Raw genomic sequence first — 46,337 nt, 5'->3', positions numbered from 1 at the left:
GGGCTTCATCTCACATTACAACCATCGCCGTTGCCATTCCGCTTCGAACCACCTGCCGCCTGCGCTGTTTGAGCAGCAAGCGGCTTAATGCTCCTACAGAGCGGTTCAAAAAAACTGAACCACTACACCGCAGGCTGCGATCTTTTTGCATTTCCACCGATTTAAAGCAACGGTGCCACCACCGGCTCTTTGCGCGGCCAGGCGTCCAGCACAGCCTTGAACAGGGTCGCCAGCGGAATCGCAAAGAACACACCCCAAAAGCCCCACAATCCTCCAAACAACAACACCGCGCAGATGATCGCCACCGGATGCAGATTGACCGCCTCCGAGAACAACAGCGGCACCAGCACGTTGCCGTCCAGTGTCTGGATGATCCCGTAGACCGCCATCAAATAAATGAACTGATCGCTCCAGCCCCACTGGAACAGCGCAATCAGCATGACCGGCACGGTCACCACCACTGCGCCGACATAAGGCACCACCACCGACACACCCACCAGCAATGCCAGCAGCGCTGCGTAGTTGAGCCCCAGAACCACAAAACCGATGTAGGTCACGCCACCACAAATGAAAATCTCGATGACCTTGCCGCGAATATAGTTGGCGATCTGACGGTTCATCTCATGAGCGACGCGGGTGATCAGCGCCCGCTCACGGGGCAAATAACCACGCACCCACTGGCCAATCATCTCCCGGTCCTTGAGAAAGAAAAACACCAGGATCGGCACCAGCACCAGGTAGATCATGATGTTCACCAGCAGCGGCAGACTCGACAGCGAGAACGTCAGCGCCCACTGACCGAACTTGCCAATCTCGCCCCGCGCCACTTCGATGGCCTGCAGCACCTGCTCATCGGACACCAGATGCGGGTAGCGCTCGGGCAGCAGCAACAACAGCGACTGCCATTTGGCCAGCATGCCGGGTAACTCGTTGAACAGCGTAATCAACTGATGCCAGAGCAACGGCACCACAACCACGATGAACACCAGCAATAGCCCCATGAACAACGCAAAGACCAACCCCACCGCCAACCCGCCCGGCATGCGCAGGCGTTCGAGAGTGACGACCAACCCTTGCATCAGATACGCCAGCACCATCCCGGCCAGCACGGGCGCAAGCATGCCGCCCAGCGTCAGCACGGCGGTAAACGCCAGAAACAGCAGGACCGCCAGCACCACGGCCTCTTCATCGGAGAAGTAGCGCTGAATCCAGTCGCGTAACACTTTGAACATCAATAATCCTTAGAAACGAACGCAGCAGAATTCAGGCTTTTTTCAACCAGTAGCGGTAAACACCCGCTTCATCTTCTTCACGAAGCAGCGTATGACCCGCCAACCGGGCAAAGGTGCGGAAGTCGCGCTGCGAACCCGCATCGGTGGCAATTACCTTCAGCACTGCGCCGCTGGCCAGTCGATTGAGTTCCAGCTTGGCCTTTAGCAACGGCAAGGGGCAATTCAGGCCGCTGGCGTCGAGCTCGGCGTCATGGGCTACAGCGTCGGTCATTGCATCACTCCGGGGGCAGGTGGTCGAGTGGCTAGAATATCTGGTCCGAAGCGTAGTGTCCGGCTACAGTAAGGTCTTTGTCGACTAAGGCTTTGTGCATGACTTTTTTGCGCCCTACCCTGCTGACGCTCGCTTGCCTGCTCGCCTCACCGGGCTTCGCCGACGACCTGCCGTCACTCGGCGACGCCAGTTCTGCCATCGTCTCGCCGCAACAGGAACATCAGTTGGGTCGTGCCTGGCTGGCGCTGTTGCGCAGCCAGGTTTCGCAGCTCAACGATCCACAGCTCAAGGACTACGTCGAATCCAGCGTCTACAGGCTGGTCGAGACCAGCCAGGTCAATGACCGGCGCCTGGAGTTCATCCTGATCAACAGCCCGCAACTCAACGCCTTCGCGGCACCGGGCGGCATTGTCGGGGTTAACGGCGGCTTGTTCCTCAATGCCCAGACCGAAGGCGAATACGCCTCGGTACTTGCTCACGAATTGGCTCACTTGTCGCAGCGCCACTTCGCCCGTGGCGTCGAAGCCCAACAGCGCATGCAGGTGCCGATGATGGCCGCGCTGCTGGCTGGGATCGTGATTGCCGCAGCTGGCGCCGGCGATGCCGGGATCGCGGCTATTGCAGGCACGCAGGCGGCGGCCATTCAGGAACAGCGGCGTTTCTCTCGCCAGAACGAACAGGAAGCTGACCGCATCGGCATCCTCAATCTGGAAAAGGCCGGTTACGACCCGCGCTCGATGCCGACCATGTTCGAGCGATTGGCGCGCCAATACCGCTTTGACGCCAAGCCACCGGAATTTCTGCTGACTCACCCGGTGACCGAGTCGCGGATCGCTGACACCCGCAACCGCGCCGAACAGGCAAAACCCGGCGGCATCGAAGACACGATGCGTTATCAGTTGATTCGTGCACGGGTCCAGTTGATCTATGAAGAAACCCCTGGCCTGGGCGCCAAACGCTTTCGCGCCCAGCTTGATGAAAACCCGAAAAATGATGTCGCTCGCTATGGCCTGGCCATCGCCCAGATCAAGGGCGGCCAGCTGAATGAAGCACGGGAAAACCTCAAATTGCTGCTGGTCAAGTCGCCGAACGAGATCATCTACAACCTGGCGCAGGTGGATCTGGACATTACCAACAATCGTCTACCGGACGCCCAGTCCCGGGTTGACCGGATGTTGACGCAGTACCCCGGAAACTATCCGCTGAACTCGGTGCGTGTTGACCTGCTGCTCAAGCAGAACCGTGCGCCCGACGCGGAAAAAGCGCTGGAGAATCTGCTCAAGAGCCGTCCTGACGATCCGGACGTCTGGTACATGGTGGCCGAGACTCGCGGCCTGTCAGGCAACATCATTGGCCTGCATCAAGCTCGCGCCGAGTATTTCGCCCTGGTCGGGGATTACCGTCAGGCCATTCAGCAACTGGATTTCGCCAAGCGCAAGGCAGGCACCAACTTCCCGCTGTCATCGCGAATCGACGCACGGCAACGTGAGCTGATGGAACAGGAGCGCATGATCAAGGACATGATGGGCTGACGCCTGTCAGAAAAAATTGCAGACATAAAAAAACCGCCTCTTTCGAGGCGGTTTTTTATTCAGCCAACAACCGGATTATTCAGCCAGTTTGAAGGTGATGAAGCTGGCGTGTCCTTGACGCAGAACCCGCATCGACACCGAGCGGTTCTTCGGCAGCGCCTTGGCGATATCCGTGAACTCCTTGGTGGAACCGATTGCCTGATTGTTCAGGTGAGTGATCACATCGCCTGGCTGCAGGCCAATCAGAGAAGCAGGACCGTCCTGGACTTCCTTGATGACGACGCCGCCTTTGAGGTCGTAGGTTTTCTTCTGTTCATCCGTCAGCTCGACCACGGAAACACCCAGCCGGTTGCTGCTGCGCTCGGTGGTGGATTTCGGCAGCGCATCCAACTCTTTGCCTTCTTCCGGGATTGCGCCGACTGTCAACTCGACATTCTTGCGCTTACCTTCACGAATCACTTCCAGATCAGCTTTCGAGCCGGCCTTCAGCGCGCCCACCAGGTGCGGCAGATCAGCGGACATGACGATGGGTTGACCGTTCATGCTCAGGATCACGTCCCCTACTTGCAGGCCACCCTTGGCAGCCGGGCCGTCATCCTGGATCTGAGCCACCAGCGCGCCGGCTGGCTTATCCAGACCGAACGACTCGGCCAGGTCCTTGTTCACTTCCTGAATCACCACACCCAACCAGCCACGGCTGACTTTACCGCCGCTTTTGAGCTGATTGGAAACGTCCATGGCTACGTCGATAGGGATCGCGAACGACACGCCCATGAAGCCGCCGGAACGGGTGTAGATCTGCGAGTTGATGCCCACCACTTCACCGGCCAGGTTGAACAGCGGACCACCGGAGTTACCTGGGTTGATCGGCACGTCGGTCTGGATGAACGGCACATAGTTTTCGTTCGGCAGACTGCGACCGATGGCACTGACGATACCTTGAGTCACGGTATGGTCGAAGCCGAATGGCGAGCCAATCGCCACGACCCACTGGCCAGCTTTCAGATCCTGGGATTTGCCAAGTTTCAGGACCGGCAGATCCTTGCCTTCGATTTTCAACAGCGCCACGTCGGAACGTGGATCGGTGCCGATCAGCTTGGCCTTCAATTCGCTGCGGTCGGCGAGACGAACGAGAATTTCGTCGGCATCGGCGATTACATGGTTGTTGGTCAGGATGTAGCCATCAGGCGAGATGATGAAGCCCGATCCCAGGGATTGGGCTTCGCGTTGACGATCACCGCGTGGCGTACGAGGCTGTGGCGGCATGCCGCGCTCGAAGAACTCGCGCAGCATCGGCGGCAAGTCATCAAGGTTAGGCATCTCCTGGCTCGACACTTTGCGGTCCGGCAGTTTCTGCGTGGTACTGATGTTCACCACCGCGGGCGAGGCCTGCTCGACCAACTGTGTGAAGTCAGGCAACTCGGCCGCCTGAACAGCGACCGCCTGACCAAGCACCAGCACGGTGGCAAAAATAGAGAGATAAGACTTCAAGCGTGGTATCGACATACGGCTCCCGTTACGACGAGCATGGTTAAGCGATATGGAGCAAGGAACACCGGGAACGATACGCCGGTATTTTTGTTCCGGGAACAACAAACAAGGCCAGAGCCGAGGGGCTCTGACCTATAGAAAAATTCGGGAATATTTGCAAGTTGAAATGCTCACCAAACATTTCGATTTCAGCTCACTACTTGGTTGCAGTGGCGTCGCTGCGCATGGATAGCGCAATCCGTTCAGCGGTGCCAATCGGAATCTCACCGACCACGGTCACCATCATCTCGCCTTGCGGGGTAGTCAAGCGTCGGGAAACTGCAACGGTCGGCCCCAACTGGGTGCGAGTATCAGTAATTGTTGCGCCATTCAACGGTTCAAGGAAAACCGAGAAACGAGCCAGACCATCGTCATACATCAGACTGTTGACTTGAGTTTTGGTCTCTGGATCCTTGCGGGAGGTACTGCTGGTCAACTCGAAACCAGGTGGTAACCAGTCCGAACGCCATACTTGGGCTGCCTTGATTGCAGAAGCCTTGTCGCTGTCGAGGGCAATAGTTTTGCAATCGGCGCCAGGCTGCAAGTCGCTGTCGGACGGAACATCGGCGGTATCCAGTTGCGTGAACTGGAATCGCTCCAGCAACTGCCCTTTTTCATTCAGAAGCAATGATTTGAGAGGCAGGCCGGATTCTTTATCCAGATGCAATTCAAAACCGTAGCGGTGTTGATCGCGAGGTGTCAGTGAAACGATTACTGCCGCACGCCCGGCCACACGCGACTTGCCAATAACGGCAAGGTCGTACCAATTCTTTAGCTTTTGTGGATCGAGTGCACGAGCAGAGGAGCTGGGGGAATCTCCAAGCCCTGCTATCAGAATGCCGCTGACGCATTGAGTACGCCCATCAATGCGCACGACTTCCTGTGCCGAGCCGTCGAGCTGGAGTAAACGCTCACGGACCTTGCCATCCTGGACGCGGTGCCAGATGTTGTGGGTAGAAAAACTACCGTTACGCTCGTAGACGAATGTACCGTGAAAGCTTTGCTGTTGCTCGGCTTGGCCCAGACGGGTCAACCAGTCCTGGGCTTCATCAGCATGGGCTGGAACAACAAACCAGCCACCGAGCAGAAGCGTAAGTAGAGGGATGGCGCGCATGATCCTCCTTAACGGTTTTCCAGACTTGCTGCACGAGCGTAAGGCAGAGCGCTCTCAGTACCTTTCAGTGCAGCTTGTTGAGCATGTTGGCGCAAGTAGCCTGGCAGACGCTGATCGTGCCAGCCTGGCTGACCTTGCAATACGCCGTTGGCCATAGGGCCAGTGGCTTCCGAACTCTCATTGTAGCCTGCTAATACAGCTGGACCCTTGACCTGAGGAACGGCCAGACCTGGTTGACTGGATTGTTGAGCCAGTTCGACCCCAGCGATCTCGTCCTGATTATACAGACGAACACCTGCCAGTACGGCGAGGGTTACCGAAGCAGCGACCGCCAGACGACCCAGGCTACGCCATGGACCACGGGAGGCTTTTGCAGGTACAGCTTCGTCAGCCAGCGCAGCAGAGACTGCCGCAGCGATATCCAGACGTGGAAGCAGCAAATCCTTGTGCATAACTGCCCGAGCGATTTGATAACGAGCCCAGGTATCACGGGTTTCAACATCGTCAAAGGCATTCAATACCCGACGCAATTCCAATTCGTCCGCTTCGTTATCCATCACTGCGGACAGCGATTCCTGCAGGGCTTCACGACTCATGGCGTTCCTCTCTTGGCTGTCGCCGCTGTCTCAGTTTTCCTGCAACAACGGCTGCAGGGCTTTATCGATGGCTTCCCGAGCGCGGAAAATCCGGGAGCGCACGGTACCCACCGGACACTGCATGACGGCCGCAATGTCCTCGTAACTCAGACCATCGAATTCACGTAAAGTTAAAGCCGTACGCAAATCTTCTGGCAGTTGCTGAATGGTTCGATGGACGGTGCCTTCGATCTCATCCCGCAGCAATGCACGTTCTGGCGACTCGAGATCCTTGAGGCCATGATCGCCATCGTAGAACTCTGCATCCTCGGAACTGACATCGCTATCCGGCGGCCGACGGCCGCGTGAAACCAGATAGTTTTTCGCCGTGTTGATGGCGATGCGGTAAAGCCACGTATAAAACGCGCTGTCTCCGCGAAAATTTCCAAGTGCACGGTACGCCTTGATAAAGGCTTCCTGCGCCACATCCTGGGCTTCATGGGTGTCGTGCACGAAACGCACGATCAACCCGAGAATTTTGTGCTGGTATTTCAGCACTAGCAGATCGAAAGCTCGCTTGTCGCCGCGCTGAACGCGTTCGACCAGCTGCTGATCCTCTTCCTGGGTTAGCATGAACACTCCTCGATAAGCTCGGAGGAGGCTTGCATAACTAAACAACCAGACTTGCAAACATAGACTCGGGCTTTTCGCAAAAGTTCTCCCCCTCCAAGCAAGTTTCCTGCGGGCTCTGATTTGGCACGCACGAAAAGCGCAGCGCGGGTGAACCCGGCTGCGCGAATAATCTTGTCATCGGATTCGCCGGCAAGGATCAATTCACAGATCCCGCGTTGAAGCCGACACTGTCCCTTGAATCAGGCAACGGTCTATTGATCTTGGGCCTTTGGCAAAAGTTCCAAATATTTATAGCTGCGCAAGACCGACATTGTGCAACCGTGAATAGAAAAAGACTGTTAAATCGTTGATACAGTCGTCTTGTCGCCGAACCGGCCGAAAAACCATCCGACGAAGCGTCAGGTATTTTCCGTCACAGTAGTTTCACAATGCCATGTGTGCTCGGCTATTGTGCCGCTCCCCCCCTCTATATACTAGTGGACTGTGTGGCTGTCTTGACTCGCCGATCCAGGTGTCTTGCGCCAACCCCGACCCGGGTCGCTTTGAGCGGAATCCTGAAATGAGCCAACAGTTTCAACACGATGTTCTGGTCATTGGCAGCGGCGCTGCCGGTTTGAGCCTTGCGCTGACCTTGCCCGGTCATTTGCGCATCGCCGTACTGAGCAAAGGCGACCTCGCCAATGGCTCGACTTTCTGGGCCCAGGGTGGCGTCGCTGCCGTCCTGGATGACACCGACACCGTTGAATCACATGTCGAGGACACCCTCAATGCTGGCGGCGGCCTGTGCCACGAAGACGCCGTGCGCTTTACTGTCGAGCACAGTAAAGAGGCGATTCAATGGCTGATCGACCAAGGCGTGCCTTTCACCCGCGATGAACAGTCCGGCACCGAAGATGGCGGATTCGAGTTCCACCTGACCCGCGAAGGCGGTCACAGTCATCGGCGTATCATCCATGCCGCCGATGCCACGGGCGCAGCGATTTTCAGAACCTTGCTCGACAAGGCCAGGCAACGACCGAACATCGAACTGCTGGAGCAGCGAGTCGCGGTCGACCTGATCACCGAAAAGCGCCTGGGCCTTGAAGGTGATCGCTGCCTCGGCGCCTACGTCCTCAATCGCGGGACCGGTGAAGTCGACACCTACGCCGCTCGCTTTGTGATCCTCGCATCGGGCGGCGCAGCAAAGGTCTATCTCTATACCAGCAACCCCGACGGCGCCTGCGGTGATGGCATTGCCATGGCCTGGCGTTCGGGCTGCCGGGTGGCGAATCTGGAGTTCAACCAGTTCCACCCCACGTGCCTGTATCACCCGCAAGCCAAGAGTTTCCTGATCACCGAAGCCCTGCGCGGCGAAGGCGCACACCTGAAGCTGCCCAACGGCGAACGCTTCATGCAACGCTTCGACCCTCGCGCCGAGCTGGCCCCGCGCGACATCGTCGCCCGGGCCATCGACCATGAAATGAAGCGCCTGGGCGTCGATTGTGTCTATCTGGACATCAGCCACAAGCCGGAAGCGTTCATCAAGACTCACTTCCCGACGGTGTACGAACGCTGCCTCGAATTCTCCATCGACATCACCAAGCAACCGATTCCGGTGGTTCCAGCGGCGCACTACACGTGCGGCGGCGTTATGGTCGATCAGCAGGGTCGCACCGACGTGCCGGGGCTATATGCCATTGGCGAAACCAGCTTCACCGGCCTGCACGGCGCCAACCGCATGGCCAGCAACTCGTTGCTGGAGTGTTTCGTTTACGCGCGTTCGGCGGCGGCGGACATTCTTGAGCAACTGCCGCAAGTTTCGATTCCGATCGCCCTGCCCGTCTGGGATGCGAGCCAGGTCACCGACTCCGATGAGGACGTGATCATTGCGCACAACTGGGACGAACTGCGGCGATTCATGTGGGACTACGTCGGCATTGTGCGCACCAACAAGCGCTTGCAACGGGCACAGCACCGCGTGCGTCTGTTGCTGGACGAAATCGACGAGTTCTACAGCAACTACAAGGTCAGTCGGGATTTGATCGAACTGCGTAACCTGGCCCAAGTGGCCGAGCTGATGATCCAGTCAGCCATGGAACGCAAGGAAAGTCGCGGCCTGCATTACACCCTCGACTATCCGAACATGCTGCCGGTTGCCCTGGACACTATTCTGGTGCCGCCCACCTACGTCGACTGAACGTGAGCCGAACCCGCAGGCGCCGGTGCAGATCGGACGCCTGCGAGTCACGGGGCACACAAACCGCCCTGATCCGCCGTTCACCCCGCAGCCGAAAACGCAGCACAACAAGCAAAGGTAGCGCCAGGCTGTCCGGTCGTAGCTGCACCGATTGCCAACCCTCCTCCTGATTCCACAACTGCCAGCCATCGGCATTGCGACGCAAGCCGCGAAATGCCCTTGGGTGTGTCAGCAGAATCTGTCGCGGTAACGCCCAAGCGCCGTGAGCCAGACAGCAAAAAGCGCCGAGCAGGCAGGCCCAGACCGGAATAGAGAGAAGGCACAGCGAACCCAGCGCGAACAGCTGGGCCAGAAGATACGCCGCCAGCAATTGCCGTGAGGCATGCCAGCGGCATTCGAACGCATTACTTGGGCTGGACACGATCCAGGATCATGCGAACCATGCGCTGAAGCTCCGGATCTTCCGATTCGGCACGTTCCATGAACCAGCCGAACATGTCCTGATCTTCGCATTCGAGCAGCTTGCGGTAGCAATCGCGGTCGACATCATTGAGGTGCGGATAGACCTCTTTCACGAACGGTACCAGCAACACGTCAAGCTCAAGCATGCCGCGGCGGCTGTGCCAGTAGAGGCGATTCAGTTCAACATCTTCGACCATGGAGCGCTCCTCAAATAGGCGGCAAGTATACAGCCCCAGGCAGAGTCGAACACTCGGCTTTGGTCGACCACCAACGATCCTTTGTGAACTACCCATTTCAAGAGCGCCCCCTTATGATGTCCCCCAGACTCTTTACCCTGCGATGACCCATGGCCGATTCTGCTTTTTTCTGCACCCTGTCTCACGAAGGCGTTCTCGCAGTACGCGGCGCGGACGCGAGCAAATTCCTGCAAGGCCAATTGACCTGCAACCTCAATTACCTGAGTGACACCCAGGCCAGCCTCGGCGCCCGCTGCACGCAAAAGGGCCGGATGCAGTCGAGTTTCCGCATCCTGCTGGAAGGCGACGGCGTTCTGATGGCCATGGCCACCGAACTGCTGGAACCGCAACTGGCGGACCTGAAAAAGTACGCGGTATTTTCCAAATCCAAACTGACCGACGAAAGCGCCGCCTGGGTCCGCTTCGGCATGGACCATGGCGATGCGGCACTGATCAGCCTCGGTCTTGAGCTTCCGACCGACACCGACAGCGTCGCGCGCAATGACGGCTTGATCGCCATTCGCGTCTCGCCGGACCGCGCCGAACTCTGGGTCGCCGCCGACCAGGCCGACCTTATCAAGGGCAAGCTGTCCGCCGTATTGGCCGAAGGCGATCTGAATCAATGGCTGTTGGGCCAAATCCGCGCAGGGATCGGTCAGGTCATGCCGAGCACTCGCGAGTTGTTCATCCCGCAGATGCTCAATCTGCAAGCCGTGGGTGGCGTGAGCTTCAAGAAAGGCTGCTACACCGGCCAGGAAATCGTCGCGCGCATGCAGTACCTGGGCAAACTCAAGCGCCGCTTGTATCGCCTGACACTGGATGCCAACGAGTTGCCTGAACCTGGCACACAATTGTTTTCCCCTACCCACGGCAGCTCTATCGGCGAAGTGGTGCTGGCCGCCAACGCAGGGCAAAACATTGAGCTCCTGGCCGTGCTGCAAGCCGAAGCAGCGGAAGGGGGTGATATCCATCTGGGCGCGCTCGAAGGGCCAGCCCTGCACCTGCTCGACCTGCCTTACGAACTGGATCGCGATCGCGAAATCCAGCGTTAACAGCAGCATTTGTCGCAATACCTAGAGAAACGAAATGAGTGAGCTGGCGGAAAAGGTCCAACAGGATTTGGTTGAGGCCATCGATAACGATGACCTGGTTCTGCCAACGTTACCGGAAGTGGCCCTGCAGATTCGCAAGGCCGCTGAAGACCCGGAAATCAGTGTCAGCACCCTGAGCAAAGTGATCGGCCGCGATACCGCGCTGTCGGCGCGTCTGATCAAAGTGGTCAATAGCCCGCTGTTGCGCGCGACCCAGGAAGTCACTGACCTGCACACGGCAATCACTCGATTGGGCATCAACTACAGCAGCAACCTGGCCATCGGTCTGGTCATGGAACAGATTTTCCATGCCCGCTCCGAAGTGGTGGAGCAGAAAATGCGCGATGTCTGGCGCAAAAGCCTGGAAATCGCCGGGATCAGCTATGCATTGTGCCGCAGGTACACGCAACTCAAGCCCGATCAGGCAGCCCTTGGCGGACTGGTGCATCAGATCGGTGTGTTGCCGATCCTGACCTACGCCGAAGATCACTATGAACTGCTGGCTGACCCGGTCAGCCTCAACCATGTGATTGATCACATTCATCCACTGCTCGGCGACAAACTGCTCAGGGTCTGGGAGTTTCCGGAGATGCTGGTACAGGTGCCGGGGCTTTATCTGGACTTCAATCGACACTCCGAGCGGGTCGACTATGTCGATCTGGTGCAGGTGGCCAGCCTGTATTGCCACAAGGACACCGACCATCCCCTCTCGCGTATCGACGTATTCAACGTGCCGGCGTTCAAAAAGCTGGGGATTGATCCGGAGAACGAGGGGATGTGCCGCGATCTGGAAGAGTCGCGGTCGATGTTTTATTAGTCGAGACCGTAGCGCGCCCTTCGCGAGCAAGCCCGCTCCCACGCTTGACCGAGTTCTTCATGGAAAAATGCGATCAAATGTGGGAGCGGGCTTGCTCGCGAAGGGGTCAGTCCAGACACCACAAAACTACCCGGCGATAAAACTCACCCGCACCTTCAACCCGGCCTGTTCGCCATCGTGCAGGCTGATTTGAGCCAGGTGTGCGCGGCAGATCTCGCCAACAATCGCCAATCCCAACCCCGAACCGGCCACCTGCTGGTTGCGCCGATAAAAGCGCTCGAATACCCGATCGCGCTCTTCAAGAGGAATGCCTGGGCCATCGTCCTCGACCTCCAACACGGCCGGTGCCGTGACCCGAAGAATCACGTTGCCACCCGGCGGCGTATGGGCCAGCGCGTTATCCACCAGATTGCTCAACAGTTCGTTCAACAGCGTTGGCTCGCCGCGCAACCACACCGGCTCGTCCGCTTCCAGCGCCAGCGCCACACCGCGCGCGTGGGCGAGCGGCGCCATGGCCATGCCGAGTTCGCGAGCCAGCTGACTGAGATCAAGTAACTGCGCGCCGCCCTCGGCGATGGCCCGGGCACCATTTTCAACCCGTGCCAGCGAGAGCAGTTGATTGGCAAGGTGGGTCAAACGATCCGTGCCTTGGGCAGCGGTTTCCAATGTGCTGCGCCAGGTTTCAGGTTCGGTCGAGCGCAAACCCAGCTCCAGTCGTGCCTTGAGTGCCGCCAGGGGAGTACGCAGCTCATGGGCGGCATCGGCGATGAACTGCGCCTGACGCTCGAACTGCCCGCGCAGGCGCTCGGTGAAGTGATTGAGCGCGCGCACCAGCGGCCATAATTCGTGCTGCACTTCCACCAACGGCAACGGCCGCAGATCGTCCGACTGACGCTCTTCCACCGCAGTGCGCAAGCGTTCCAGCGGACGCAACGCGGCGCTGACCGCAAACCACACCAGCAACAACGCACCCACCGCCAGCATGCCCAGACGCAGCAACGTGTCAGTTGCCAGGCTGCGGGCCATGCTGACCCGCGCTTCATCGGTTTCCGCCACGCGGATTTCCGCCATGCCGTTCATGTTCGGATCACTCACGGGTTTGAGCAGGCTCACCACACGTACGTTCTGCCCCTGGTACTTGGCGTTATAGAAACGCGCCAGTGCCGGATAGTCATCGGTGCGCGGCGTTCCCGGCGGCGGCGGTGGCAGGTTTTCGTAGCCCGAGATCAGCTTCTGATTGATGTCGTTGACCAGGTAAAAAATCCGTCCCGCGCTGTCGTACGCAAAAGTATCGAGGGCCACGTACGGCACATCAGCGCTCAGCGAGCCGTCGCGCTGGGAGACACCGGCGGCGATAGTCCGCGCCGAGGCCAGCAAGGTCCGGTCATAGGCGGTGTCGGCAGCTTCGCGACCGTTCCAGTAAGCGCTCAAACCACTGGCCAGCATCAACACCACCAGCAACAACGCCAGATTCCACAGCAACCGCCAGCGCAGGCTGCTGGGCTTATGCATCGCGGCTTTCCAGCAAGTAGCCGAGACCGCGGAAGGTCACGATGACGACCGGTTGGCCATCGAGCTTCTTGCGCAGGCGATGGACATAGATCTCGATGGCGTCGGGGCTGGCCTCTTCGTCCAGACCGAAGACTTGCGAGGCCAGTTGCTCCTTGCTCATCACCCGACCGGGCCGGGCGATCAGGGCTTCGAGCACGGCCTGCTCGCGGGAGGTCAGGGTCAGCAACTCTTCGCCGAGGGTGAAGCGCCGAGTGTCCAGGTCATAAGCCAGCACACCGCAGCGCTGCAGGCGTTCACCGCCGAGCACACTGCGGCGCAGCAAGGCTTTGACCCGGGCCTCGAGTTCGGTCAGTTCGAAAGGTTTGGCCAGGTAATCGTCAGCGCCAAGGTTCAGGCCGTGGACCCGATCCTTGACGTCGCTGCGGGCGGTCAACATCAACACCGGCAGGTTCTTGCCCCGCGCCCGCAGGCGCGCCAGCACTTCGAAGCCATCCATGCGCGGCAGGCCGACGTCGAGGATCGCCATGGCGTATTCCTCGCTGCTCAACGCCAGGTCGGCCGCCACGCCGTCGTGCAGCACATCCACGGTCAACCCGGTGCTCTTGAGCGCCTGAGCGACACTTTCGGCGAGCTGCAGATGGTCTTCGACGAGCAGAACACGCATGGATCTTTACCTCATTCAGGGATGGTCGACGCCATTCTTTGGCGCGGAGTTTACAGCCGCAACCGCCGCTGTGAAGCCCGAAAACCGTGAAAGTCTTCTGAAAGGTTAGCGAAAGGTTGGCCGGTTAGAGTCCAGCCACGGACAGCTTCGACTGCCCGTCGCTACCGCACATAGCGTACGAAAAACGCCTCGAAGCGTTTTCGCCAATAAGAACAATAAACGGAGTACTTCAAGATGCTGTCCATGCAGCTACAGGCTTGCCCGCCTGCTCGCTTTTCCCGCTTCAGCCACACCGCCCTTACCTGTGCCGCCGCCCTCGCCGGCTTTTCGCCGTTGAGTCAGGCTGCCTTCTTCGAAGACAGTACGGCAACCTTCGAAACCCGCAACATGTATTTCAACCGCGACTTTCGCGACGGTACCAGCGCCCAGCAATCCAAGCGGGACGAATGGGCTCAGGGGTTCATGCTCAACCTGCAATCGGGTTACACCGACGGCACCGTGGGGTTCGGTGTCGATGCACTGGGTATGCTGGGGGTAAAACTCGATTCAAGTCCGGACCGCACCGGCACCGGCCTGTTGCCAACCCATGACGACGGCCGCGCGGCCGATGAGTACTCCAAGCTTGGCCTGACCGGCAAAGTGAAAATCTCCGCCACGGAACTTAAAATCGGCAGCCTGATTCCGGAACTGCCGATCCTCAAAGCCAACGACGGGCGCATTCTGCCGCAGACCTTTGAAGGCGGCCTGCTGACCTCCAAAGAGATCAAGAACCTGACCTTCACCGGCGGGCGCCTGGAGAAAGCCAAGGACCGCGACAGCACCGACTTCGAGGACATCGCCCTCAACAACAAGAACAGCCGCTTCGCTGGCACCGTAGCCGGCAAGCATTTCGACTTTGGCGGCCTGGACTACAAGTTCACCGACAAAATCACCGGCAGCTACCACTTCGCGCAACTTGATGAAGTCTACAACCAGCACTTCCTCGGTGTTGTCGCTTCGCAACCGTTCGGCCCCGGCACTTTCGGCACCGATCTGCGCCTGGCCATCAGTGATGACCAGGGCGAGGCCCGCGGCGGCAAGATCGACAACAAATCCCTCAACGGCTTGGTGAGCTACGCCTTGAGCGGGCATAAATTCAGCGCCGGCTATCAGCACATGTCCGGCGACAGCGCGTTCCCTTATGTCGATGGCAGTGACCCGTACCTGGTCAACTTCGTTCAGATCAACGACTTTGCCGGCGCCGAAGAACACTCCTGGCAGGCACGTTACGACTTTGACTTCGCCAGGCTTGGGGTTCCCGGCCTGAGTTTCATGAGCCGTTACGTGAGCGGTGACAACATCAAGCTCAAGAACGGTGACGAAGGCAAAGAGTGGGAACGCAACACCGAAATCAAATACGTCGTACAAAGCGGCGCGCTCAAGGATGTCGCCGTGCGCCTGCGTAATGCCACTTACCGTTCCAACTACTCCGCTCGCGATGCCGATGAAGTGCGTCTGCTGGTGAGCTATAGCGTTGCCCTTTGGTAATTCAGTACACCTATAACAACAACTCCCAAGGAGACTTGAATGAACCTATCAATGCGTAAAGTTGCTCTCACCGCCAGCGCCCTGCTGTTCGCCGGCCAATTGCTCGCCGAACCCAAACGCCCGGAATGCATCGCCCCGGCCTCGCCCGGCGGCGGTTTCGACCTGACCTGCAAACTGGCGCAAAGCGCGCTGGTCAACGAAAAACTGCTGACCAAACCGATGCGCGTGACCTACATGCCCGGCGGTGTTGGCGCGGTGGCGTACAACGCGGTGGTCGCCCAGCGTCCGGCCGATGCCGGCACGCTGGTGGCGTGGTCCAGCGGCTCGCTGTTGAACCTGGCCCAAGGCAAGTTCGGTCGTTTCGATGAAAACGCCGTGCGCTGGCTGGCCGCAGTTGGAACAAGCTACGGCGCCATCGCGGTGAAAAGCGATTCGCCCTACAAGACCCTGGACGATCTGGTTCAGGCGTTGAAGAAAGATCCGAGCAAAGTGGTGATCGGCTCCGGCGGCACCGTCGGCAGCCAGGACTGGATGCAGACCGCCCTGATCGCCAAGGCTGCCGGGATCAACCCGCGCGACCTGCGTTACGTCGCCCTCGAAGGCGGCGGTGAAATCGCCACCGCCCTGCTCGGCGGCCACATCCAGGTCGGCAGCACCGACATCTCCGACTCCATGCCGCACATCCAGAGCGGTGACATGCGCCTGCTGGCCGTGTTCTCCGAGAAGCGTCTGGACGAGCCGGAAATGAAAGACATCCCGACCGCCAAAGAGCAAGGCTACGACATCGTCTGGCCGGTGGTTCGCGGCTTCTACCTCGGGCCAAAGGTCAGCGACGAAGACTACGCCTGGTGGAAAGACGCTTTCGACAAGCTGCTGGCTTCCGAAGAGTTCGCCAAGTTGCGCGATCAGCGTGAACTGTTCCCGTTCGCCATGACCGGCCCGGAGCTGGACACCTACGTGAAAAAGCAGGTCGCCGATTACAAAGTGCTGGCCAAAGAGTTCGGCCTGATTCAGTGATCGCCTCTGTCTAGCGGCTGCGGCCCCCGTTCTGGAGGGCTGCGGCACAGGAGTTTCCCATGCTCTTACAACGCATTTTTGCTGCGGTGCTGTTGCTGGCCTGTGTTGGCCTGGCGCTGATGGCGTGGCCGTATCAAGCGGCATTTTCCTACGAACCGGTGGGGCCTCGAGCCTTTCCATTGTTGATGCTCGGCCTGATGGGGCTGGCTTTGCTGTACATGGTGTTTCGGCCGACGCCGATCGTGCACAGCGACGACGACCCGAAACTGGACCGCGAAACCCTGATCAAAATCGGCATCTGCGTGCTGCTGTTGCTGGTGTTCGCCGGGGCCTTCGAACCCCTTGGTTTCATCGTCGCCAGCATTCTGATCGGGATCCCTATGGCACGCCTGTATGGCGGCCGCTGGCTGCCCAGTACGGTGATCATCAGCCTGATGGCTATCGGTCTTTATCTGCTGTTCGACAAGGTGATGGACGTGCCACTGCCGCTGGGCGTGCTCGACGTTCTGGAGAACTGATATGGATACTCTTGGCTATTTGGGTCAGGGCTTCGGCGTCGCGCTGAGCCCGTATAACCTGGTAACCGCGCTATGCGGCACCCTGATCGGCACGGTCGTCGGGCTGTTGCCGGGCCTGGGCCCGATCAACGGCGTGGCGCTGTTGATCCCGATCGCATTCGCCCTCGGCCTGCCACCGGAGTCGGCGCTGATTCTGCTGGCGGCGGTGTACCTGGGCTGCGAATACGGCGGCCGGATCAGTTCGATCCTGCTGAACATTCCGGGCGAAGCCTCCACCGTCATGACCACCCTCGACGGTTACCCGATGGCCCGCAAAGGCCTGGCCGGTGTAGCACTGTCGTTGTCGGCGTGGAGTTCGTTCATCGGTGCGTTCATCGCCACCTGCGGCATGGTGCTGTTCGCCCCGCTGCTGGCGAAATGGGCGATTGCCTTTGGACCGGCAGAGTATTTCGTGCTGATGGTGTTCGCGATTGTCTGTCTCGGCGGCATGGCCGGCGACCGACCACTAAAGACCTTTATCGCCGCGCTGATCGGTTTGTTTCTATCGACCGTCGGGATCGATGCCAACAGCGGCGTATACCGTTTCACCGGGGATAACATCCATTTGACGGACGGCATTCAGTTCGTTGTGCTGGTACTGGGCTTGTTCTCCATCAGTGAAATCCTTCTGCTGCTGGAAAAAACTCATCGCGGCCAGGAAGCGGTGAAAGCCACCGGGCGCATGATGTTCAACTTCAAGGAAGCCTCGGCGGTGTTCGTGGTGAACATCCGTTGCGGTTTGCTGGGCTTCATCATGGGCGTGTTGCCGGGTGCCGGCGCGACGTTGGCCAGCGCTGTGGCCTACATGACCGAGAAACGTATCGCCGGCGCCAAGGGCACTTTCGGACAAGGCGACATGCGTGGCCTCGCGGCTCCGGAAACCGCTATCGGTGGCGCTGCCTGCGGTGCCCTGGTGCCAATGCTGACCCTCGGCGTTCCGGGCTCGGGTACCACGGCAGTGATGATCGGCGCGCTGTCGCTGTACAACATCACGCCGGGGCCGCTGCTGTTCCAACAGCAACCCGACATCGTCTGGGGCCTGATCGCTTCGTTGTTTGTCGCCAACATCATGCTGGTGATCCTCAACATCCCGATGATCCGCATCTTCACCCGCATCCTTGCCGTGCCGAACTGGGCGCTGGTGCCGGTGATCGCGATCATTACCGGGATCGGCGTCTACGCGGTGCACGCCACCACCTTCGACCTGTTCCTGATGATCGGTATCGGCATCTTCGGTTACATCCTGCGCAAGCTGGACTTCCCGTTGTCGCCGGTTCTGTTGGGCTTCATCCTTGGTGGCCTGATGGAGCAAAACCTGCGTCGCGCCCTGTCGATTTCCAACGGTGCGCTGGAAATCCTCTGGTCGAGCCCGATCACCTTCGGTGTCTGGGTGCTGACCGCGATCATGCTGCTAATGCCACTCCTGCGCATCTGGCGCAAACGTTCGGTCGCCCGGCGCGCAATCGCCGATGTTTGATCGAACACCCTTCAAAGCCTGGTGGGGAACCCCGCTGGTCGGTCTGCTGGGCGGTTACCTGGCCAGCCAGATCGGCTGGCCACTGCCGTGGATGGTCGGCTCGTTGCTGGCGATCATCCTGGTGCGTTGCCTGACACCCTGGCAATTGGCGGAAATCCCTGGCGGCCGCAAGTGCGGCCAGTGGATTGTCGGCATCGGGATCGGTCTGCATTTCACCCCGGTGGTGATGGAGCAGGTGCTGAGCCACTTCGGTTTGATCTTCTTCGGTGCGTTGGTCACCAGCCTGTCGGCCGTGGTCGGGGTCTGGTTGATGCGGCGCACCGGTGAAGACCGCGCGACCGCGTTCTTTTCCAGCATGCCGGGCGGCTCCGGGGAGATGGTCAACCTCGGCGCGCGTAACGGCGCGGTGCTCAGTCGTGTTGCGGCGGGGCAAAGTCTGCGGGTGTTGGTGGTGGTGCTGTGTGTGCCGGCGGCGTTCAAGTATTTGTTGGGTGACGGTGCGCCGCTGGCCCACGCCACTTCCGTTGACTGGCGCTGGCTGGCGTTTCTGTTTCCGGCGGGCGCCCTGCTCGCCTGGGGCTGGCAGCGGTTGCATCAACCCAATCCGTGGCTGTTCGGGCCGTTGCTGGTGAGTGCGGCGGTGAGTATTGGCTGGGATCTGCACATCAGTTTGCCCAACGGCGGCAGCCAGATCGGCCAATGGCTGATTGGCAGCGGGCTGGGGTGTCACTTCAATCGGCAGTTTTTCCGGCGTGCGCCGTCATTCATGGGGCGGACGTTGATTGGCACGGTGTTGACCATGTTGATCGCCACGTTGGCAGCATTGGGGTTGAGTGCGCTGACGCATCTGGATTTGCGTTCGCTGACGCTCGGCATGATGCCCGGCGGGATTGCGGAGATGAGCCTGACGGCAGAGACATTGCAGTTGTCGGTGCCGCTGGTGACAGCAATGCAGGTGATGCGGCTGTTGTTTGTGTTGTTTCTGGCGGAGCCGTTGTTCAAGTATTGGAACCGGCAACCGGATTCTGTCTAAAAGACCGAGTCGCCTGCTTCGCGAGCAAGCCCGCTCCCACACTGGATCTCTGGTGATCACAAATAGAGTGTTCACAGAGATCCAGTGTGGGAGCGGGCTTGCTCGCGAAGGGACCCTCCCGGTCTGCGCATCAAACTGGTGGCAACCGCCATTCGATCGGCGTTTCGCCATTCTGTTCCAGAAACTTGTTGGTTCGACTGAAGTGCCCGCACCCGAGGAAGCCACGATAGGCGGACAACGGTGACGGATGCACCGAGGTCAGCACCAGGTGTTTGGTGGCATCGATCAGTTTCTGCTTGCTCTGGGCATGCGCGCCCCACAGCAGGAACACCAGATGTGGCTGGTGTTCGCTGACCACTTCGATAATCCGATCGGTAAAGTGCTGCCAGCCTTTGCCCGCATGGGCGTTGGCGTTGGCGCGTTCCACGGTCATGGTGGTGTTGATCATCAGCACGCCCTGGTCGGCCCAGCTTTGCAGGCAACCGTGGGTCGGGATGTCGATGTTCAGGTCGCGTTTCAACTCCTTATAGATGTTCACCAGCGACGGCGGTGCCGGTACGCCTGGTTGCACCGAGAAGCACAAGCCATGGGCCTGTCCCGGACCGTGATACGGGTCCTGGCCGAGGATGACGACTTTGACTTTATCCAGCGGCGTCGAATTGAGCGCGTTGAAAATCATCGGTCCCGGAGGGTAGATTTCCTTGCCTGCCGCGCGCTCCTCTTGCAGGAAGTCGCGCAACTCTGCCATGTAGGGCTGGTCGAATTCGGCACGCAGTGCCTCCTTCCAGCTCGGTTCGAGTTTGATACGGTCGTCAGCAGTCATGGTTACATCCGGCAAAAACAATGGGGCGAACCCTAGGAAAGCCCATCACGCTTGTCAATTGATCTGACGCAGATCCGGCACTTTCCTGTACAGCGATCATACTGAACGCTCAAATTCCCGATCGAGGTCACGATGAATCTGCACTTCGAAGAACTCACTGGCACCGACGGCGCACGCATCGGAGTCGCCAGCCTGGATGCCGAAAAGTCCCTCAATGCCCTGTCCTTGCCGATGATCAACGCCTTGCGCGATCAACTGGACGTCTGGGCCAAAGAACCGCAAATCGTCTGCGTCGTGTTGCGCGGCAACGGCACCAAAGCCTTTTGCGCCGGTGGCGAAGTCCGCAGCCTGGTGGAAGCCTGTCGCGCCCATCCCGGCGAAGTGCCGCCGCTGGCCGCGCATTTCTTTGCGGCGGAATATCGCCTGGACTTCAATCTGCACACTTACCCTAAACCGCTGATCTGCTGGGGGCATGGCTATGTGCTCGGCGGCGGCATGGGGCTGCTGCAAGGGGCGGGCATCCGGATTGTCACGCCGAGCAGCCGCCTGGCGATGCCAGAGATCAGTATCGGTTTGTACCCGGATGTCGGGGCCAGTTGGTTTCTGTCGCGTCTGCCCGGCAAGCTCGGATTGTTTCTCGGCCTGACCGGCGCCCATATAAACGGTCGCGATGCGATCGATCTCGACCTGGCCGACCGTTTCCTGCTCGATGAACAGCAGGAAGAGCTGATGGAAGGCCTGCTGCAGTTGAACTGGCAGGAACAGACGCCGATGCAGCTGAACAGCCTGCTCAAAGCCCTGCAGCAGGAAGCCATCGCGCAAATGCCCGAAGCCCAGTGGTTACCGCGACGCCAGCAGATCGATGAGCTGCTGGATGTCAGTGACGTGCGCTGCGCCTGGAAGGCCATCAGCCAGCTGCGCGACAACACGGATCTGCTGCTCAGCCGTGCCGCGAAAACCATGAGCGAAGGCTCGCCCCTGACCGCTCATCTGGTGTGGGAGCAGATCGCCCGTGCCCGGCACATGTCGCTGGCGCAAGTCTTTCAGATGGAATACACCATAAGCCTCAACTGTTGCCGTCATCCTGAGTTCAGCGAAGGCGTGCGCGCACGGTTGATCGACAAGGATCAAAAACCGCATTGGCACTGGCCAGACATCAATAACCTGCCGGATGCAGTGGTAGAAGCGCATTTCCACAAGGCCTGGGAAGGCCGGCATCCTCTGGCCGATCTGTAGGAATACTGAAATCCGGGCATAAAAAAGCGGCGCTTCATGCGCCGCTTTTTTTACGAGTGTTTAACGGTGGCCGCCTCGGCCATCGTGATCGCCGCGACCGTTGTGGTAGCCCCTTTCGCCACGGTTGTCGCGTCCGCCATGGCCGCCGCGATAGTCGTTGTATCCACCGCGGTTACGGCCGTCCCAACCGCCACGGTTATGGCCATCCCAGCCGCGATTCTGATGAGCCCGGTAATCGGCTCGTGGTGACGACTGGTAATAGCGTGGTGCCGGTTGATAAACCCGCGGTTGGTAGTAATACCGCGGCGTTGGCTGGTAGTACCGAGCTGGCGGTGCGTAGTACCGGCGTGGTTGCGTGTAATAACCGCCGCCGCCTGCATAGTAAGGTCCGCCGTCATAATAGGCTGGCGAGGTATAGACCTCGGAACTGTAGTAGCTGGCTCCTCCATCGGAATAGGGCACGCATGCACCAAGAGACAATCCCAATACAGCAATCAGAAGAATTCGCAGATACATGGCGGCCTCCTGGACCGCGAGTGAGCCACACCAGCGACGCTGGCAGGCGACAGTCAATTATTCGGTGACTGTCGAAAGATCAGACATCGTTTTCCAAATCTGGTGCGTTCCTGAAACAGATTGAAACAAGTCGCCGATGAAAGGTTTTTCATCCATTCACCCGCTGATTAATGGTGGCCACCGCGATATCCACCACCGTAATGACGTGGCCCGTGCCCGCCCCAATAGTAGTAGCGATAGCCACCATAAAAGCGCGGTCCGGAGTAATAGCGCGGTCCGTAATAGTAGGAATAGGGTGAATAGCCGGGGTAGTAATAAGGCTCGGAGTACACATCGTAGCCACCGGCGTAGTAATAGCAGCCGGACAGCCCCAGACCGAGAACCATAGCGAACAACAGTCGACGAAACATGGCGGCCTCCTGAAAGACCCACAACCGGAACAGGCCGGCTGACACCTGTTTTGACTGGCAATGCTGCGCCGAGTGCCGAGCCGCCTGGACCTTCAGATCAGCGGCCGACCCGATCCATTGCGGTGCACCCATGCACCATCACAAGGCAACGCCGCCATCTCTCCCCAACGCGTCAATTGCGTAATCGCCCACGCTAGAGCGCTCAAGCCGACTTGGCACGGCTCTCGCTTTAGCAAAGACGTGCAGGAGTCATCACAGGTTCGCGGCACCACAATTTGCAATGGCTGACTAGGGTTCCGGCTCGCTAAGGCGAGTGGCTGGTCCGAGAGTTGGCGACCTCCAGTTGAGGTTACACGGCGGGATAAAAGCCCGGGAGACAAGCCACCGTTCACGGTGCCGCGTTGACTCCTGCCCGCCCTTGATCAACTGGAGAACCACCATGCTCAAGCTTCGTTTACCCGCCCTGCTCGCCGCTGCATTCGCAGCCTTCGTGAGCGTCTCGTCCCAGGCCGCACAAAAAGACCACTTCAGCGTCTGCTGGACCATCTACGCCGGTTGGATGCCGTGGGAGTACGCCGGCAGCCAAGGCATCGTCGACAAATGGGCGAAGAAGTACGGCATCAAGATCGATGTCGTGCAGCTCAATGACTACGTCGAATCCATCAACCAATACACCGCCGGCCAGTTCGATGGCTGCACCATGACCAACATGGATGCGCTGACCATTCCGGCGGCCGGTGGCGTCGACAGCACCGCGCTGATCGTCAGCGATTTCTCCAACGGCAACGACGGCATCGTGCTCAAGGGCGACGGCAAGAAAGTCACCGACCTCAAAGGCATGGACGTCAATCTGGTGGAGCTCTCTGTCTCCCACTACCTGCTGGCCAGGGCGCTGGATTCGGTCGATCTCACCGAGAAAGACCTGAAAGTGGTCAACACCTCCGACGCCGACATCTCGGCGGCCTTCAACACCGATCAGGTCAACGCTGTCACCACCTGGAACCCGATGCTTTCGGACATCAAGGCCAAGCCTGCAGTGACCGAAGTGTTCAACTCCAGCCAGATCCCCGGCGAAATCATGGACATGATGGTGGTCAACTCATCGACCCTCAAAGACAACCCGGCCCTGGGCAAAGCGCTGACCGGCGCCTGGTTCGAAGTGGTGGAGTTGATGAACGCCAAAAACGCCGCCAGCAAAACCGCGCTCGAACACATGGCCAAAGCTTCCGGCACCGATCTGGCTGGTTTCCAGTCGCAACTGGACACCACCAAATTGTTCGCCACACCCAAAGAAGCCCTGGCGTTCTCCACCAGCAAGCAACTGCCGGAAACCATGCGCAAAGTCGCCGAGTTCTCGTTCCAGCACGGCTTGCTGGGTGAAGGCGCCAAGGACACCAGCGCGGTCGGCATGGCGTTCGCCAACGGCGTGACCAGCGGCGACAAGACCAACCTCAAGCTGCGCTTCGACCCGACCTACGTGCAGATGGCCGCCGACGCCAAGCTGTAATCAGGAGGACCTGGCCATGCGCCTGATCAATCGCTACCCGGATCGTCCAAGTCGCCTGCTGTTGGTGATCCTGCCGTTCGCCCTGGTGCTGTTCGCCTACTTCATGGGCTCGGCCGAGCGGCTGACGGACAACCCCAATGACAAGCTGCTGCCGAGCGCCGTGCAGATGACCGACGCGGTGAAACGCCTGGCGTTCACCGCCGACACCCGCACCGGTGAATACCTGTTGTGGCAAGACACCGCGTCCAGCCTGCGACGCCTGGCCATCGGCCTCGGCATCAGTGCGCTGGCCGGGCTGTGCCTGGGCATCGCCGCCGGTACCCTGCCGCTGTTTGGCGCGCCGTTGTCGCCGTTGCTGACGGTGCTTTCGATGGTGCCGCCGCTGGCGATTCTGCCGATTCTGTTCATCGTGTTCGGTCTGGGGGAATTGTCGAAAGTGATGCTGATCGTGATCGGCATCACTCCGTGTCTTGCTCGCGATCTGGAGCAACGCGCCCGGGAAATTCCCGTGGAGCTGCTGATCAAGGCCCAGACCCTCGGCGCTTCGACCTGGACGCTGATGCTGCGCGTGGTGCTGCCGCAACTGTTGCCACGCTTGTTGATCTCGCTGCGGCTGATGCTCGGTTCGGCGTGGTTGTTCCTGATCGCCGCCGAAGCCATCGCCTCCACCGACGGCCTCGGTTACCGGATTTTCCTGGTGCGTCGCTATCTGGCGATGGACGTGATTCTGCCGTACGTGATCTGGATCACCCTCCTCGCCTGGCTGATGGACTGGGGTCTCAAGCGCCTGACCCAACGTGCTTTCCCTTGGTATGAAGGAGTACGGGCATGAGCTTCATCACGGTAAGAAACGTCTGGCAGAAATACGCTGATCAGGTGGTGCTAGAAGGGCTGAACCTGAGCGTTAACGAAGGTGAGTTTTGCACCTTGGTTGGTGCATCGGGTTGCGGCAAGTCGACCTTCCTGCGGCTGCTGCTCGGGCAGGAGCGCGCCAGTCGCGGCGAGATTCTGCTGGATGGCCAGGCCTTGGCCGGCGAGCCGGATGCCAGCCGTGGCGTGGTGTTCCAGCGCTACTCGGTGTTCCCGCACCTGACTGTGCTGGACAACGTCGCCCTCGGTCTCGAACTGCCACGTTCGCCTCTGCTCGGACGCTTGTTCGGCAGCGCTAAAAAAGACGCACGCGAACAAGCCTCAGTGCTGCTACACAAAGTCGGCCTCGGCCACTCGCTGGACAAGTACCCGGCGCAGCTTTCCGGCGGCATGCAACAACGACTGGCGATTGCCCAGGCGCTGATCATGAAGCCTCGGGTGTTGCTGCTCGACGAGCCATTCGGCGCCCTCGATCCAGGCATCCGCAAGGACATGCACGGTCTGCTGCTGGAACTGTGGCGCGAGACGCAACTGACGGTGTTCATGGTCACCCACGACCTGTCCGAAGGCTTCAGCCTCGGCACGCGCCTGTTGGTGTTCGACAAGGTCCGCGTCGACCCGCATGCCCCCGGCGCCTATGGCGCACGCATCACCTACGACATCCCTTTGAACAGCGACCGCCGCGCCCATCGCGCCGCCGTCGACGCCTTGCCGGCTGAGCTGGCAGGCACGCTTCGTACCGCTTAAGAGGATTTTCATATGACTGATTCGACCCAACTGTTCCCGCCCTTCGCCGAAGAAATGCTCCCCGGCGGCGGCCATCGCTCCTTCGTCTTGAAGCGCGGCCAATTGCTGCGCCTGACCGACCTGCGCGGTGGCGCCAACGTCAGCCTGACGCTGCTCAACGCCAATGAAAAAACCGAACGCCTGAACCTGCCCGACAGCCTCAAATGCCAACACACCGCCAAACTCACCACCGGCCATTGCCTGTATTCGGACATGGGCCGCGTGCTGGCGGCGATCACTGCCGACACTTGCGGCTGGAGCGACAGCCTCGGTGGTGTGCTCTGCGCTGAAGAGGTCGCAGAAAAATACGGTCAGGGCCGCTATCAGGAACTGCGCAACGGCTTCTTCCGCAACGGCACCGACAACCTGTTGGTGGAGTTGGGCAAGTGGGGGTTGGGCCTGTCCGATTTGCTGATGACGCTCAATCTGTTCAGCCGCGTGAACGTCGATGAGGCCGGGCATTTCCACTTTGTCGAAGGCAACTCCAAGGCCGGTGACTACATCGAGTTGTATGCGCCGATGGACACGCTGGTGGTGCTCACCGCCCTGCAACATCCGATGGACCCTTCGCCTGAATACGCACCGAAACCATTGAAGTTGAGCTGGATGAACGCCGACGCCAGCGTCGCCGAACACTGCCGCACCTCGCGCCCGGAAAACGAGCGCGGCTTCATCAACACCGACCGTCTGTTCGCCTGAGGATCGCTGCCATGTCACTTGCATTCGCTACTGCTCAACAGTTGCCCGAAACCGCGGTCTACCGCGCCACCATCCCGGCCGGCGAACCGTGGCTGATGGAGGTCAAGGCCGGCCAGACCTTGCGCATCCTCGACCTGGAAGGCAATCAGGCCGTCGACACCTTGTTCTACAGCGTTGCCAATCCGAAGGAACGCTATGACGTGCAACGTACGTTGCGCCGGCAGAACAGCGTCTACCTGAGCACCGGCAGCGTGCTCTATTCCAACCTCGGCAAACCGATGTTGACCATCGTCGCCGACACCTGCGGCCGTCACGACACCCTCGGCGGCGCTTGTGCACAAGAGAGCAACACCGTGCGTTATGCGCTGGAGAAACGCTATATGCACAGCTGTCGCGACAACTACCTGCGCGCCTGCGTTCACGATGGACGACTGGGCAAGGGCGACATCGGGCCGAACATCAACTTCTTCATGAACGTGCCGGTCACGGCGGATGGCCGGCTGACGTTTGAAGACGGCATTTCGGCGCCGGGCAAGTACGTCGACCTGCGGGCCGAGATGGACGTGATCGTACTGATCTCCAACTGCCCTCAACTGAACAACCCGTGCAACGCCTACAACCCCACACCTGCGGAGCTGCTGGTATGGAACTGAAATTCGTGCGGTTGCGTAGATGGTTATTCACCCTGTGCCAGGCCCGTTCAGGCCAGTGCCTCAAACAGCCAAAACACCACTGAAACCTGTGGGAGCGGGCTTGCTCGCGAAGGGGCCGTCACATTCAACATTAATGTCGACTGACACTCCGTCTTCGCGAGCAAGCCCGCTCCCACAGGGGTTCGGTGGTGTTTTGGAGTGAACTGATTCTGCCGTCGGGGACGACCCTGGCGCTTATCGAAAAACTGCGGGACGGCCCGCATCCCAGGTCGAGGCTGATGCGCTATCGCCTCCAGGGGTTATGCCATGTTCGAAAAAGTCCTGATTGCCAACCGTGGCGCCATTGCCTGCCGCATCCTGCGCACCCTGCGTGAATTGCAGGTCAAAGGCGTCGCCGTGTATTCCGAAGCCGATGCCGCCAGCCTGCACATTTTGCAAGCCAACGAAGCCCACAGCCTCGGTGAAGGCGCAGCCGCCGGCACCTATCTGGCCGTCGAAAAAATCCTCGCCATCGCCAAATCCACGGGCGCCACGGCGATCCATCCCGGCTATGGTTTTCTCTCGGAAAACGCCGCGTTCGCCGAGGCCTGCGAAGCCGCCAACATCGCCTTCATCGGCCCGACGCCAGAGCAGCTGCGAGTGTTCGGCCTCAAGCACACCGCGCGCGCCTTGGCCAAGCGACACGGCGTACCGATGCTCGAAGGCACCGAGTTGCTCGACAGCCTCGACGCGGCGCTGATTGCCGGCGAACAAGTCGGCTACCCGGTGATGCTCAAAAGCACCGCCGGCGGTGGCGGCATCGGCATGCGCGTGTGCCGCAGCGCTGCCGAATTGAGCGAGTCCTTTGAGGCCGTCAAACGCCTCGGCCAGAACAACTTCAGCGACGCCGGAGTGTTCATCGAGAAATACATCCAGCGCGCCCGTCATCTGGAAGTCCAGGTGTTCGGCGACGGCCGGGGCGAAGTGATTGCCCTCGGCGTGCGCGACTGCTCGGTGCAGCGGCGCAACCAGAAAGTCCTCGAAGAAACCCCGGCGCCGAACCTCCCCGAGGGAATGGCTGAAGAGCTGTGTGCGGCGGCGATCAAACTGGCGAAAGCGGTGAACTACCGCAGCGCCGGCACCGTTGAATTCGTCTTCGACAGCGAGGCTCAGCGTTTCTACTTTCTCGAAGTGAACACCCGTTTGCAGGTGGAGCACGGCGTCACCGAGCAAGTCTGGGGCGTGGATCTGGTGCGTTGGATGGTCGAACTGGCGGCCGGGGATTTGCCTCCGTTGAGCACGTTGAGCCAAGGCTTGAAAGCCTGCGGCCATGCGATTCAGGCACGGCTTTATGCCGAAGATCCGGGGCGCGATTTTCAGCCGAGCCCAGGGTTGCTGACCGCCGTGAACTTCCCCGCCGCCGATGGCAAACACCTGCGCATCGACACGTGGGTCGAGGCCGGTTGCGAGATCCCACCGTACTTCGATCCGATGATCGCCAAGGTCATCAGTTGGGCGCCGACCCGCGAAGAAGCCGCTGCCGATTTGCATCAGGCATTGGGCGACAGCCTGCTCTATGGGGTGGAAACCAACCGTGATTATTTGCGGCAGATTTTGCTCGATGCGCCCTTCGCCAGCGGTCAGCCGTGGACCCGTTGCCTGGAAGGTTTGGTGTATCAGGCCAACACGTTTGAAGTGCTCAGCGCGGGCACTCAGACCAGCGTTCAGGACTATCCCGGTCGCCTCGGTTACTGGGCCGTGGGCGTGCCGCCGTCGGGGCCGATGGACAGTCGCGCGTTGCGTTCGGGCAATCGTCTGCTGGGCAACGACGAAGGTGCCGCGGCGCTGGAAATCACCATGAGCGGGCCGTTGCTGCGCTTCAATTGCGATGCGGTTGTGGCGGTCACAGGTGCGGTGATTCCATTGACGCTGAACGGTGAAGCCGTGCCGATGAACACCGCGCTGCTGGTTCCGGCGGGGGCGACGTTGAGCCTCGGCACGATTGCCGGAGCAGGCGCCCGCAGCTATCTGTGCCTACGTGGTGGCCTGCAAGTTCCGGATTATCTGGGCAGCAAAAGCACCTTCACCCTCGGCCAGTTTGGTGGGCATGGCGGGCGTGCATTGCGGGCGGGCGACGTGTTGCATCTCCCTGCTTTGAACGACCGCTGCGCCGGTCAACAACTGGCTGAAGAACAGGTCACCGAGTTGCCCGTTCTGCGGCAGATTCGGGTGATCTACGGCCCTCATGGCGCACCGGAATACTTCACCGAAAACTACATCGGCACCTTCTTCGCCACCCAGTGGGAAGTACATTTCAACTCCAGCCGAACCGGTGTGCGGTTGATCGGACCGAAGCCTGAATGGGTGCGTGCCGATGGTGGCGAGGCGGGTCTGCATCCGTCGAATATCCATGACAATCCGTACGCCATCGGTGCGGTGGATTTCACCGGTGACATGCCGGTAATCCTCGGTCCCGACGGCCCTAGCCTCGGCGGGTTTGTCTGCCCGGTGACGGTGATCGAGGCGGATCTTTGGCAGCTGGGCCAGCTCAAGGCTGGGGACAAAGTGCAGTTCCTCCCGGTCGATCTCAAGACCGCCCGCAACCTCGCCCTGAAATGGAATACCCCCTGTGGGAGCGGGCTTGCTCGCGAAAGCGGTATGTCAGGTACATCAATGTCGACTGACACGGCCTCTTCGCGAGCAAGCCCGCTCCCACAGGGGATTGTGTCGCCCGTGGTGTTGGATTTGGGTCAGGGGAATACGCGGCTGGTTGCGAGACTGTCAGGCGACACTCATCTGCTGCTTGAAATCGGTGCACCCGAACTTGACCTGGTCCTGCGCTTCCGCGCCCACGCCTTGATGCAAGCACTGGAAAGCCAAAACCTGCACGGCGTTATCGACCTGACACCGGGCATCCGCTCGCTGCAAGTGCACTACCAACCCGAACAACTGCCGCTGGCCGATCTGCTCGGCATCGTTGCCGGCGAATGGGACGCCGTGTGCGCCGCCAAGGACCTGCAAGTGCCCTCGCGCATCGTTCATCTGCCGCTGTCCTGGGACGACCCGGCCTGCCAGTTGGCGATCGAAAAATACATGACCACCGTGCGCAAGGACGCCCCGTGGTGCCCAAGCAATCTGGAGTTCATCCGCCGCATCAACGACCTGCCAAACCTCGACGAAGTGCAGCGCACGGTGTTCGACGCCAGCTACCTGGTGATGGGCCTGGGCGACGTCTACCTCGGTGCACCGGTCGCCACGCCACTCGATCCGCGTCATCGTTTGGTGACCACCAAATACAACCCGGCCCGCACCTGGACCGCAGAAAACTCGGTGGGCATCGGTGGTGCTTACCTGTGCGTGTACGGCATGGAAGGCCCTGGCGGTTATCAGTTCGTCGGCCGCACTTTGCAGATGTGGAATCGCTATCGCGAGGTCGCCGTATTCGATGGCAAACCGTGGTTGCTGCGCTTCTTTGACCAGATCCGTTTCTACCCGGTCAGTGCCGATGAATTGCTGCGCATTCGACGGGATTTCCCACTCGGGCGCTTCGATCTGAACATCGAGCACAGTCAGCTGAATCTGGCGGATTACCAAGCCTTCCTGACGAAGGAAGCCGAGAGCATTGCCGCGTTTCGCGATCAGCAAAAAGGCGCGTTCAACGCCGAGCGCGAGCGCTGGATCGCCAGTGGCCAGGCGCATTTCGATAGCGAAGAACGGGTCCCGGAAGTGACCGAGGACGCACCGCTGGCCAGCGGTCAACAGAGCGTCGACAGCCACATCGCCGGCAACCTTTGGCAGGTTCAGGTTGAAACCGGCAGCCGGGTTGCCGCGGGTGATGTGCTGGTGATTCTGGAGTCGATGAAGATGGAAATCCCAGTGCTCGCACCCATGGCCGGTGTGGTACGCGAGATTCGCGTGCAACCGGGTTCGGCAGTGCGCGCCGGACAGCGCGTCGTGGTGCTGGAACTTGAGTGAACCCATTTTGAAAAGGATTAACGCCATGAACATCAATCTGCAACTCGACGCCCTGCGCGGCGCTTATCGCGTCGGCAACATCACACCTCGGCAACTGCTGCTGAACCTGCACGATAAAGCCGCGGCGCTGAACCCGGATTATCACCTGTTCATCCACTTGCTCAGTGTTGAAGAACTGGAACCGTACCTCGCCGCACTCGACGGTCACGATATCGAAAGCCTGCCGCTGTACGGCGTGCCGTTCGCGATCAAGGACAACATCGACCTGGCGGGCATTCCGACGACCGCGGCGTGCCCTGCATTTGCCTACGTGCCGGAGCGTTCGGCGACCGTCGTCGAGCAATTGCTGGCGCTGGGGGCGATTCCGTTGGGCAAGACCAATCTTGATCAATTCGCCACCGGGCTTAATGGCAGTCGCTCACCGTATGGCGCGTGCCCGAACAGCGTGTTGCCGGAGTATCCGTCGGGCGGTTCCAGCGCCGGCTCTTCACTGGCGGTGGCGCTCGGCGTGGCGAGTTTTTCCCTGGGCACGGACACGGCGGGTTCCGGGCGTGTGCCGGCGGCGCTGAACAATCTGGTGGGGTTGAAAGCCAGCAAAGGGTTGATCTCAACGGCCGGTGTGGTTCCGGCCTGCCGCACCCTCGATTGCGTGACCACGTTCACCGCGACTGCTCGGGAAGCCAGTCAGTTGCTCGCGCTCACTGCGCACCTTGATCCCCGCGATGAATACAGCCGTAGCAATCCGTTGTGGAATGACGGCTCGGCGTTTGGTGCGCCTCGCCCCTTCCGCTTTGGCGTGCCGCGTGCTCAGGATCTGGAGTTCTTCGGCTGCCCTGAAGGCCCGCTGTTGTTTGGTGATGCCATCGATCAGCTCAAGGCTTTGGGCGGTGAAGCTGTAGAACTGGATTTGTCGCCGTTCCTTGAAGCGGCGCGGTTGCTCTATGAAGGGCCGTGGGTGGCTGAGCGCTACAGCGTCGCCGGCGAATTGATGGAGCAAAATCCTGAAGCTGTACTGCCAGTGATTCGCGCGGTGCTGGCCAAGGCGCCAGCGGTGAACGGCGTGCAAACCTTCCGCGCCCAGTACCGGCTTCAAGCCCTGAAAGCCCTGTGCGACCAGGCGCTGGACGGCCTCGACTGCGTGCTCACACCCACCCTCGGCCGCCCCGTCACGCTGGCGGAACTGGACGCCGAACCGGTGCTGCGCAATTCGGAACTGGGCTACTACACCAACTTCATGAACCTGCTCGATTACGCCGCCGTCGCCGTGCCCAGCGGTTTCATGGGTAATGGTTTGCCTTGGGGCGTGACGTTGTTCGGACGGGCATTCACTGATCAGTATTTATTGGGTGTGGCGGATGCGTTGCAGCGCCAGCAAGGTTTGCTCGCGCCTGCGCCGACGGCTGCCGCGCGTAATGACCGGGCGCGGTTGGTGGTGTGTGGTGCGCATCTGGATGGGTTGGCGCTGAATTGGCAGCTCAAGCAGCGCGGGGCTCGACTGGTCGAGACGACGTTCAGCTCGCCGGACTATCAACTGTATGCCTTGGCCGGTGGTCCACCGTTTCGCCCCGGGATGGTTCGTGTGAAGGATGGGGGTGTGGCGATTGCCGTGGAGGTTTGGGAACTGCCGAGCCGTGAGTTGGGTTCGTTTTTGACCGGGATACCGGCACCGCTGGGATTGGGCAAGGTGCAATTGGCGGATGGCCGTTGGGAGAGTGGGTTTATTTGTGAGGCGTATGGGTTGGAGGGGGCAGTGGACATTAGTCACCTTGGTGGATGGCGTGCGTATCTTGAGACTCGTGTCTGAGCCGGAATCGCGCCCTCACCCTAACCCTCCCGAAACGTCGGACCGCCCGTAGGGAGAGGGGACTGACCGAGGTGCTTGAACGAAATGCTGCGACCTGAAATTTCGAAGTCGAACTCAGGTTTGAGAAGCATGGAGATCGGCCCCCTTTCCCCCTCTCCCCCGTGGGGAGAGGGCTGGGGTGAGGGGTGGCCCTACCTGACACCATTCCCCCCACAAATGCAGCAGTTATTTCCCGGTGGTGCCATTAGAATGCCTGCCACCGGGTCACTGCCAACGGAATCGTCATGCCGCTTCGCTCGCCGCTGTATTCGCAACGTTCGTTGGTCCTCACGCTGATCGCGTTGCTGGGAGCAGGCTTTCTCGCCACATCCTTCCTCAGTTACTACGCCTCGCGAGCGTCGATACGCGACAGCATCATCAACACCGAACTGCCGCTGACGTCGGACACGGTCTACTCGGAAATCCAGAAAGACCTCGTCAGACCGATCCTGATTTCCTCGATGATGTCCCGCGACACCTTCATGCGTGACTGGGTGGTAAACGGCGAGCAAGATCCCGAAAAAATGACCCGCTACCTCAACGAGGTCATGACCCACTACGGCGCCTACACCGCATTTTTCGTCTCCAACACCAGCCTCACCTACTACCACGCCAAAGGCGTACTCAAACAGGTCAAAGTCACTGAACCCCGCGATGCGTGGTATTTCCGCGTACGAGACATGGCCGATCCCTACGAGATCAATGTCGACCCGGACCTTGCCAACAAGGACAACCTGACCTTCTTCATCAACTACAAGGTCTACGACTACAACAACCGTTTCATCGGCGCCGCGGGTGTCGGTCTGACGGTCGATGCGGTGATCAAGCTGATCGACAAATACCAGCAGCGCTACCAGCGCAGCGTGTACTTCGTCGACAACTTCGGACGCCTGGTGCTCACCGGGGCCGAGGGCGGCCCGCAAGGCGCGAAGATAGGGCAGAGTCTCGGCGAACTCGACAGTATGAAAAGTCTCGTCAGTCAGCTGCCCAAGCCCCACAGCGGCAGCTACGAATATTCCGTCCGGGGCCAGGGACATTTCCTCAATGTGCGTTTCATTCCGGAGCTGAACTGGTACTTGTTCGTCGACAAACGCGAAGACGGCGCCCTCAGTGAAATCCGCCAGTCGCTGTACCTCAACCTGTTGATCTGCCTGATCGTCACGCTGATTGTGCTAGCCCTGCTCAACCGGGTGATCAAGCGCTATCAGGGCAAGATCCAGGCCCAGGCGATCCTCGACAGCCTGACTGAGTTGCCGAACCGCCGCGGTTTCGATCTGTTGGCGGCGCAAGCCATGCACGAAGCCCAGCGCGAGCCCAAACCGCTGACCGCATTGCTGCTGGATCTGGACCACTTCAAGACCTTGAACGACACCTACGGTCACCTTGCCGGCGATCAGGTGCTGATCGGCTTTGCACGGGATCTGGAGAGTTGCCTGCGACACTCCGACATCGTCTGTCGTTGGGGCGGGGAGGAATTTATCGTGCTACTCAAGGACACTGACGGTGAGACCGGTCTGATGGTCGCCGAGAAAATTCGTCAGCATGTCGAGCAACAGCGTTATGCCTACAACGATAAGGCCTTGCAGCTGACCGTGAGCATCGGCCTGACCACCCTGCAGACCGATGACACCTTGCACACGCTGCTCTCGAGGGCTGATCATGCGATGTACCGGGCCAAGCAAGCCGGCCGTAACCGCTCCTGCGTGGAAATGCCTCACTCCAGTTATGAATAACCCTACATGAATAAGCCAGATTTCTGCCCAGCCTGCGGCGCCTCCAACGACTGCACTCTGGCCGACCCGCGAACTGCCGATCGGGCCTGCTGGTGCTACGGCGTCAGCATCGACCCGGCGGTACTCGAAGCGCTGCCGCCCGAACTGCGCGACAAATCCTGTTTGTGCCCACGCTGCGCGCAAGTCGAGGCGCAGCTGTAAGCAACCGCACAACCGATCACGTAAGATACGCGCCCCTTCCCTACCGATCCCTCGTCATGCGCATTGACCGTTTCCTCAGCAACCTGCCGCGCTTCAACCGTAAGCAGGTGCGTCTGTTGTTGGTGGAAAAGCGCGTCAGGATCGACGGAAAAATCGTCAGCGACCCTCACGCCGACGTACTGGAATTCAGCCGCGTGGAAGTCGGCGATGAGCTGCTGCAAGTCGGCAAGCCTGCACGCTACTTCATGCTGCACAAACCGTCTGGCTGCGTCAGTGCCACCCGCGATCCGCAACACCCGACCGTGCTCGACCTGATCCATGAGCCGGACAAGGAGGACCTGCACATCGCCGGGCGCCTGGACTTCAACACCACCGGCCTGATGCTGATCACCAATGATGGCAGCTGGTCGCGACGCCTGACCCAGCCGCAAACCAAACTGCCCAAGGTCTACTACGTCGAGACCGAGCAAGAGATTGGCCCGGAATACGCATTGAAATTCACCGAAGGCCTGTACTTTGCCTTCGAAGACCTCACCACCCAACCCGCCGAGCTGGCCGTACTCGGCCCAACGTCCGCACGACTGAGCATCGTCGAGGGCCGTTATCATCAGGTGAAGCGGATGTTCGGCCATTTCGACAACAAGGTGCTGCGCCTGCACCGCGAAAGCATGGGCCCGCTGGTGCTTGACAGTGCCCTGAAACCGGGCGAGTACCGCGCACTACGCACCGAAGAGATTCAATTGATCTAAGCAGGCGACCGCTCAGCAGAAGTTGTCGAACAATTTGCCAAAGATACTTGCGCGATGACGTGACCCCTGCTTGAATCAGGACGTCGGCCGAAATGTGACCGATGAGTCACAACATACTTCTAAGAAACTTTTTGCCGGTAGAGAACCCTCAGGTTCCGCCTTCCCCCGGCAGACTGCCCGCCAATAACAATACCCGTCGACCGGACTGCAATGGATCGACATGGGCCTCTCAAATTCCAGGCGTATGCCTACCTGTCACAAAGCTCGTGCAATCTGATTTGCACGCATACCCGCTTGCCAGGAGTCTTATGACATGAGGCCAGAAATCGCTGTGCTGGATATACAGGGTCAGTATCGGGTTTACACGGAGTTCTATCGCGCAGACGCCGCCGAGAAGACCATTATTTTGGTCAACGGCTCGATGGCCACGACTGCGTCGTTTGCACAAACCGTGAAAAACCTTCACCCGCAGTTCAATGTGGTTTGCTACGACCAGCCCTACGCGGGCAAGTCGAAAGCCCACAACCTGCATGAGAAATTGCTGACCAAGGAAATCGAAGGGCAGATCCTCCTGGAGCTGATCGACCACTTCGCCGCCGAACACGTGCTGTCGTTTTCCTGGGGTGGCGCCGCGACCCTGGTCGCCCTGGCCCACCAGCCGCGACGCATCGAAAAAGCCGTGATCAGTTCGTTCTCCCCGGAGATCAACGCGCACATGCTCGACTACCTCGAGCGCGGCATCGATTACCTCGGCAGCCGGGACGGTGACCGGGTCGGCAACCTGGTGAACAGCACCATCGGCAAACACCTGCCGACACTGTTCAAGCGCTTCAATTATCGGCACGTCAGTTCCCTGGCCGAGCATGAATACGGGCAGATGCACTTCCACATCAGCGATCTGCTGCAGAGTGATCGCCAGTGCTTCTTCAAAGCCGCGGAGAAAGTCAACGTGCCGGTGCTGTTCATGAACGGCGAATGGGACGAGTACACCGCTGCCGACGGCGCTCAACTGTTCGCCAACCATGTGCAACACGCTACGTTCACCACCCTGCAGGCCACCGGCCACTTTCTCGACATGGAACACAAAGCTGCTTGCCGAGATAGCCGTAACGCATTGCTGGGCTTCTTGAAACCTTCGCAACACGAAAGTCGACCGCGTTATCACTACGTCCAGGACCAACATGCATTGGCCATCTGAAACAGCGTCATCGCGAGCAGGCTTCGCCCTACAGTGTTGAATGCATTCCTGTAGGGACGAGGCTTGCCCGCGATAGACCGTCATGCGGTCTCTGCGTTTCAGTTGCGCTAAAGCCATCCCGCGCAAAGAAAAACTTCATTTCCACGCCCACATCTGGTACAAAGTCAGCCGCTCTGAGCGGGTGTCGTATAATGGCATTACTCCAGCTTCCCAAGCTGATAACGAGGGTTCGATTCCCTTCACCCGCTCCAATCGAATTTGGTCTCACGTCAGGATGGTTTTGACGGGAGACGCAGGAACACAAAAACCGGTCCGTTGTGGCCGGTTTTTTTGTGCCCGGAATTTGGGGTGCCGGGGAACCTGCCGGGAGCATCAGGCGGCATGCTTCCCGTCCCCATGCCTGAATGATATGCAGTGCTATACTTTTTTATGGTTTGAATGAAGCGTACAGCGTTCCCCACGGGTACTGATACCGACTGCAAATCTCGACTGGCAGCTGCAGGACAAAGGAGGTCTACGGCAAGCACGAGATGGGAGGTGTGGCATGAATCGACACTATTACATCAGCAACAATCTCGACGATCTTGAAGCCGTTGAAAATGAGCTGGAAGCCAGCGGCATCAATTCCGAACAAATTCATGTGTTCAGTGAACACGTTGCCGATGTTGAACAACATCACCTTCACGAAGTTAACTCGTTAATGGAACAGGATGTTGTCCACTCTGGCGAAATTGGTGCAGTGATCGGTGTGCCACTCGCGGCGCTGGTTCTTGGCGGCGCCTATTGGCTGGGCTGGACCGAATCCGCAGCAGGCTGGATGCCCTTTATCTTTCTTGCCATTGTTGTATGTGGCTTCTGCATCTGGGAAGGCGGTTTTTTTGGTATCCAGGTGCCTAACACTCACTTCCGCAGTTTTAAACAGGTGGTAGCAGAGGGAAAACATATTTTCTTCGTCGATGTCGAGCCGGATCAGGAGCCGGTATTGGACGGGGTTATCGAACATCATCCAATGCTGGAGATCGCCGGTACGGGAACGGCAGCCCCCCACTGGACAGTCGCCTGGCAGCACAAATGGCATCAGTTCAAGCGAGTGATATCGGGTTAACTCCTGGAGACTGAGGCCATCCAGACGCTGCTTATTGGCCGAAGGAAATGACCCGGCTGAGGAAAACATAGTCCGCCTCGGTGGCCATCAGTCCGACGAGTACCAGCAAACATAACGGTGGCACGAGTATGGCGTAGACCATGGCCAACCGCTCCCAGGCCATGTGCATGAAGATGGAGACAATTAGACCTGCCTTCAACAACATGAAAGTAATAATCAGGGCCCAACGAAGGTAACCATGGAAGTGAAAGTAGTCGACAAGGTACGACATCGTGCTGAGGACGAATAACAGCCCCCAGATTTTAAGGTACAAGCTGATTGGATGTTGCTGACCTTGAGCATGTGCCATCACCCGTGCTCCTCTACCATAAATAGAAGAAAGCAAAAATAAACACCCACACCAAATCCACGAAGTGCCAGTAAAGCCCGGCTATCTCGACGTTCTGATAGTTTCCGGAGCGCTCATAATCTCCCCGAAATACTTTCATCGCCACAATGCTGAGGTAGATGGCGCCGATTGACACATGCAGTCCGTGGAACCCGGTAATCATGAAAAAGCTGGCACCAAATTGCGCCGCCCCCATAGGGTTCCCCCAGGGACGCACCCCTTCTGCGATGAGCTTGCTCCATTCGAATGCCTGCATGCCGACGAAGGTCACACCCAAGGCAGCAGTCGCCAGCATCAGGGCAGTGGTTTTCGCACGATCACGGCGATAGGCGAAATTGACGGCCATGGCCATGGTGCCGCTGCTACTGATCAGCACAAAGGTCATGATGGCGATCAAAATGAGTGGAATTTCTCTACCGCCGATCGTCAATGCGAACACTTCACTGGGGTTCGGCCAGGCGGTGGTGATGGTCATGCGTACCGACATGTAGCCGGTTAAAAAACAGGTGAATATAAAAGTATCGCTGAGCAGGAATATCCACATCATCGCCTTGCCCCAAGGGACCTGCTTGAAGGCCTCCTTATCCGAGGACCAGTCGCTGGCGATGCCCTGCCATCCCGGTGCAGGCGGTGAGTCTGGTGGATTGGATGAACTGGACTCGCCTGGGGCAAGTGGGTGCGATGCCATGGCTTTTCACCTCAGGCCGCAGAATCTGGCGATGGCTTCATAGGTTTGTGGCGTGCTGGTCAGCAGAGCGAATAGCACGAACCAAAGACCCAGTAAGTAATGCCAATAGATGGCACAGAGTTCGACGCTGGCGCTGAGTTGCGGCAACGGCACACGCTGCAGGAATTTAGCAACGGTTCTGCCCCAGGCAATCAATCCACCCAGCAGGTGGAGCCCGTGCACACCGGTCAACAGGTAGAAGAAGCTGTTGGCCGGGTTGCCGGCGACAAAGTAGCCCCAGGCAACAAACTGCTGCCAGACCCAGAACTGCCCTATCAGAAAGGCCATTGCAAATATGCCTCCCCACACAAAGCCGATGACCGTTGCGTCGAGCCGAGCCTTGCGAGCGGCCATGCGCGCCCACTGCAATGCAATGCAACTCAAGACCAGAAATGCCGAATTCACCCATAGCTGCCACGGATTGGCCAACGGCGCCAAGGGCTCTGTCAGGGGCTGCCAGTCGGTCATTTGTGAACGGGCGATAAAGGCGAGCAAGAAGAGAAAGAATAACGAACTCACCACGACCAGAAACAAACGCAGGCCTGTTCTTGCGATTTGGTATCGATCGGCGCCCTCGCCGGCCTCAGTACCCCGCGGATCGCGATTCCAGCTGCCGCCGGGGTCAGCGCCGTCGGCGTTTCTCAATAGCAATCGGCTCATGTTTTAACATCCGCTATCCTGGTTCCGGCACTCAGTTGCCGCATCTGCTCCAGCTCCTCGGCGGAGACCGTTTGCGCAACGAAATCCTGTTCTATCCCCGGCACACTGTAGTCATAGGCCCAGCGATGCACGACCGGCAGCTTCGCTCCCCAGTTACCGTGTATCGGCGGGGTGTTCGGCGTTTGCCATTCCAGACTGGCCGCGCCCCAGGGATTACTGCCTGCGGGTTTGCCTTTAAACGCACTCCAGGCCAGGTTAAACAGGAACAGCAGTTGGGAAACGCCGACGGCTAATGCGACCACCGTAATGAAGGCATTCAACTCTTGCGCCGACTGCGGGATGAACGCGTAGTTTTCATAGGCGTAGTAACGGCGTGGCATGCCCTGGAAACCCAGGTAGTGCATGGGGAAGAAGATGGCGTAGGTGCCCAGGAAGGTAATCCAGAAATGCAGCTTGCCCAGGGTGTCGTTCAACATGCGCCCGGTGACTTTCGGGAACCAATGATAAATGCCGCCGAACACCACCAGTACCGGTGCGACACCCATCACCATATGAAAATGAGCCACAACGAAATAGGTGTCCGAGAGCGGAATATCCACGATCACATTGCCGAGAAACAACCCGGTCAGACCGCCGACCAGGAAGGTGACGATAAAGGCCAGGGCAAACAGCATCGGTACGGTCAGATGAATGTCGCCGCGCCACAGGGTCAGCACCCAGTTGTAGACTTTCAGTGCGGTCGGCACCGCGATGATCAAGGTGGTGACGGCGAAGAAAAAGCCAAAGTACGGGTTCATTCCGCTGACATACATATGGTGCGCCCAGACCACAAAACTGAGTACGCCAATTGCAATAATGGCCCACACCATCATTCGGTAGCCGAAGATATTTTTACGCGCATGCGTGCTGATCAAATCGGAGACCAGACCAAACGCCGGGAGAGCAACGATGTAGACCTCCGGGTGGCCGAAGAACCAGAACAGGTGCTGGAATAAGATCGGGCTGCCACCCTGGTGATCGATCTGCTGCCCCAACGAGATCATCGCCGGCATAAAGAAACTAGTGCCCAACAGCTTGTCAAACAGCATCATGACCGCACTGACGAACAACGCCGGGAAGGCCAGCAAGGCCATAATTGAGGCCATGAAGATTCCCCATACGGAGAGCGGCATGCGAAACAATGTCATGCCGTGCGTGCGCGCCTGCAATACGGTGGTGACGTAGTTCAACCCGCCCATGGTGGCTGCAACAATAAAAATCGCCAGTGAGACGAGCATCAGGACGATGCCCCACTCGACCCCCGGTGTTCCCTGAGAAATGGACTGTGGCGGATAGAGCGTCCAGCCCGAACCGGTGGGGCCGCCGGGGACAAAGAAACTGGAGAGCAACACCACTACCGCCAGCAGGTAGAACCAGTAACTCAGCATGTTGACGTAGGGGAAGACCATGTCGCGGGCACCCACCATCAGCGGGATCAGATAATTGCCGAAGCCACCCAGAAACAAGGCCGTCAGCAAGTAAATGACCATGATCATGCCGTGCATGGTCATCGCCTGATAGTAAGCACTGGCGTCCATGAACTCCAAAGTGCCGGGAAAGCCTATCTGTATGCGCATCAAGCCGGACAACACCACGGCGATAACGCCCACGAATATAGCCGTCAAGGAATATTGAATGGCTATGACCTTGTGGTCCTGACTCCAGACATATTTGGTCAGGAAGCTTTTGGGTTCGTGCAGTGCTTCTGTTTCGGCTTGCTCCGCATAGGCCATCACGTCATCCTCCGGTTCGAAGTTTCGGTGCATTCCTGGCTGCTTTACGGCTACTTCCCTGGCTCCGCCTTGCTCGCATCAGTGTCGGCTTTCGCTTTGGATTGGATAAAAGCGATCAGTGCGTTCAACTCCTGATCACTCGGGGTAAAGGCCGGCATGACGGCTGCATAGCCTTTGACGATTTTGGCGCCGGGATTAAGAATCGAATCCTTTATATAACCCTCATCGGCCTTTATCGTCGAACCGTCGGCAAAGGTTACGGTCTCGCCATACAGGCCCTGCCAGCTGGGGCCGACGCCCTTGCTGCCATCGACACTGTGGCAGGCCAGACAGCCGAGCGACTCGGCCAACCGCTGCCCCTGCGTCGCCAAGTCGTCACCTCTGTCCAGTTTTTCGCTGGCAGAAGGTTCTTGCTGCGCGGCACCCAGTGATTTGATCAGGGCGACGACAGCACCCAGTTCATCTTCAGTGAGAGTATAGGCCACCATGACCGGCGGATAACCCTGTACCAGTCGGGCCTTCGGATCGAGGATCGACTCTTTCACGTAGGCCTCATCGACCAACGCACTGGTGCCATCGGCAAACTGTTCAGTGCGGCCGTACAGGCCCTTCCATCCCGGGCCGAGACTGGTACTGCCATCCTGGCTATGGCAGGCACTGCAGCCGTATTTTTCGACCAACAGGCGACCTTTTTCCAGCACGCTGCCCTGACTGGGTTTGGTAGCTGTCGTTAATGTCTGCGCAAAAGTCGGTTGGCTGTTCAGCCATTGAACGAAGGCGGCCTGGTCTTCCACGATCATATGGCCGCGCATGTTGTAATGACCTACGCCACAATACTCAGCACACAGGACTTCATACTTCCCGAGTACAGTCGGCGTAAACCAAAAATACGACACCATCCCAGGCACCATGTCCATCTTGCTGCGAATCTGCGGTATATAGAAATTGTGCAGCACATCTTTGGAGCGCAATAAAACTTTCACCGGTTGATCGAGCGGAAGGTGAACTTCATTGCTTTTTATAAGTACATCGTCCTGCCCGAGAGGATCCTTGGGATCAAGACCGAGAGGATTGACCGAATCAACAAACTTGATGTCCGACTTTCCCAACTTTCCGTCCTGACCCGCAAAACGAAATGCCCATTGCCACTGTTGGGCAACCACTTCAAGTTCATAAGCATTTTTCGGCACCCGGATGAAGTCACTGTAAACAACCAGACCTGGCGCCAACATCGCGGCAATACCTATCGAAGTCACGATAATCAACCATGTTTCCAGTTTTTTATTTTCTGGCTGATAGTGCGCCCTGGAGCCCTCCTTGTGACGATAACGCATCACGGCTACCGCCATAAATACCGTGATGGCGATGAAAAATATTCCGCTGATAATCAGGGTGATGAACAGGGTGGTGTCTATTGACCCCCAGTTGGACGCTGGCGGTGCCGCATGCCAAGGCGCTAGTATATGAAACAGCACTGATGCAATAACGATTAGGACAAGAATAATTGCCATTGCCATTTTGCTTTCATCCTATTCCTGTTACTCATCGGTATGCCTAAGCATCGCCACAGAACAACATCGTCAAATCAATACTAATCTGACGCCAAAACAGGCTAGACAAACACCACCTATCTTCGTGGCAAAGTCCGCAGGAAGTATAGTTCATGGCCGGAACAAGCGCTTTTCCTGAAAGGTCTTGTTGCCTGGATATTCCAACTTCAGCGCCAACTTGATCACTTGAAACCTATTCGCTATATATAACTGTAACTATTAAGCAACACCTCTCGCCTGAACGACATGTCGAGCAAGCGAGGCCCGGTTGCCAGCTATAATTAAAGTCTGTTTACGCAAGGCAAAGATCGGCTAAAAGCGCTCGCGAAGATCCTTGCCTATGCATAGCGGTCAGACAAGTGACGGCCAAGAGCGATAGCGTCCAGCCGTCCACAACGGAGATTTCGTCATGAGTGCCTTGACGATCGAAGGCTGGTGCAAAGTCAACGGACAACAAAAGTCGACCCCGATGGGTGAAATTCATTTTTACGTCGATGGCCCCCTCCATAAGGGTCTGGAGGACGCTGAAGAACGCCTGCAGAAGACCCATGAGCGTGAAGCCATGGTCGATGTCGACATGAGCACTCTGGAATTGATCTTGCCAGAGGGATACGGACCTTTGTCCGACTGCCAAATGCGCGTCTATATACACAACGAGCGCGGTCAGTTCCATTTGGTCGGGCATCGAGCGAGTGATGGAAGCTTGATCTATAGCAACGCGGTTTTGATAGATCAGCTGCTTGATTAGCTACGACGGGACTCTCGGCCATCAGTACGCGAAAGGGACAGACGAAAAGAGCGGGATCTGTCCCTTTTTCATTAACGCATCAACGCGTCGCAACGATAAACAACCGTGGGAACGGCAGCAGCACTGAACCATCGGCCAACGGCGGATAGGCCAGCTCGATTGCCGCTTGATACTGCTTGAGATACTGCGCCCGCTCCGCCTCATCCAGCGGATCAAGAAACGGCCGCAATCCGCTGCCCTTGAACCACTCGACCACACCAGACGCACCGCCAGCAAGCGGATGATGGTAAGTCGTGCGCCACACATCGACACGGGAACAGTGGGCTCGCAGCATCGAGTAATAACCACTGGCATCTGCCATCTCCGTCCGCTGCCCGGCGGCGCCCGCCAGTTTGCCAACCCATGGGCCATCGGCTGCAACCTCGCGCATCAAGCGATGCGAAGGTTCGTTGAGATTGTCCGGCATCTGGATCGCCAGGCTGCCACCAGGGGCCAGCTTGCTCGCCAGTGCAGGCAGCAACTTCGCGTGATCAGGTAGCCACTGCAACACCGCGTTGGCGAAAATCACATCAAACGGGCCGTTTTCATTCCAGGTATCAATATCAGCCGTATCGAATTGCACCTGCGGCAAGCGCTTGCGGGCGGCCTCGATCATATCGGTCGAACTGTCCAAGCCACGCACCGTGGCATTGGCGAAGCGCTCAACCAGCAACTCGGTCGAATTACCCGGGCCGCAACCGATGTCGATTGCCGAGCGCGCGTCCACAGCTGGGATCGCGGCCAGCAGGTCACGGGCGGGACGGGTGCGTTCATCTTCAAAAGCGACGTATTGTTTGGCGGACCAACTCATTGCGTTCTCCTGTCGGTGCGTTGTTGTAGCAAGAGGCAAAAAACCGGTTCGCTACGATACCTCGACCGGTGCGCTCTGCCCTATCCGACCTATGGCGAAAGAGGTCAGTTAACCCACGGAACCAAACGTACAAAGAGGATTTGAATGAGCATTTTTATCGAAAAATCTTCTGAAGTCATAACCAGATCGACCGTTCGTCGAACTAGAAGCCAATCAATTTTGACAGCATGAAATTCACATCTATAGTCCAATCGCGGCCCGTCGGAAGGAACCCGAACCCGTAGTTTGCACGCAAGGAGCAAGGCCAGCTCATGCCCGTGACAGGTGGGTTCCGCCCGTAGTGTGTTCGCAACGGCCGCAAGGCAAGCAAGCGTTGTTGTGCCTGGAAGATGCCAGGCATTCACTATGAACAAGGAGCTTTACTATGTCTCGAGTCACGGATGTACTTGTTTCAATCGACACTGAAACCATTCTGAAAAACTACCCGAACATCAGCAAAAACCCTGCCGCGCCGACGTTAATCGACGTCAATCATGTGTACATGGTGACCAATCAGAACAACGTGGTCAGCGGCCAGGCCGGTGGCGAACTCAACTTGAAAGCCCAGGTAGGCGACTTGATTCGCTGGCGTGAAACCAGTCTGTCGCAGAGCTTCGAGACCGCAGTGATTTTCTACAAGTTCATTGGCAATGTCGGCAACGAATTAATCTCCACACCCACGCCCCGCAAGGCTACAGCGTGCGTTGCCGTTCCCAACACCAGCAACCCGTCGGTGCCGAGCTGCCAGAAAGTCGATAACCACTACTGGTCTTCGGAAACACTTTCGTGCGGTAGCGTGACCTACCACTTCCATTTCCTGATCGTTGATCGCGACTGCAAGATCGTAGGCTGCTGCTCGTGGGATCCGTTCATTACCATCCGTAACTGACGATGACCAGGCCCCTTGGCGACGAGGGGCCTACCGAGTTCGTTGCCGCTTCGGCCGGGACGGGATGTCTTGCTTGAACCGATGCGGCTGCCGTCTTGAATCAACATCATGAAAGGAATCCATGATGACTTCCGAACCGATCGCCTCCCCCTCGACGAGTATCGCGCCAGCCAATAACGTGCTGCTGATCGTCGATGCCGAATCGCTGCTTTTACGTTATCCGCAACCCAGTCTTGAGCCGCAAAACCCAACTGAGATTGAGGAAGGCTTCATCTTTGCCATCAGCGGCACCCACACAACACAAAGTGCAATAAGTGACAGTGTTATGACGTTTGCCGCCAGTAACGGTAAGGACTTCCATATCCGTGGCAGGACCGTCAGCTTGCTCGCCGAACACAGCGTGGTGTTCTACGAGATGTCTGTAGGTGATGCCGGTGTACTTTCACCGCCTGAACTGGTCGTCCACGCAAACCTGACAGTCCCCGCACCCGATCCCGAAAACCCGACCCAACCGGGCAACCACACGGCCGATGATCATTATTGGCACTGCACACAATTGGCGGCTGGAGTTGAGGCGTGCGAACTGAGATTCATGCTGATCAATAAAAGCTGCGAGGCATTGGGGTACTTCAGTTGGTCGGTGGACGTGACGTTGGCGGAGTGAATGTACTCCTAAAAAACCAGCCTCAAGGGCTAATGCTATTCACTTAAGGTTGGGGTACATATCCGTTTCTGCGGTGATGGCGGATTAGGGTTCCGCCCTGACGGCGGGTCACTTTCGAAAAGCGCGAAAGTAACCAAAGCGCTTCTGCCCCTTTCGTTCGGTGCCTCGCCTAGGCTCGGCATGCCCTCGCTCCGGTCCTGCTCCGTGGGCCCGCCGCCATCGGCCATCCATGGCCGGGGGCGGCTAACCCGGCATCCATGCCGGGTTGCCCACTGCGCAGAACCTCCACTCGGCCTCTCGATGGGGCGGTG

The 46,337-nt window shown here is 58.7% G+C and carries 44 protein-coding genes, 1 tRNA gene and 1 riboswitch; of the genes, 26 read left to right on the top strand and 19 right to left on the bottom strand.

All coding sequences use genetic code 11. The features are described from left to right. Positions 1 to 161: 161 nt before the first annotated feature. Positions 162 to 1,232: an AI-2E family transporter gene (locus tag KGB23_RS25220; protein WP_223433004.1), complete on the bottom strand. Its 1,071-nt coding sequence runs from the start codon at positions 1,230 to 1,232 to the stop codon at positions 162 to 164. 31 nt (positions 1,233 to 1,263) lie between these two features. Further along, entirely contained in the window at positions 1,264 to 1,503 is a 240-nt protein-coding gene (locus tag KGB23_RS25215) for a sulfurtransferase TusA family protein (RefSeq protein WP_020300476.1), read from the bottom strand. Positions 1,504 to 1,601: 98 nt separating this feature from the next. Between KGB23_RS25215 and KGB23_RS25210 the strand changes: the two genes are divergently transcribed. Beyond that, positions 1,602 to 3,035 carry a M48 family metalloprotease gene (locus KGB23_RS25210; RefSeq protein ID WP_223433003.1) on the top strand — a complete coding sequence of 478 codons (1,434 nt, stop codon included), beginning with the start codon at positions 1,602 to 1,604 and terminating at the stop codon, positions 3,033 to 3,035. A gap of 75 nt (positions 3,036 to 3,110) precedes the next feature. Here the strand turns inward: KGB23_RS25210 and KGB23_RS25205 are convergent, their stop codons facing one another. The 4 genes from KGB23_RS25205 to rpoE form a co-directional block, all read right to left on the bottom strand. Continuing rightward, the gene (locus tag KGB23_RS25205) at positions 3,111 to 4,541 is read right to left on the bottom strand and encodes a DegQ family serine endoprotease (RefSeq protein ID WP_223433002.1); all 1,431 of its coding nucleotides are present in this window, start codon (positions 4,539 to 4,541) and stop codon (positions 3,111 to 3,113) included. Between the two features lie 181 nt (positions 4,542 to 4,722). Next, on the bottom strand, positions 4,723 to 5,679 hold the full coding sequence (locus KGB23_RS25200) for a MucB/RseB C-terminal domain-containing protein (protein WP_223433001.1): 957 nt from the start codon (positions 5,677 to 5,679) through the stop codon (positions 4,723 to 4,725). Positions 5,680 to 5,687: 8 nt separating this feature from the next. Further along, positions 5,688 to 6,275, bottom strand: coding sequence for a sigma-E factor negative regulatory protein (locus KGB23_RS25195; protein ID WP_033054066.1), 588 nt, complete (start codon positions 6,273 to 6,275; stop codon positions 5,688 to 5,690). Between the two features lie 30 nt (positions 6,276 to 6,305). Further along, on the bottom strand, positions 6,306 to 6,887 hold the full coding sequence (gene rpoE, locus KGB23_RS25190) for an RNA polymerase sigma factor RpoE (RefSeq protein ID WP_007944079.1): 582 nt from the start codon (positions 6,885 to 6,887) through the stop codon (positions 6,306 to 6,308). A 559-nt stretch (positions 6,888 to 7,446) separates the two neighbouring features. Between rpoE and nadB the strand changes: the two genes are divergently transcribed. Further along, entirely contained in the window at positions 7,447 to 9,063 is a 1,617-nt protein-coding gene (gene nadB / locus KGB23_RS25185) for an L-aspartate oxidase (RefSeq protein ID WP_150654973.1), read from the top strand. Here nadB and KGB23_RS25180 read toward each other — a convergent pair. Then, entirely contained in the window at positions 9,032 to 9,484 is a 453-nt protein-coding gene (locus KGB23_RS25180) for a protein YgfX (protein WP_223433000.1), read from the bottom strand. The genes nadB and KGB23_RS25180 overlap by 32 nt on opposite strands. Further along, positions 9,468 to 9,722, bottom strand: a complete 255-nt coding sequence (locus tag KGB23_RS25175; protein WP_007944081.1) for a succinate dehydrogenase assembly factor 2 — start codon at positions 9,720 to 9,722, stop codon at positions 9,468 to 9,470. Before KGB23_RS25175 ends, KGB23_RS25180 begins: the two co-directional genes overlap by 17 nt. A 149-nt stretch (positions 9,723 to 9,871) precedes the next feature. Between KGB23_RS25175 and KGB23_RS25170 the strand changes: the two genes are divergently transcribed. Then, on the top strand, positions 9,872 to 10,813 hold the full coding sequence (locus tag KGB23_RS25170) for a YgfZ/GcvT domain-containing protein (RefSeq protein WP_223432999.1): 942 nt from the start codon (positions 9,872 to 9,874) through the stop codon (positions 10,811 to 10,813). Positions 10,814 to 10,847: 34 nt separating this feature from the next. Continuing rightward, complete coding sequence (locus KGB23_RS25165; RefSeq protein ID WP_150654970.1) at positions 10,848 to 11,669, top strand: HDOD domain-containing protein; 822 nt, start codon at positions 10,848 to 10,850, stop codon at positions 11,667 to 11,669. 126 nt (positions 11,670 to 11,795) lie between these two features. On the opposite strand, the gene KGB23_RS25160 is transcribed toward KGB23_RS25165, so the two are convergent. Both KGB23_RS25160 and KGB23_RS25155 read right to left on the bottom strand, forming a co-directional pair. After that, entirely contained in the window at positions 11,796 to 13,181 is a 1,386-nt protein-coding gene (locus KGB23_RS25160; RefSeq protein ID WP_223432998.1) for a sensor histidine kinase, read from the bottom strand. Next, complete coding sequence (locus KGB23_RS25155; protein WP_008153060.1) at positions 13,174 to 13,845, bottom strand: response regulator; 672 nt, start codon at positions 13,843 to 13,845, stop codon at positions 13,174 to 13,176. Before KGB23_RS25155 ends, KGB23_RS25160 begins: the two co-directional genes overlap by 8 nt. 234 nt (positions 13,846 to 14,079) lie before the next feature. Here KGB23_RS25155 and KGB23_RS25150 point away from each other — a divergent pair, with 234 nt between their 5' ends. The 5 genes from KGB23_RS25150 to KGB23_RS25130 are packed head-to-tail and all read left to right on the top strand — an operon-like array spanning position 14,080 to position 19,456. Continuing rightward, on the top strand, positions 14,080 to 15,372 hold the full coding sequence (locus KGB23_RS25150) for an OprD family porin (RefSeq protein ID WP_223432997.1): 1,293 nt from the start codon (positions 14,080 to 14,082) through the stop codon (positions 15,370 to 15,372). A 39-nt stretch (positions 15,373 to 15,411) separates the two neighbouring features. After that, positions 15,412 to 16,389, top strand: a complete 978-nt coding sequence (locus KGB23_RS25145) for a Bug family tripartite tricarboxylate transporter substrate binding protein (RefSeq protein WP_150654967.1) — start codon at positions 15,412 to 15,414, stop codon at positions 16,387 to 16,389. Between the two features lie 59 nt (positions 16,390 to 16,448). Further along, positions 16,449 to 16,907 carry a tripartite tricarboxylate transporter TctB family protein gene (locus KGB23_RS25140; RefSeq protein WP_223432996.1) on the top strand — a complete coding sequence of 153 codons (459 nt, stop codon included), beginning with the start codon at positions 16,449 to 16,451 and terminating at the stop codon, positions 16,905 to 16,907. 1 nt (position 16,908) lies between these two features. Beyond that, entirely contained in the window at positions 16,909 to 18,423 is a 1,515-nt protein-coding gene (locus tag KGB23_RS25135) for a tripartite tricarboxylate transporter permease (protein WP_223432995.1), read from the top strand. Further along, positions 18,416 to 19,456: an AbrB family transcriptional regulator gene (locus tag KGB23_RS25130; protein WP_223432994.1), complete on the top strand. Its 1,041-nt coding sequence runs from the start codon at positions 18,416 to 18,418 to the stop codon at positions 19,454 to 19,456. Before KGB23_RS25135 ends, KGB23_RS25130 begins: the two co-directional genes overlap by 8 nt. 130 nt (positions 19,457 to 19,586) lie before the next feature. Here KGB23_RS25130 and ung read toward each other — a convergent pair whose 3' ends face one another. After that, positions 19,587 to 20,279: a uracil-DNA glycosylase gene (ung, locus tag KGB23_RS25125; protein WP_134097792.1), complete on the bottom strand. Its 693-nt coding sequence runs from the start codon at positions 20,277 to 20,279 to the stop codon at positions 19,587 to 19,589. Between the two features lie 132 nt (positions 20,280 to 20,411). On the opposite strand from ung, the gene KGB23_RS25120 reads away from it, so the two are divergent. Next, a complete protein-coding gene (locus KGB23_RS25120; protein ID WP_223432993.1) occupies positions 20,412 to 21,515 on the top strand; it encodes an enoyl-CoA hydratase/isomerase family protein in 1,104 nt (367 codons plus the stop codon). A gap of 60 nt (positions 21,516 to 21,575) precedes the next feature. On the opposite strand, the gene KGB23_RS25115 is transcribed toward KGB23_RS25120, so the two are convergent. Together KGB23_RS25115 and KGB23_RS25110 are read right to left on the bottom strand one after the other, a co-directional pair. Next, the gene (locus KGB23_RS25115) at positions 21,576 to 22,031 is read right to left on the bottom strand and encodes a hypothetical protein (RefSeq protein ID WP_223432992.1); all 456 of its coding nucleotides are present in this window, start codon (positions 22,029 to 22,031) and stop codon (positions 21,576 to 21,578) included. A gap of 167 nt (positions 22,032 to 22,198) precedes the next feature. Continuing rightward, entirely contained in the window at positions 22,199 to 22,441 is a 243-nt protein-coding gene (locus tag KGB23_RS25110) for a hypothetical protein (RefSeq protein WP_150654960.1), read from the bottom strand. 277 nt (positions 22,442 to 22,718) lie between these two features. Then, positions 22,719 to 22,819: riboswitch (guanidine-I (ykkC/yxkD leader) on the top strand. A 61-nt stretch (positions 22,820 to 22,880) separates the two neighbouring features. On the opposite strand from KGB23_RS25110, the gene KGB23_RS25105 reads away from it, so the two are divergent. The 13 genes from KGB23_RS25105 (at position 22,881) to KGB23_RS25045 (ending at position 37,739) form a co-directional block, all read left to right on the top strand. Next, positions 22,881 to 23,948: a putative urea ABC transporter substrate-binding protein gene (locus KGB23_RS25105; RefSeq protein ID WP_223432991.1), complete on the top strand. Its 1,068-nt coding sequence runs from the start codon at positions 22,881 to 22,883 to the stop codon at positions 23,946 to 23,948. A gap of 16 nt (positions 23,949 to 23,964) precedes the next feature. Continuing rightward, positions 23,965 to 24,780 carry an ABC transporter permease gene (locus KGB23_RS25100; RefSeq protein WP_223432990.1) on the top strand — a complete coding sequence of 272 codons (816 nt, stop codon included), beginning with the start codon at positions 23,965 to 23,967 and terminating at the stop codon, positions 24,778 to 24,780. Further along, a complete protein-coding gene (locus KGB23_RS25095; protein WP_223432989.1) occupies positions 24,777 to 25,565 on the top strand; it encodes an ABC transporter ATP-binding protein in 789 nt (262 codons plus the stop codon). The genes KGB23_RS25100 and KGB23_RS25095 overlap by 4 nt, the downstream gene beginning before the upstream one ends. Before the next feature lie 12 nt (positions 25,566 to 25,577). Continuing rightward, positions 25,578 to 26,303, top strand: coding sequence for an urea amidolyase associated protein UAAP1 (locus KGB23_RS25090; protein WP_223432988.1), 726 nt, complete (start codon positions 25,578 to 25,580; stop codon positions 26,301 to 26,303). A gap of 11 nt (positions 26,304 to 26,314) precedes the next feature. Beyond that, the gene (locus tag KGB23_RS25085) at positions 26,315 to 26,956 is read left to right on the top strand and encodes an urea amidolyase associated protein UAAP2 (protein WP_223432987.1); all 642 of its coding nucleotides are present in this window, start codon (positions 26,315 to 26,317) and stop codon (positions 26,954 to 26,956) included. 306 nt (positions 26,957 to 27,262) lie between these two features. Further along, positions 27,263 to 30,910, top strand: a complete 3,648-nt coding sequence (gene uca / locus KGB23_RS25080; protein ID WP_223432986.1) for an urea carboxylase — start codon at positions 27,263 to 27,265, stop codon at positions 30,908 to 30,910. 25 nt (positions 30,911 to 30,935) lie between these two features. Then, positions 30,936 to 32,714: an allophanate hydrolase gene (atzF, locus tag KGB23_RS25075; RefSeq protein ID WP_223432985.1), complete on the top strand. Its 1,779-nt coding sequence runs from the start codon at positions 30,936 to 30,938 to the stop codon at positions 32,712 to 32,714. Between the two features lie 284 nt (positions 32,715 to 32,998). Continuing rightward, positions 32,999 to 34,486: a diguanylate cyclase gene (locus KGB23_RS25070; protein ID WP_223432984.1), complete on the top strand. Its 1,488-nt coding sequence runs from the start codon at positions 32,999 to 33,001 to the stop codon at positions 34,484 to 34,486. A gap of 6 nt (positions 34,487 to 34,492) precedes the next feature. Next, positions 34,493 to 34,687, top strand: a complete 195-nt coding sequence (locus KGB23_RS25065) for a cysteine-rich CWC family protein (protein ID WP_008153014.1) — start codon at positions 34,493 to 34,495, stop codon at positions 34,685 to 34,687. 56 nt (positions 34,688 to 34,743) lie between these two features. After that, positions 34,744 to 35,436, top strand: a complete 693-nt coding sequence (locus KGB23_RS25060; RefSeq protein ID WP_223432983.1) for a pseudouridine synthase — start codon at positions 34,744 to 34,746, stop codon at positions 35,434 to 35,436. 313 nt (positions 35,437 to 35,749) lie between these two features. After that, entirely contained in the window at positions 35,750 to 36,634 is an 885-nt protein-coding gene (locus KGB23_RS25055) for an alpha/beta fold hydrolase (protein WP_008153011.1), read from the top strand. A 177-nt stretch (positions 36,635 to 36,811) separates the two neighbouring features. Beyond that, a tRNA-Gly gene (locus KGB23_RS25050) sits at positions 36,812 to 36,885 on the top strand. Positions 36,886 to 37,178: 293 nt separating this feature from the next. After that, positions 37,179 to 37,739, top strand: coding sequence for a magnesium transporter (locus KGB23_RS25045; RefSeq protein ID WP_223432982.1), 561 nt, complete (start codon positions 37,179 to 37,181; stop codon positions 37,737 to 37,739). A 31-nt stretch (positions 37,740 to 37,770) separates the two neighbouring features. Here the strand turns inward: KGB23_RS25045 and KGB23_RS25040 are convergent, their stop codons facing one another. Genes KGB23_RS25040 through KGB23_RS25020 form a run of 5 tightly spaced genes read right to left on the bottom strand, consistent with a single transcriptional unit; the run spans position 37,771 to position 42,803 of the window. Further along, positions 37,771 to 38,088, bottom strand: a complete 318-nt coding sequence (locus KGB23_RS25040) for a cytochrome C oxidase subunit IV family protein (protein ID WP_033061398.1) — start codon at positions 38,086 to 38,088, stop codon at positions 37,771 to 37,773. Between the two features lie 13 nt (positions 38,089 to 38,101). After that, complete coding sequence (locus tag KGB23_RS25035; protein WP_150654950.1) at positions 38,102 to 38,815, bottom strand: heme-copper oxidase subunit III family protein; 714 nt, start codon at positions 38,813 to 38,815, stop codon at positions 38,102 to 38,104. Between the two features lie 6 nt (positions 38,816 to 38,821). After that, entirely contained in the window at positions 38,822 to 39,514 is a 693-nt protein-coding gene (locus KGB23_RS25030; RefSeq protein ID WP_150654949.1) for a cytochrome c oxidase subunit 3, read from the bottom strand. Next, a complete protein-coding gene (gene ctaD, locus KGB23_RS25025) occupies positions 39,511 to 41,286 on the bottom strand; it encodes a cytochrome c oxidase subunit I (RefSeq protein ID WP_223433005.1) in 1,776 nt (591 codons plus the stop codon). The genes KGB23_RS25030 and ctaD overlap by 4 nt, the downstream gene beginning before the upstream one ends. 50 nt (positions 41,287 to 41,336) lie before the next feature. Further along, positions 41,337 to 42,803: a cytochrome c oxidase subunit II gene (locus KGB23_RS25020; protein WP_223432981.1), complete on the bottom strand. Its 1,467-nt coding sequence runs from the start codon at positions 42,801 to 42,803 to the stop codon at positions 41,337 to 41,339. Between the two features lie 442 nt (positions 42,804 to 43,245). Between KGB23_RS25020 and KGB23_RS25015 the strand changes: the two genes are divergently transcribed. Continuing rightward, positions 43,246 to 43,584 carry a hypothetical protein gene (locus tag KGB23_RS25015; RefSeq protein ID WP_095127961.1) on the top strand — a complete coding sequence of 113 codons (339 nt, stop codon included), beginning with the start codon at positions 43,246 to 43,248 and terminating at the stop codon, positions 43,582 to 43,584. 79 nt (positions 43,585 to 43,663) lie between these two features. On the opposite strand, the gene tam is transcribed toward KGB23_RS25015, so the two are convergent. Continuing rightward, positions 43,664 to 44,434, bottom strand: coding sequence for a trans-aconitate 2-methyltransferase (tam, locus tag KGB23_RS25010; protein ID WP_223432980.1), 771 nt, complete (start codon positions 44,432 to 44,434; stop codon positions 43,664 to 43,666). Between the two features lie 424 nt (positions 44,435 to 44,858). Here tam and KGB23_RS25005 point away from each other — a divergent pair, with 424 nt between their 5' ends. Continuing rightward, a complete protein-coding gene (locus KGB23_RS25005; RefSeq protein ID WP_150654945.1) occupies positions 44,859 to 45,362 on the top strand; it encodes an inclusion body family protein in 504 nt (167 codons plus the stop codon). A 124-nt stretch (positions 45,363 to 45,486) separates the two neighbouring features. Then, positions 45,487 to 46,026 carry an AidA/PixA family protein gene (locus KGB23_RS25000; protein ID WP_223432979.1) on the top strand — a complete coding sequence of 180 codons (540 nt, stop codon included), beginning with the start codon at positions 45,487 to 45,489 and terminating at the stop codon, positions 46,024 to 46,026. Positions 46,027 to 46,337 lie beyond the last annotated feature (311 nt).

Origin of the sequence: Pseudomonas sp. GL-B-26 (assembly GCF_019947405.1) — a bacterium.
Classification (GTDB): Bacteria; Pseudomonadota; Gammaproteobacteria; order Pseudomonadales; family Pseudomonadaceae; genus Aquipseudomonas.
Note: the sequence above shows the minus strand (reverse complement) of the source record. Positions and strands in the feature narration are given on the sequence as shown.

Bases quoted from the DNA above. Each gene is read 5' to 3' on its own strand.
- KGB23_RS25145 (WP_150654967.1), top strand. From the start codon at position 15,412: ATGAACCTATCAATGCGTAAAGTTGCTCTCACCGCCAGCGCCCTGCTG.
- KGB23_RS25095 (WP_223432989.1), top strand. From the start codon at position 24,777: ATGAGCTTCATCACGGTAAGAAACGTCTGGCAGAAATACGCTGATCAG.
- KGB23_RS25115 (WP_223432992.1), bottom strand. From the start codon at position 22,031: ATGTATCTGCGAATTCTTCTGATTGCTGTATTGGGATTGTCTCTTGGT.
- uca (WP_223432986.1), top strand. From the start codon at position 27,263: ATGTTCGAAAAAGTCCTGATTGCCAACCGTGGCGCCATTGCCTGCCGC.
- KGB23_RS25065 (WP_008153014.1), top strand. From the start codon at position 34,493: ATGAATAAGCCAGATTTCTGCCCAGCCTGCGGCGCCTCCAACGACTGC.
- KGB23_RS25110 (WP_150654960.1), bottom strand. From the start codon at position 22,441: ATGTTTCGTCGACTGTTGTTCGCTATGGTTCTCGGTCTGGGGCTGTCC.
- KGB23_RS25220 (WP_223433004.1), bottom strand. From the start codon at position 1,232: ATGTTCAAAGTGTTACGCGACTGGATTCAGCGCTACTTCTCCGATGAA.
- KGB23_RS25165 (WP_150654970.1), top strand. From the start codon at position 10,848: ATGAGTGAGCTGGCGGAAAAGGTCCAACAGGATTTGGTTGAGGCCATC.
- KGB23_RS25130 (WP_223432994.1), top strand. From the start codon at position 18,416: ATGTTTGATCGAACACCCTTCAAAGCCTGGTGGGGAACCCCGCTGGTC.
- rpoE (WP_007944079.1), bottom strand. From the start codon at position 6,887: ATGCTAACCCAGGAAGAGGATCAGCAGCTGGTCGAACGCGTTCAGCGC.
- ctaD (WP_223433005.1), bottom strand. From the start codon at position 41,286: ATGGCCTATGCGGAGCAAGCCGAAACAGAAGCACTGCACGAACCCAAA.
- KGB23_RS25120 (WP_223432993.1), top strand. From the start codon at position 20,412: ATGAATCTGCACTTCGAAGAACTCACTGGCACCGACGGCGCACGCATC.
- KGB23_RS25040 (WP_033061398.1), bottom strand. From the start codon at position 38,088: ATGGCACATGCTCAAGGTCAGCAACATCCAATCAGCTTGTACCTTAAA.
- KGB23_RS25170 (WP_223432999.1), top strand. From the start codon at position 9,872: ATGGCCGATTCTGCTTTTTTCTGCACCCTGTCTCACGAAGGCGTTCTC.
- KGB23_RS25045 (WP_223432982.1), top strand. From the start codon at position 37,179: ATGAATCGACACTATTACATCAGCAACAATCTCGACGATCTTGAAGCC.
- tam (WP_223432980.1), bottom strand. From the start codon at position 44,434: ATGAGTTGGTCCGCCAAACAATACGTCGCTTTTGAAGATGAACGCACC.
- KGB23_RS25000 (WP_223432979.1), top strand. From the start codon at position 45,487: ATGACTTCCGAACCGATCGCCTCCCCCTCGACGAGTATCGCGCCAGCC.
- KGB23_RS25195 (WP_033054066.1), bottom strand. From the start codon at position 6,275: ATGAGTCGTGAAGCCCTGCAGGAATCGCTGTCCGCAGTGATGGATAAC.
- KGB23_RS25105 (WP_223432991.1), top strand. From the start codon at position 22,881: ATGCTCAAGCTTCGTTTACCCGCCCTGCTCGCCGCTGCATTCGCAGCC.
- KGB23_RS25015 (WP_095127961.1), top strand. From the start codon at position 43,246: ATGAGTGCCTTGACGATCGAAGGCTGGTGCAAAGTCAACGGACAACAA.
- KGB23_RS25155 (WP_008153060.1), bottom strand. From the start codon at position 13,845: ATGCGTGTTCTGCTCGTCGAAGACCATCTGCAGCTCGCCGAAAGTGTC.
- KGB23_RS25070 (WP_223432984.1), top strand. From the start codon at position 32,999: ATGCCGCTTCGCTCGCCGCTGTATTCGCAACGTTCGTTGGTCCTCACG.
- ung (WP_134097792.1), bottom strand. From the start codon at position 20,279: ATGACTGCTGACGACCGTATCAAACTCGAACCGAGCTGGAAGGAGGCA.
- KGB23_RS25200 (WP_223433001.1), bottom strand. From the start codon at position 5,679: ATGCGCGCCATCCCTCTACTTACGCTTCTGCTCGGTGGCTGGTTTGTT.
- KGB23_RS25210 (WP_223433003.1), top strand. From the start codon at position 1,602: ATGACTTTTTTGCGCCCTACCCTGCTGACGCTCGCTTGCCTGCTCGCC.
- KGB23_RS25160 (WP_223432998.1), bottom strand. From the start codon at position 13,181: ATGCATAAGCCCAGCAGCCTGCGCTGGCGGTTGCTGTGGAATCTGGCG.
- KGB23_RS25175 (WP_007944081.1), bottom strand. From the start codon at position 9,722: ATGGTCGAAGATGTTGAACTGAATCGCCTCTACTGGCACAGCCGCCGC.
- KGB23_RS25005 (WP_150654945.1), top strand. From the start codon at position 44,859: ATGTCTCGAGTCACGGATGTACTTGTTTCAATCGACACTGAAACCATT.
- KGB23_RS25090 (WP_223432988.1), top strand. From the start codon at position 25,578: ATGACTGATTCGACCCAACTGTTCCCGCCCTTCGCCGAAGAAATGCTC.
- KGB23_RS25060 (WP_223432983.1), top strand. From the start codon at position 34,744: ATGCGCATTGACCGTTTCCTCAGCAACCTGCCGCGCTTCAACCGTAAG.
- KGB23_RS25150 (WP_223432997.1), top strand. From the start codon at position 14,080: ATGCTGTCCATGCAGCTACAGGCTTGCCCGCCTGCTCGCTTTTCCCGC.
- KGB23_RS25205 (WP_223433002.1), bottom strand. From the start codon at position 4,541: ATGTCGATACCACGCTTGAAGTCTTATCTCTCTATTTTTGCCACCGTG.
- KGB23_RS25215 (WP_020300476.1), bottom strand. From the start codon at position 1,503: ATGACCGACGCTGTAGCCCATGACGCCGAGCTCGACGCCAGCGGCCTG.
- KGB23_RS25085 (WP_223432987.1), top strand. From the start codon at position 26,315: ATGTCACTTGCATTCGCTACTGCTCAACAGTTGCCCGAAACCGCGGTC.
- atzF (WP_223432985.1), top strand. From the start codon at position 30,936: ATGAACATCAATCTGCAACTCGACGCCCTGCGCGGCGCTTATCGCGTC.
- nadB (WP_150654973.1), top strand. From the start codon at position 7,447: ATGAGCCAACAGTTTCAACACGATGTTCTGGTCATTGGCAGCGGCGCT.
- KGB23_RS25135 (WP_223432995.1), top strand. From the start codon at position 16,909: ATGGATACTCTTGGCTATTTGGGTCAGGGCTTCGGCGTCGCGCTGAGC.
- KGB23_RS25100 (WP_223432990.1), top strand. From the start codon at position 23,965: ATGCGCCTGATCAATCGCTACCCGGATCGTCCAAGTCGCCTGCTGTTG.
- KGB23_RS25020 (WP_223432981.1), bottom strand. From the start codon at position 42,803: ATGGCAATGGCAATTATTCTTGTCCTAATCGTTATTGCATCAGTGCTG.
- KGB23_RS25035 (WP_150654950.1), bottom strand. From the start codon at position 38,815: ATGGCATCGCACCCACTTGCCCCAGGCGAGTCCAGTTCATCCAATCCA.
- KGB23_RS25055 (WP_008153011.1), top strand. From the start codon at position 35,750: ATGAGGCCAGAAATCGCTGTGCTGGATATACAGGGTCAGTATCGGGTT.
- KGB23_RS25030 (WP_150654949.1), bottom strand. From the start codon at position 39,514: ATGAGCCGATTGCTATTGAGAAACGCCGACGGCGCTGACCCCGGCGGC.
- KGB23_RS25140 (WP_223432996.1), top strand. From the start codon at position 16,449: ATGCTCTTACAACGCATTTTTGCTGCGGTGCTGTTGCTGGCCTGTGTT.